General features: G+C 71.8%; 53 protein-coding genes and 1 pseudogene (1 of these 54 only partly in view). 42 read left to right on the top strand and 12 right to left on the bottom strand.

All coding sequences use genetic code 11. The annotated features are described in order from the left end of the window. The 14 genes from ACTT8P_RS12095 to ACTT8P_RS12160 all read left to right on the top strand — a co-directional run. Positions 1-1,851 (top strand): peptidoglycan D,D-transpeptidase FtsI family protein (locus tag ACTT8P_RS12095; RefSeq protein WP_442831595.1); only part of this gene is annotated, 1,851 nt, incomplete at its 5' end. Positions 1,852-2,026: 175 nt separating this feature from the next. Then, positions 2,027-3,562, top strand: coding sequence for a UDP-N-acetylmuramoyl-L-alanyl-D-glutamate--2,6-diaminopimelate ligase (locus ACTT8P_RS12100; protein WP_442831596.1), 1,536 nt, complete (start codon positions 2,027-2,029; stop codon positions 3,560-3,562). A 28-nt stretch (positions 3,563-3,590) separates the two neighbouring features. Then, positions 3,591-4,997 (top strand): UDP-N-acetylmuramoyl-tripeptide--D-alanyl-D-alanine ligase, encoded by a 1,407-nt coding sequence (locus ACTT8P_RS12105; protein ID WP_442831597.1) that lies wholly within the window; start codon positions 3,591-3,593, stop codon positions 4,995-4,997. Continuing rightward, on the top strand, positions 4,997-6,085 hold the full coding sequence (gene mraY, locus ACTT8P_RS12110; protein WP_442831661.1) for a phospho-N-acetylmuramoyl-pentapeptide-transferase: 1,089 nt from the start codon (positions 4,997-4,999) through the stop codon (positions 6,083-6,085). Before ACTT8P_RS12105 ends, mraY begins: the two co-directional genes overlap by 1 nt. Beyond that, a complete protein-coding gene (gene murD, locus ACTT8P_RS12115) occupies positions 6,070-7,485 on the top strand; it encodes a UDP-N-acetylmuramoyl-L-alanine--D-glutamate ligase (RefSeq protein WP_442831598.1) in 1,416 nt (471 codons plus the stop codon). Before mraY ends, murD begins: the two co-directional genes overlap by 16 nt. A gap of 74 nt (positions 7,486-7,559) precedes the next feature. Then, complete coding sequence (gene ftsW, locus ACTT8P_RS12120) at positions 7,560-8,936, top strand: putative lipid II flippase FtsW (RefSeq protein WP_442831599.1); 1,377 nt, start codon at positions 7,560-7,562, stop codon at positions 8,934-8,936. A 6-nt stretch (positions 8,937-8,942) separates the two neighbouring features. Next, positions 8,943-10,040, top strand: a complete 1,098-nt coding sequence (gene murG / locus ACTT8P_RS12125; protein WP_361160575.1) for an undecaprenyldiphospho-muramoylpentapeptide beta-N-acetylglucosaminyltransferase — start codon at positions 8,943-8,945, stop codon at positions 10,038-10,040. 24 nt (positions 10,041-10,064) lie between these two features. Next, positions 10,065-10,859, top strand: a complete 795-nt coding sequence (locus ACTT8P_RS12130) for a cell division protein FtsQ/DivIB (protein WP_442831600.1) — start codon at positions 10,065-10,067, stop codon at positions 10,857-10,859. A 287-nt stretch (positions 10,860-11,146) separates the two neighbouring features. After that, positions 11,147-12,349 (top strand): cell division protein FtsZ, encoded by a 1,203-nt coding sequence (ftsZ, locus tag ACTT8P_RS12135; RefSeq protein ID WP_442831601.1) that lies wholly within the window; start codon positions 11,147-11,149, stop codon positions 12,347-12,349. Next, on the top strand, positions 12,346-13,083 hold the full coding sequence (gene pgeF, locus ACTT8P_RS12140) for a peptidoglycan editing factor PgeF (RefSeq protein WP_442831602.1): 738 nt from the start codon (positions 12,346-12,348) through the stop codon (positions 13,081-13,083). Before ftsZ ends, pgeF begins: the two co-directional genes overlap by 4 nt. A gap of 6 nt (positions 13,084-13,089) precedes the next feature. Then, entirely contained in the window at positions 13,090-13,809 is a 720-nt protein-coding gene (locus ACTT8P_RS12145) for a YggS family pyridoxal phosphate-dependent enzyme (RefSeq protein WP_442831603.1), read from the top strand. Positions 13,810-13,938: 129 nt separating this feature from the next. Beyond that, positions 13,939-14,580, top strand: a complete 642-nt coding sequence (locus tag ACTT8P_RS12150) for a cell division protein SepF (RefSeq protein ID WP_442831604.1) — start codon at positions 13,939-13,941, stop codon at positions 14,578-14,580. A 46-nt stretch (positions 14,581-14,626) separates the two neighbouring features. After that, positions 14,627-14,911 (top strand): YggT family protein, encoded by a 285-nt coding sequence (locus tag ACTT8P_RS12155; protein ID WP_007448661.1) that lies wholly within the window; start codon positions 14,627-14,629, stop codon positions 14,909-14,911. A 55-nt stretch (positions 14,912-14,966) separates the two neighbouring features. Then, a complete protein-coding gene (locus ACTT8P_RS12160; protein ID WP_442831605.1) occupies positions 14,967-16,220 on the top strand; it encodes a DivIVA domain-containing protein in 1,254 nt (417 codons plus the stop codon). 177 nt (positions 16,221-16,397) lie between these two features. On the opposite strand, the gene ileS is transcribed toward ACTT8P_RS12160, so the two are convergent. After that, on the bottom strand, positions 16,398-19,571 hold the full coding sequence (ileS, locus tag ACTT8P_RS12165; protein ID WP_442831606.1) for an isoleucine--tRNA ligase: 3,174 nt from the start codon (positions 19,569-19,571) through the stop codon (positions 16,398-16,400). A 457-nt stretch (positions 19,572-20,028) separates the two neighbouring features. On the opposite strand from ileS, the gene ACTT8P_RS12170 reads away from it, so the two are divergent. The 5 genes from ACTT8P_RS12170 (at position 20,029) to ACTT8P_RS12190 (ending at position 24,465) form a co-directional block, all read left to right on the top strand. Then, positions 20,029-20,709 carry a TraR/DksA C4-type zinc finger protein gene (locus ACTT8P_RS12170; protein ID WP_442831607.1) on the top strand — a complete coding sequence of 227 codons (681 nt, stop codon included), beginning with the start codon at positions 20,029-20,031 and terminating at the stop codon, positions 20,707-20,709. A 49-nt stretch (positions 20,710-20,758) separates the two neighbouring features. Next, entirely contained in the window at positions 20,759-21,337 is a 579-nt protein-coding gene (lspA, locus tag ACTT8P_RS12175; RefSeq protein WP_442831608.1) for a signal peptidase II, read from the top strand. Between the two features lie 42 nt (positions 21,338-21,379). After that, entirely contained in the window at positions 21,380-22,324 is a 945-nt protein-coding gene (locus ACTT8P_RS12180; protein ID WP_442831609.1) for an RluA family pseudouridine synthase, read from the top strand. After that, positions 22,321-22,788 (top strand): GNAT family N-acetyltransferase, encoded by a 468-nt coding sequence (locus ACTT8P_RS12185; protein WP_442831610.1) that lies wholly within the window; start codon positions 22,321-22,323, stop codon positions 22,786-22,788. Before ACTT8P_RS12180 ends, ACTT8P_RS12185 begins: the two co-directional genes overlap by 4 nt. A gap of 90 nt (positions 22,789-22,878) precedes the next feature. Then, complete coding sequence (locus ACTT8P_RS12190) at positions 22,879-24,465, top strand: Na+/H+ antiporter (protein WP_442831611.1); 1,587 nt, start codon at positions 22,879-22,881, stop codon at positions 24,463-24,465. A gap of 91 nt (positions 24,466-24,556) precedes the next feature. On the opposite strand, the gene ACTT8P_RS12195 is transcribed toward ACTT8P_RS12190, so the two are convergent. Then, positions 24,557-25,681, bottom strand: coding sequence for a mechanosensitive ion channel family protein (locus ACTT8P_RS12195; protein WP_442831612.1), 1,125 nt, complete (start codon positions 25,679-25,681; stop codon positions 24,557-24,559). A gap of 124 nt (positions 25,682-25,805) precedes the next feature. Here ACTT8P_RS12195 and ACTT8P_RS12200 point away from each other — a divergent pair, with 124 nt between their 5' ends. Next, positions 25,806-26,399 (top strand): dienelactone hydrolase family protein, encoded by a 594-nt coding sequence (locus ACTT8P_RS12200; protein WP_442831613.1) that lies wholly within the window; start codon positions 25,806-25,808, stop codon positions 26,397-26,399. On the opposite strand, the pseudogene ACTT8P_RS12205 reads toward ACTT8P_RS12200, so the two are convergent. From ACTT8P_RS12205 to ACTT8P_RS12220, 4 genes and pseudogenes are all read right to left on the bottom strand, one after another. Beyond that, a pseudogene (locus ACTT8P_RS12205) lies at positions 26,384-28,063 on the bottom strand (alkaline phosphatase D family protein). The gene ACTT8P_RS12200 and the pseudogene ACTT8P_RS12205 sit on opposite strands and share 16 nt — an antisense overlap. Before the next feature lie 85 nt (positions 28,064-28,148). After that, positions 28,149-28,994: a DsbA family protein gene (locus ACTT8P_RS12210; RefSeq protein ID WP_442831614.1), complete on the bottom strand. Its 846-nt coding sequence runs from the start codon at positions 28,992-28,994 to the stop codon at positions 28,149-28,151. A gap of 84 nt (positions 28,995-29,078) precedes the next feature. Next, complete coding sequence (locus ACTT8P_RS12215; RefSeq protein WP_442831615.1) at positions 29,079-29,783, bottom strand: hypothetical protein; 705 nt, start codon at positions 29,781-29,783, stop codon at positions 29,079-29,081. A gap of 67 nt (positions 29,784-29,850) precedes the next feature. After that, on the bottom strand, positions 29,851-31,188 hold the full coding sequence (locus tag ACTT8P_RS12220; protein ID WP_442831616.1) for a DUF2252 domain-containing protein: 1,338 nt from the start codon (positions 31,186-31,188) through the stop codon (positions 29,851-29,853). Between the two features lie 235 nt (positions 31,189-31,423). Between ACTT8P_RS12220 and dnaE the strand changes: the two genes are divergently transcribed. Beyond that, on the top strand, positions 31,424-34,963 hold the full coding sequence (dnaE, locus tag ACTT8P_RS12225) for a DNA polymerase III subunit alpha (protein ID WP_442831617.1): 3,540 nt from the start codon (positions 31,424-31,426) through the stop codon (positions 34,961-34,963). Positions 34,964-35,050: 87 nt separating this feature from the next. Here dnaE and ACTT8P_RS12230 read toward each other — a convergent pair whose 3' ends face one another. Beyond that, the gene (locus tag ACTT8P_RS12230) at positions 35,051-35,218 is read right to left on the bottom strand and encodes a hypothetical protein (RefSeq protein ID WP_442831618.1); all 168 of its coding nucleotides are present in this window, start codon (positions 35,216-35,218) and stop codon (positions 35,051-35,053) included. Between the two features lie 222 nt (positions 35,219-35,440). Here ACTT8P_RS12230 and ACTT8P_RS12235 point away from each other — a divergent pair, with 222 nt between their 5' ends. The 4 genes from ACTT8P_RS12235 (at position 35,441) to ACTT8P_RS12250 (ending at position 39,376) form a co-directional block, all read left to right on the top strand. Further along, positions 35,441-36,667, top strand: a complete 1,227-nt coding sequence (locus tag ACTT8P_RS12235) for an NYN domain-containing protein (protein ID WP_442831619.1) — start codon at positions 35,441-35,443, stop codon at positions 36,665-36,667. A gap of 120 nt (positions 36,668-36,787) precedes the next feature. Continuing rightward, complete coding sequence (locus ACTT8P_RS12240; RefSeq protein ID WP_442831662.1) at positions 36,788-37,762, top strand: ABC transporter ATP-binding protein; 975 nt, start codon at positions 36,788-36,790, stop codon at positions 37,760-37,762. 107 nt (positions 37,763-37,869) lie between these two features. Beyond that, complete coding sequence (locus ACTT8P_RS12245) at positions 37,870-38,691, top strand: ABC transporter permease (protein ID WP_442831620.1); 822 nt, start codon at positions 37,870-37,872, stop codon at positions 38,689-38,691. 34 nt (positions 38,692-38,725) lie between these two features. Then, positions 38,726-39,376, top strand: coding sequence for an AAA family ATPase (locus tag ACTT8P_RS12250; RefSeq protein WP_442831621.1), 651 nt, complete (start codon positions 38,726-38,728; stop codon positions 39,374-39,376). A gap of 212 nt (positions 39,377-39,588) precedes the next feature. Here the strand turns inward: ACTT8P_RS12250 and ybaK are convergent, their stop codons facing one another. From ybaK to ACTT8P_RS12270, 4 genes are all read right to left on the bottom strand, one after another. After that, on the bottom strand, positions 39,589-40,089 hold the full coding sequence (gene ybaK, locus ACTT8P_RS12255; protein ID WP_442831622.1) for a Cys-tRNA(Pro) deacylase: 501 nt from the start codon (positions 40,087-40,089) through the stop codon (positions 39,589-39,591). A 25-nt stretch (positions 40,090-40,114) separates the two neighbouring features. Then, positions 40,115-40,855, bottom strand: a complete 741-nt coding sequence (locus tag ACTT8P_RS12260) for an LON peptidase substrate-binding domain-containing protein (RefSeq protein WP_442831623.1) — start codon at positions 40,853-40,855, stop codon at positions 40,115-40,117. An 11-nt stretch (positions 40,856-40,866) separates the two neighbouring features. After that, positions 40,867-41,919, bottom strand: coding sequence for a hypothetical protein (locus ACTT8P_RS12265; RefSeq protein WP_442831624.1), 1,053 nt, complete (start codon positions 41,917-41,919; stop codon positions 40,867-40,869). A 189-nt stretch (positions 41,920-42,108) separates the two neighbouring features. Continuing rightward, positions 42,109-43,689: an oxidoreductase gene (locus ACTT8P_RS12270; RefSeq protein WP_442831625.1), complete on the bottom strand. Its 1,581-nt coding sequence runs from the start codon at positions 43,687-43,689 to the stop codon at positions 42,109-42,111. 189 nt (positions 43,690-43,878) lie between these two features. Here ACTT8P_RS12270 and hisD point away from each other — a divergent pair, with 189 nt between their 5' ends. From hisD to hisF, 8 genes are read left to right on the top strand one after another with little or no spacing between them, the layout of a single operon-like run. Further along, a complete protein-coding gene (hisD, locus tag ACTT8P_RS12275) occupies positions 43,879-45,204 on the top strand; it encodes a histidinol dehydrogenase (protein WP_442831626.1) in 1,326 nt (441 codons plus the stop codon). Further along, complete coding sequence (locus ACTT8P_RS12280) at positions 45,201-46,343, top strand: histidinol-phosphate transaminase (protein WP_442831627.1); 1,143 nt, start codon at positions 45,201-45,203, stop codon at positions 46,341-46,343. Before hisD ends, ACTT8P_RS12280 begins: the two co-directional genes overlap by 4 nt. Beyond that, entirely contained in the window at positions 46,340-46,933 is a 594-nt protein-coding gene (gene hisB / locus ACTT8P_RS12285) for an imidazoleglycerol-phosphate dehydratase HisB (RefSeq protein ID WP_442831628.1), read from the top strand. The genes ACTT8P_RS12280 and hisB overlap by 4 nt, the downstream gene beginning before the upstream one ends. Continuing rightward, positions 46,930-47,094, top strand: a complete 165-nt coding sequence (locus tag ACTT8P_RS12290) for a hypothetical protein (RefSeq protein WP_442831629.1) — start codon at positions 46,930-46,932, stop codon at positions 47,092-47,094. The genes hisB and ACTT8P_RS12290 overlap by 4 nt, the downstream gene beginning before the upstream one ends. Beyond that, a complete protein-coding gene (gene hisH / locus ACTT8P_RS12295) occupies positions 47,085-47,729 on the top strand; it encodes an imidazole glycerol phosphate synthase subunit HisH (RefSeq protein WP_442831630.1) in 645 nt (214 codons plus the stop codon). The genes ACTT8P_RS12290 and hisH overlap by 10 nt, the downstream gene beginning before the upstream one ends. Positions 47,730-47,733: 4 nt before the next feature. Beyond that, positions 47,734-48,459, top strand: a complete 726-nt coding sequence (priA, locus tag ACTT8P_RS12300; RefSeq protein WP_361160669.1) for a bifunctional 1-(5-phosphoribosyl)-5-((5-phosphoribosylamino)methylideneamino)imidazole-4-carboxamide isomerase/phosphoribosylanthranilate isomerase PriA — start codon at positions 47,734-47,736, stop codon at positions 48,457-48,459. Beyond that, the gene (locus tag ACTT8P_RS12305) at positions 48,456-48,869 is read left to right on the top strand and encodes a RidA family protein (protein WP_442831631.1); all 414 of its coding nucleotides are present in this window, start codon (positions 48,456-48,458) and stop codon (positions 48,867-48,869) included. The genes priA and ACTT8P_RS12305 overlap by 4 nt, the downstream gene beginning before the upstream one ends. After that, positions 48,866-49,621, top strand: coding sequence for an imidazole glycerol phosphate synthase subunit HisF (gene hisF / locus ACTT8P_RS12310; protein WP_442831632.1), 756 nt, complete (start codon positions 48,866-48,868; stop codon positions 49,619-49,621). The genes ACTT8P_RS12305 and hisF overlap by 4 nt, the downstream gene beginning before the upstream one ends. 22 nt (positions 49,622-49,643) lie before the next feature. On the opposite strand, the gene ACTT8P_RS12315 is transcribed toward hisF, so the two are convergent. Next, positions 49,644-50,279, bottom strand: a complete 636-nt coding sequence (locus ACTT8P_RS12315) for a TIGR03085 family metal-binding protein (protein WP_442831633.1) — start codon at positions 50,277-50,279, stop codon at positions 49,644-49,646. A gap of 82 nt (positions 50,280-50,361) precedes the next feature. Between ACTT8P_RS12315 and hisI the strand changes: the two genes are divergently transcribed. The 9 genes from hisI to trpA all read left to right on the top strand — a co-directional run. Further along, positions 50,362-50,760, top strand: coding sequence for a phosphoribosyl-AMP cyclohydrolase (gene hisI, locus ACTT8P_RS12320; RefSeq protein WP_442831634.1), 399 nt, complete (start codon positions 50,362-50,364; stop codon positions 50,758-50,760). An 11-nt stretch (positions 50,761-50,771) separates the two neighbouring features. After that, a complete protein-coding gene (locus ACTT8P_RS12325; RefSeq protein WP_442831635.1) occupies positions 50,772-52,274 on the top strand; it encodes an anthranilate synthase component I in 1,503 nt (500 codons plus the stop codon). Positions 52,275-52,310: 36 nt separating this feature from the next. After that, positions 52,311-52,955, top strand: coding sequence for a TIGR02234 family membrane protein (locus tag ACTT8P_RS12330; protein ID WP_442831636.1), 645 nt, complete (start codon positions 52,311-52,313; stop codon positions 52,953-52,955). A gap of 180 nt (positions 52,956-53,135) precedes the next feature. Beyond that, a complete protein-coding gene (locus ACTT8P_RS12335; protein WP_215167911.1) occupies positions 53,136-53,393 on the top strand; it encodes an HGxxPAAW family protein in 258 nt (85 codons plus the stop codon). Between the two features lie 95 nt (positions 53,394-53,488). Continuing rightward, on the top strand, positions 53,489-53,932 hold the full coding sequence (locus tag ACTT8P_RS12340) for a DUF2752 domain-containing protein (protein WP_442831637.1): 444 nt from the start codon (positions 53,489-53,491) through the stop codon (positions 53,930-53,932). Positions 53,933-54,062: 130 nt separating this feature from the next. Continuing rightward, entirely contained in the window at positions 54,063-54,872 is an 810-nt protein-coding gene (gene trpC, locus ACTT8P_RS12345) for an indole-3-glycerol phosphate synthase TrpC (protein WP_442831638.1), read from the top strand. 22 nt (positions 54,873-54,894) lie between these two features. Then, the gene (gene trpM, locus ACTT8P_RS12350; protein WP_442831639.1) at positions 54,895-55,107 is read left to right on the top strand and encodes a tryptophan biosynthesis modulator TrpM; all 213 of its coding nucleotides are present in this window, start codon (positions 54,895-54,897) and stop codon (positions 55,105-55,107) included. Positions 55,108-55,175: 68 nt separating this feature from the next. Further along, entirely contained in the window at positions 55,176-56,459 is a 1,284-nt protein-coding gene (gene trpB / locus ACTT8P_RS12355) for a tryptophan synthase subunit beta (RefSeq protein ID WP_442831640.1), read from the top strand. After that, positions 56,456-56,889 carry the 5' portion of a tryptophan synthase subunit alpha gene (trpA, locus tag ACTT8P_RS12360; RefSeq protein ID WP_442831641.1) on the top strand. 382 nt of this gene lie beyond the right edge of the window, so 434 of the gene's 816 nt are visible here — the first part of the coding sequence; the start codon lies at positions 56,456-56,458; its stop codon lies beyond the right edge, outside the window. The genes trpB and trpA overlap by 4 nt, the downstream gene beginning before the upstream one ends.

The following is a 56,889-nucleotide window of genomic DNA, read 5'->3' on the forward strand; positions in this document are numbered from 1 at the left end:
GGTCCGCCCCGCGGCGCCGCGCCACGGACCATCCGGCTGGGCAGCCCCCGCCCCCGGCTGCGACTGGTCGGCTTCGCGCTGGCCCTGGTGCTGATCGCCTTCGTGGTACGCCTGCTCCAGGTGCAGGCCGTCGACGCCGGCACGTACACCGCCAAGGCCGAGCAGAACCGGTACGTCGTGCACACCCTGACCGCCGCGCGCGGCGGCATCACCGACCGCAACGGCGTGGCCCTGGCGACCACCGTGGACGCCTACGACATCACCGCCGACCCCACGATGTTCACCCGCGAGCAGTTGAAGATCGACGACGGTCCCGAGCAGGCCGCGGCGCTGCTCGCCCCGATCCTCGGCGAGGACCAGGACGAGCTGGCCAAGACCCTGCGCCCGGCCAACAAGCAGTCGCGCTACGTCCGGCTGGCCCGCGCCCGCACCCCGCAGGAGTGGAACCAGATCCAGGATCTGAAGTCCGCCCTGTCCAAGAAGGCGGAGACGGACGAGTCCACCGTCAACGTCCTGGCCGGTGTCTTCGCCGACCCCAGCAGCAAGCGGGTCTACCCCAACGGCGACCTCGCCGCCGGGGTGATCGGCTGGGTCAACTCCGAGGGCGAGGGCAGCGGCGGTCTCGAACGCCAGCTCGACAAGACGCTGGCCGGCCAGGACGGCGAGATCCGCTACGCCCAGTCCGGCGGCCACCAGGTCCCCACCGTCGGCGCCAACGAGACCCCCGCGGTGCCCGGCAGCGACGTGGAGCTGACCATAGACCGCGACATCCAGTGGGCCGCGCAGGACGCCATCAGCGAGCAGGTCGAGGAGTCCGGGGCGGACGGCGGCTACGTCATCGTCCAGGACACGCAGACCGGCGAGATCCTCGCCATGGCCAACTCACCCGGCTTCGACCCCGGCGACCTGGCCCACGCCGACCCGGACGCGCTCGGCAACGGCGCCCTCCAGGACGCCTTCGAGCCCGGCTCCACCGCCAAGGTCATGTCGATGGCCGCCGTACTGGAGGAGGGGGCCGCCACCGCCGGCACCCATGTCACCGTCCCCAACCGGCTGCATCGCGGCGACCGGCTGTTCAAGGACGACATCGACCACCCCACCTGGTACCTCACGCTCAACGGCGTGCTCGCCAAGTCGAGCAACATCGGCACCATCCTGGCCACCGGCGAACTCGGCAAGACCCAGGAAGAGGCCAACCAGGTCCTCTACTCCTACCTGCGCAAGTTCGGCCTCGGCAGCTACAGCGGCCTCGGCTTCCCCGGCGAGACCAAGGGCATCCTCGCCGCCCCCGGCCAGTGGTCCACCTCGCAGCAGTACACGATCCCTTTCGGCCAGGGCGTCTCCCTCAACGCGCTCCAGGCGGCCTCCGTCTACTCGACGATCGCCAACGGCGGGGTACGCGTCGAACCCACCCTGGTGCGGGGGACCAAGGACGCCGAGGGCGGCTACACGCCCGCGGCGAAGCCCAAGAAGACCCGAGTGATCAGCGAAAAGACCGCCAAGACCCTCTCGCAGATGCTGGAGTCGGTCGTCGACGACGAAGAGGGCACCGGCACCAAGGCCCGCATCCCCGGCTACCGGGTGGCGGGCAAGACCGGTACGGCCAACCGAGTGGATCCGGCCACCGGCCAGTACAAGGGATACACCTCGTCCTTCGCCGGATTCGCACCCGCGGACGAACCCCGGGTCACCGTCTACTGCGCCATCCAGAACGCCACCAAGGGCAGCTACTTCGGCGGCCAGATCTGCGGCCCCGTCTACAAGCAGGTCATGGAGTTCGCCCTGAAGTCCCTTCAGGTCCCGCCGACCGGGACCGACCCCGCGAACCTGCCGGTCACCTTCACACCCTGACCCGTTTCCGACGCACGTCCGAGCCACCAGGAACCACCCCGTGACAACGATCACCCCCGATCCCGGGAACCAGAACGGCCCCCGCCCCTCACTTCGCGGGCAAGCGGGTGCGCCCGGTACGCTCACCGCCGTGCCACAGCCTGATCAGTCCCAAACCACCCAGAAGGGCCACCCCGTGACCTACCCGGGACCGCCCCGTCCGGTGCGGGTCTCCGCCACCCCCCTCGCGGAGCTCGTCGGCCAGCTGGGTGTTACCGCCTCCGTGGGCGACGCCGCGGTCACGGGCATCACCCACGACTCGCGCGCCGTCCGCCCCGGAGACCTGTACGCCGCCCTGCCCGGTGCCCGCGCCCACGGCGCCGACTTCGTCACCCAGGCCGCCGGCCTCGGCGCCGCCGCCGTACTGACCGACCCGTCCGGCGCCGAGCGCGCCGCCGCCACCGGACTGCCGGTGCTGGCGGTCGACGACCCGCGCGCGGAGATGGGCGAGCTGGCGGCGACGATCTACGGCCACCCCGGCCGCGACCTGCTCCAGCTCGGCATCACCGGCACCTCCGGCAAGACCACCACCGCCTACCTGGTGGAGGGCGGTCTGCGCACCGCGAAGGCCACCGGCCTGATCGGCACGGTGGAGATGCGCATCGGCGACGAACGAATCAAGTCCGAGCGGACCACCCCCGAGGCCACCGACCTGCAGGCCCTGTTCGCGGTGATGCGCGAGCGCGGCACCGAGGCGGTCGCCATGGAGGTCTCCAGCCACGCCCTGGTGCTCGGCCGGGTCGACGGCTGCGTCTTCGACGTCGCCGTCTTCACCAACCTCTCCCCGGAACACATGGAGTTCCACCGGGACATGGAGGACTACTTCCAGGCCAAGGCGCAGCTGTTCACCCCGCTGCGCAGCCGGCTCGGGGTGGTCAACGCCGACGACGAGTACGGCCGCCGGCTGGCCCGCGAGGCCACCGTCCCGGTCGTCACCTACTCGGCCGAGGGACACCCCGACGCCGACTGGCGGGCCGAGGACGTCGAGGTCGGTCCGCTGGACTCGACGTTCACGGTCGTCGGACCCAAGGGGGAGCGGATCACCGCCCGCTCGCCGCTGGCCGGTCCGTTCAACGTGGCCAACACCCTCGCCGCGATCGTGGCGCTGGCCGTCGCCGGTCTCGACCCGCAGGCCGCGGCCGACGGGGTGGCCGCGGTGCCCGGCGTGCCGGGCCGGCTGGAGCGGGTGGACGCCGGGCAGCCGTACCTGGCCGTCGTCGACTACGCGCACAAGACCGACGCGGTCGAGTCGGTGCTCAAGGCGCTGCGCAAGGTCACCGAGGGCCGGCTGCACGTCGTCCTCGGCTGCGGCGGTGACCGGGACACCACCAAGCGGAAGCCGATGGGCGCGGCCGTCGCCCGGCACGCCGACACCGCCGTACTGACCTCCGACAACCCCCGCTCCGAGGACCCCCTCGCGATCCTCGCCACCATGCTCCAGGGCGCCGCCTCGGTGCCCGCCCACGAGCGCGGCGAGGTGCAGGTCTTCGAGGACCGGGCCGCCGCCGTCGCCGCCGCCGTCGCCCGGGCCGAGCCCGGCGACACGGTGCTGGTCGCGGGCAAGGGCCATGAGCAGGGGCAGGACATCGCCGGGGTGGTGCGTCCCTTCGACGACCGCCAGGTGCTGCGCGAAGCCATCCAGAAGCAGGCCGTCCAGAAGACCCAGGGATGAAATCCCGCATGATCCAGGGGATGAACTTGTGATCGCCCTCTCCCTCGCCGAGATCGCAGAAGTCGTCGGCGGGCAGATGCACGACATACCGGACCCGTCGGCCGAGGTCACCGGACCGGTCGTCCGGGACTCCCGCGAGGCGGGACCCGGCAGCCTGTTCGTCGCCTTCGTCGGCGAACGCGCGGACGGCCACGACTTCGCGCCGGCGGTCGTCGCGGCGGGAGCGGTGGCCGTGCTCGGCTCCCGGCCCGTCGGCGTGCCCGCGATCGTCGTGGACGATGTCACCGCCGCCCTCGGCGCCCTCGCCCGGCACGTCGTACGCCGCCTGGGAGCCACCCTGGTGGCGCTCACCGGCTCGGCCGGCAAGACCAGCACCAAGGACCTCATCGCGCAGGTGCTCGGCCGCAAGGCGCCGACGGTGTTCACGCCGGGCTCGCTCAACAACGAGATCGGGCTGCCGCTGACCGCGCTCACCGCCACCGAGGAGACCCGTTTCCTGGTCCTGGAGATGGGCGCCCGCGGCATCGGCCACATCCGTTATCTCGCCGGTCTCACCCCGCCGCGGATAGGAGTCGTCCTCAACGTCGGCTCCGCGCACATCGGCGAGTTCGGCGGCCGCGAGCAGATCGCCCAGGCCAAGGGCGAACTGGTGGAGGCCCTTCCGGAAGACGGGACCGCGGTCCTCAACGCGGACGATCCCTACGTACGGGCCATGGCCTCCCGAACGAAGGCGAAGGTGATCCTTTTCGGAGAGTCCGGCGAAGCGGACGTACGCGCCGAGAATGTGCGACTCACGGACACCGGACAACCCGCGTTCAGGCTTCACACACCCTCCGGTGCAAGCGATGTGACCATGCGCCTGTACGGTGAGCACCACGTGTCGAACGCGCTCGCCGCGGCCGCCGTCGCCCACGAGTTGGGCATGTCCGCAGACGAGATCGCCACCGCGCTCTCCGAGGCGGGCTCCCTCTCCCGCTGGCGGATGGAGGTCACCGAGCGCCCGGACGGCGTGACGGTCGTCAACGACGCCTACAACGCGAATCCCGAGTCCATGAAGGCCGCGCTGCGCGCGCTGGCGGCCATGGGCAAGGGACGCCGTACGTGGGCGGTGCTCGGCGAGATGGCCGAGCTCGGGGACGAGGCGCTCGCCGAGCACGACGCGGTCGGACGGCTCGCCGTCCGGCTCAACGTCAGCAAGCTCGTCGCGGTCGGGGGCAGGGAAGCCCAATGGCTGCAACTGGGCGCATACAACGAGGGTTCGTGGGGTGAGGAGTCGGTGCACGTGTCCGACGCACAGGCGGCGATCGACCTGTTGCGCAGCGAGCTGCGCCCGGGCGACGTCGTGCTCGTGAAGGCGTCCCGTTCGGTGGGTCTGGAGGCAGTCGCCACGGCGCTGCTCGAGACCGGCACCGAGGGTGAGGTCGCTGCCCGATGATGAAGCAGATCCTGTTCGCGGGAGTCATCGGCCTGTTCCTCACGCTGGTCGGCACACCGCTGCTGATCAAGCTCCTCGCCCGCAAGGGCTACGGCCAGTACATCCGGGACGACGGCCCGCGCGAGCACGCCAGCAAGCGCGGTACGCCGACCATGGGCGGCATCGCCTTCATCTTCGCGACGGTCGCCGCGTACTTCCTGGCCAAGTTGATCACCGGGTACCTGGACCCCGATGTCGACGCGGCGCCGACCTTCTCGGGCCTGCTGGTGCTCGGCCTGATGGTCGGCATGGGCCTGGTCGGCTTCCTGGACGACTACATCAAGATCGTCAAGCGGCGTTCGCTGGGTCTGCGGGCCAAGGCGAAGATGGCCGGCCAGCTGATCGTCGGCATCGCCTTCGCGGTGCTCGCGCTCCAGTTCGCGGACAGCCGCGGCAACACCCCGGCCTCCACCAAGCTGTCGTTCATCAGCGACTTCGGCTGGACCATCGGCCCGGTGCTGTTCGTGGTCTGGGCGCTGTTCATGATCCTGGCCATGTCCAACGGCGTGAACCTCACCGACGGTCTGGACGGTCTGGCCACCGGCGCCTCCGTCCTCGTCTTCGGCGCCTACACGTTCATCGGCGTCTGGCAGTTCCAGGAGTCCTGCGCCAACGCCAGCACGCTGACCAACCCGGGCGCCTGCTACGAAGTGCGCGACCCGCTGGACCTGGCGGTGGTCGCCTCCGCGCTGATGGGCGCCTGTCTGGGCTTCCTGTGGTGGAACACCTCGCCGGCCAAGATCTTCATGGGCGACACCGGTTCGCTCGCGCTCGGCGGTGTGCTCGCGGGACTGGCGATCTGCTCCCGCACCGAGCTGCTGATGGCCATCCTCGGCGGCCTGTTCGTGCTGATCACCATGTCGGTGGTCATCCAGGTCGGCTCGTTCAAGATGACCGGCAAGCGGGTCTTCCGGATGGCACCGCTCCAGCACCACTTCGAACTCAAGGGCTGGTCCGAAGTACTTGTCGTGGTCCGTTTCTGGATCATCCAGGGCATCTGTGTGATGGTCGGACTGGGCCTCTTCTACGCGGGATGGGCAACGAAGTGACCCACTGGCAGGGACAGCACGTCACCGTCGCCGGGCTCGGCGTCTCCGGAGTCCCCGCGGCCAAGGTGCTGCACGGTCTCGGCGCGCGCGTCACCGTCGTCAACGACGGCGCGGACGAGCGCGCACGGGCGCAGGCGGCCGAGTTGGAGGCGCTCGGCATCACCGTGCGCCTCGGTGACGGAGATTCCCTGCCCCAGGGCACCGAACTGATCGTCACCGCCCCCGGCTGGAAGCCGACGAAGCCGCTGTTCGCGGCGGCCGCGGCGGCCGGCGTCCCGGTCTGGGGCGACGTCGAACTGGCCTGGCGGCTGCGCGGCGAGAACGCCGCCCCCTGGCTCGCCGTCACCGGCACCAACGGCAAGACCACCACCGTCCAGATGCTCGCCTCGATCCTCAACGCGGCGGGCCTGCGCACCGCCGCCGTCGGCAACATCGGCGTCTCCCTGCTGGACGCGGTCACCGGCGAGCAGGAGTACGACGTCCTGGCGGTGGAGCTGTCCAGCTACCAGCTGCACTGGGCGCCCTCGCTGCGCGCCCACTCGGCCGCCGTCCTCAACCTCGCCCCCGACCACCTCGACTGGCACGGCTCGATGGAGGCGTACGCCGCCGACAAGGGCCGTATCTACGCGGGCAATCAGGTCGCCTGTGTCTACAACGTGGCCGACCAGGCGACCGAGGACCTGGTCCGCGAGGCCGACGTCGAGGAGGGCTGCCGGGCGATCGGCTTCACCCTCGGCGCCCCGGCGCCTTCCCAACTCGGCGTCGTGGACGGCATCCTGGTCGACCGTGCCTTCGTGGAGAACCGGCGGAAGAACGCCCAGGAGCTGGCCGAGGTCACCGACGTCAACCCGCCGGCCCCGCACAACATCGCCAACGCGCTGGCCGCCGCCGCCCTCGCCCGCGCCTACGGGGTGCCCGCGGCGGCCGTCCGGGACGGGCTGCGCGCCTTCACCCCGGACGCCCACCGCATCGCGCACGTCGCCGACCTGGACGAGGTGGCGTACGTGGACGACTCCAAGGCCACCAACACCCATGCCGCCGAGGCGTCCTTGGCGGCGTACGAGTCGATCGTGTGGATCGCCGGCGGACTCGCCAAGGGCGCCACCTTCGACGAACTGGTCACCGGCGCGGCGAAGCGGCTGCGCGGCGTCGTGCTGATCGGCGCCGACCGCGCGCTGATCCGGGAAGCTCTCGCGCGACACGCCCCCCAGGTACCGGTCGTCGACCTCGACCGGACCGACACTGGGGCGATGCTCGCGGCGGTCCAGGAGGCGCGGCGGCTGGCCCGGCCCGGCGACACGGTGCTGCTGGCCCCGGCCTGCGCCTCCATGGACATGTTCGTCAACTACAACAAGCGCGGTGACGCGTTCGCACAGGCCGTTCGCGAACTCGGCGCCTGACCCGGCCCGCCACGCCGGGCGACCACGGGAGGGACACGTGGGACGGTCCAGGCCGACGTACAGCGGAGGCTGCGATGCCCGGTAGTCCCGGTAGCCGTACCGGCGGCCGGCCGCCCGTACAGCGGGCCGTCAAACGGCCCGCTCCCCGGCGGACGACGGCCCCCGAGAACCCGCTGCGGCGCCTGTTCACCCGCCTGCAGCGGGCCTGGGACCGGCCGCTGACCGCCTATTACCTGATCGCCGGCGGCAGCGCGCTGATCACCGTGCTCGGCCTGGTGATGGTCTACTCGGCCTCCCAGATCACCGCGCTCCAGCTCTCGCTGCCCGGCTCGTACTTCTTTCGCAAACAGTTCCTGGCGGCGGTGATCGGCACCGCGCTGCTGCTCGCCGCCATGCGGATGCCGGTCCGGCTGCACCGTGCGCTGGCCTACCCGATCCTGGCCGGCGCGGTCTTCCTGATGGCGTTGGTGCAGGTGCCGGGGATAGGGATGTCGGTCAACGGCAACCAGAACTGGATCTCGGTGGGCGGCCCCTTCCAGCTCCAGCCCAGTGAGTTCGGCAAGCTCGCCCTGGTGCTGTGGGGCGCCGATCTGCTCGCCCGCAAACAGGACAAGCGGCTGCTGACCCAGTGGAAGCACCTGATGGTGCCGCTGGTGCCGGTCGCCTTCCTCCTGCTCGGGCTGATCATGCTCGGCGGCGACATGGGCACCGCGATCATCCTGACCGCCATCGTGTTCGGACTGCTGTGGCTGGCCGGGGCGCCCACCCGGATGTTCGCCGGGGTGCTGTCCGTCGCCGCGCTGCTCGGGGTGATCCTGATCAAGACCAACCCCAACCGGATGGCGCGGCTGGCCTGCATCGGCGCCACCGACCCGGGGCCGGGCGACTCCTGCTGGCAGGCGGTGCACGGCATCTACGCGCTCGCCTCGGGCGGCCTGTTCGGTTCCGGACTGGGCGCCAGCGTGGAGAAATGGGGCCAACTCCCCGAAGCGCACACCGACTTCATCTTCGCCGTCACCGGTGAGGAACTGGGCCTGGCGGGGACGCTGTCCGTCCTCGCCCTCTTCGCGGCTCTAGGCTATGCGGGTATCCGCGTGGCCGGACGCACGGAGGACCCCTTCGTCAGGTATGCCGCGGGAGGCGTGACCACCTGGATCACGGCCCAGGCCGTGATCAACATCGGTGCGGTCCTCGGACTGCTGCCGATCGCCGGCGTCCCGCTCCCGCTGTTCTCCTACGGGGGTTCCGCCCTGCTGCCGACCATGTTCGCCATCGGGCTGCTGATCGCCTTCGCACGCGACGAGCCCGCTGCGCGGGCGGCGCTCGCGATGCGGCAACCTCGCTTTGGTAGAAAGCGGGGGACCGGGGGCACCGGGTCCAAGCGGAGGCCCCGGAGTTGGAACACGATGCGACGGCGTGCCTCGGCGGCACGCTCGTCCGGAGAGCGGTGAATTTCGGTGCATGTCGTACTCGCCGGCGGAGGAACCGCGGGCCACATCGAGCCCGCGCTCGCCCTCGCGGACGCCCTGCGCAGGCAGGACCCGACCGTGGGCATCACGGCCCTGGGCACGGAGCGCGGCCTGGAGACCCGGCTGGTACCCGAGCGGGGGTACGAACTGGCGCTGATCCCGGCCGTACCGCTGCCGCGCAAGCCCACCCCCGAGCTGATCACCGTCCCGGGCCGGCTGCGCGGCACCATCAAGGCGACCGAGCAGATCCTGGAGCGCACCCGCGCGGACGCCGTGGTCGGCTTCGGCGGCTACGTCGCCCTGCCCGGCTACCTGGCCGCCAAGCGGCTCGGCGTGCCGATCGTCGTGCACGAGGCCAACGCCCGCCCCGGCCTGGCCAACAAGATCGGCTCCCGGTACGCCCGCCAGGTCGCCGTCTCCACCCCGGACAGCAAGCTGCGCAACTCCCGGTACATCGGCATCCCGCTGCGCCGCGCGGTGGCCACCCTGGACCGGGCCGCCGCCCGCCCCGAGGCCCGCGCCGCGTTCGGGCTCGACCCCAACCTGCCGACCCTGCTGGTCTCCGGCGGCTCGCAGGGCGCCCGGCGGCTCAACGAGGTGGTCCAGCAGGTCGCGCCCTGGCTCCAGCAGGCCGGCATCCAGATCCTGCACGCGGTCGGCCCGAAGAACGAACTGCCGCAAGTGCACCAGATGCCGGGGATGCCCCCGTACATCCCGGTAAGTTATGTGGACCGGATGGACCTCGCGTACGCCGCGGCCGACATGATGCTGTGCCGCGCGGGCGCGATGACCGTCGCCGAACTCTCCGCCGTCGGACTCCCGGCCGCCTACGTCCCGCTGCCCATCGGCAACGGCGAACAGCGGCTCAACGCCCAGCCGGTGGTCAAGGCCGGCGGCGGCCTGCTGGTCGACGACGCGGAACTGACCCCCGAGTGGGTCCAGCAGAACGTGCTGCCGGTGCTGGCCGACCCGCACCGGCTGTACGAGATGTCCCGCGCCGCCGCCGAGTTCGGCCGCCGGGACGCCGACGACCTGCTCGTCGGCATGGTGTACGAGGCGATCAGCGCCGCCCGCGCGCAGCGCTAGCCGATCCGACGGAGGGCAGGAAGCGTGGCCGGACCGACCACCGCCGAACGCGGCGAACGCCGGCGGGAGTCGTCCGGCCCGCCCCGCCCCCGGCACTTCCCCCGCCCCAGCGTTCGTACGATCGTCATCCTGGCCGTCCTCCTGGTGGTCCTGGGCGGGACGGCCGGCTGGCTGCTGTACGGCTCCGACTGGTTGCGGGTGAGAAGTGTCTCGGTCTCCGGGACCCGGGTCCTCACTCCCGCGCAGGTGCGCGAGGCCGCCGACGCCCCGGTCGGGGAGCCGCTCATTTCCGTCGACATCGCGGCGATCGAAGCGGGACTGAAGAAGAAATTGCCCCGAATTGACGCGATTGAGGTCACTCGTTCCTGGCCCGACGGAATCGACCTGAAAGTGACCGAACGCACGGCGATTCTCCTGGTGCAAAACGGCGACAAGTACGTGGAAGTGGACGATGCGGGCGTCCGATTCGCCACGATTTTCCGCGCCCCCAAGGGTGTTCCGCTGCTGGAATTGGCGGTGTCCCACTCGGGTTCGTCGGCCGCGAGCCTGCGCCGTTTCGGCGAGGACCGGCTGGTCCGGGAGGCGGTCCGGGTGGCCGGCCGGCTGCCGGCCGCGGTCGCCCGCGACACCCGCCTGGTCAAGGTACGTTCCTTCGACGACATCTCGCTGGAGTTGAGCGGCGCCCGGACCGTCGCCTGGGGGAGCGGCGAAAAGGGCGCTGACAAGGCACGCGCGCTCACCGCGCTGATGAAAGCCTCGCCCGATGCGCGGCACTTCGACGTAAGTGTTCCCACCGCACCGGCCTCGTCAGGGAGTTGACGGACATCGACGCAGGCCAGCACCCTGGTTGGGCAGCGCTACGGCTGATCACATAGGGTGAAAAGAAAAACGGGAGGTTCGGCGTGTTCGTTGAACGCGCGCCACTTGTCGACTTAGTGTCCTGTTCAGAAGACTCCAGGGAACGGACACACTGGTAACCCTAAACTTCAGCGTTAGGGTTCGGGTCGGCGCTACGGACCGTCCCATTCGGCATCAGTCGGCGGGTTGCGGGGCACCAGTGCTCCATCGATCCGACGACACGTAACTCGAGGCGAGAGGCCTTCGACGTGGCAGCACCGCAGAACTACCTCGCAGTCATCAAAGTCATCGGTGTCGGCGGCGGTGGTGTCAATGCCATCAACCGGATGATCGAGGTCGGTCTCAAGGGCGTCGAGTTCATCGCCATCAACACCGACGCGCAAGCCCTGTTGATGAGCGACGCCGACGTCAAGCTCGACGTCGGCCGTGAACTCACCCGCGGACTCGGCGCCGGAGCCAACCCGGCCGTCGGCCGCAAGGCCGCCGAGGACCACCGCGAGGAGATCGAGGAGGTCCTCAAGGGGGCCGACATGGTCTTCGTGACGGCCGGCGAGGGCGGCGGCACCGGCACCGGCGGCGCGCCCGTGGTGGCGAACATCGCCCGCTCGCTCGGCGCCCTCACCATCGGCGTGGTCACCCGCCCGTTCACCTTCGAGGGACGGCGCCGGGCCAACCAGGCCGAGGACGGCATCGCCGAACTGCGCGAAGAGGTCGACACCCTCATCGTCATCCCCAACGACCGGCTGCTGTCCATCTCGGACCGCCAGGTCTCGGTCCTCGACGCCTTCAAGTCGGCCGACCAGGTCCTGCTCTCCGGTGTGCAGGGCATCACCGACCTCATCACCACCCCCGGCCTGATCAACCTGGACTTCGCCGACGTGAAGTCGGTCATGTCCGAAGCCGGTTCGGCGCTGATGGGCATCGGCTCGGCCCGCGGCGACGACCGCGCGGTGGCCGCCGCCGAGATGGCGATCTCCTCGCCGCTGCTCGAAGCGTCCATCGACGGCGCCCGGGGCGTGCTGCTCTCCATCTCCGGCGGCTCCGACCTCGGCCTGTTCGAGATCAACGAGGCCGCCCAGCTGGTCAGCGAGGCCGCCCACCCGGAGGCCAACATCATCTTCGGTGCCGTCATCGACGACGCCCTCGGTGACGAGGTCCGGGTCACGGTCATCGCGGCCGGCTTCGACGGCGGCCAGCCGCCCACCAAGCGGGACAACGTCCTCGGCTCGTCCGCCGCCAAGCGCGAGGAGCAGCCCGCCCCGCCGGCCCGGCAGCCCGAGAGCCGCCCGTCCTTCGGCTCGCTCGGCAGCGTCAAGCCGAAGGAGGAGCCGGAGTACGCGCCGGAGCCGGTCAGCGACCTGCCGCCGGTCACCCCGCCGCCGGTCCCGCCGTCCCGGACCTACTCGGACAGCGCGGCCGAAGAGCTGGACGTGCCGGACTTCTTGAAGTGATAGGACAACGCTCGGCGACGAGCACAGTGAGCGGCGCGCACTTCGCCTTCACCGACCGGTGGGGCGGGGTGAGCGCCGTTCCGTACGAGGAGCTCAACCTCGGCGGCGCGGTCGGCGACGACCTCGCCGCCGTACGGACCAACCGGGAACTCGCGGCCAAGTCCCTCGGGCTGGCCGCGGACCGGGTGGTCTGGATGAACCAGGTGCACGGCGCCGGAGTCCAGGTGGTCGACGCGCCCTGGGGCGACGCGCCGGTGCCGGAGACCGACGCGCTCGTCACCGCGCGGCGCGGCCTCGCCCTCGCCGTCCTCACCGCCGACTGCGTGCCGGTCCTGCTGGCCGACCCGGTGGCCGGGATCGTCGCCGCCGCGCACGCGGGCCGGCCCGGCATGATCGCCGGGGTGGTCCCGGCCGCCGTACGCGCCATGACCGGACTCGGCGCCGACCCGGCCCGGATCACCGCCCGCACCGGACCCTCGGTGTGCGGCCGGTGTTACGAGGTGCCGGAGGCGATGCGCGCCGAGGTGGCCGCCGTCGAGCCGGCGGCGCACGCCGTCACGAGCTGGGGTACCCCGGCGGTCGACGTGGCCGCCGGAGTGCACGCGCAGCTCGAACGGCTCGGGGTGCGCGACCGGGCGCATTCGCCGGTGTGCACGCTGGAGTCGAAGGATCACTTCTCGTACCGCCGCGACCGCACCACCGGGCGGCTCGCGGGCTATGTCTGGCTGGACTGATGGGGCATGACGGAGCGTAAGGACGAACTCGCCGCGAACCTCGCGAAGGTGGAGGAGCGCATCGCCGCCGCGTGCGCCGCCGCCGGCCGGGCCCGCGAGGAAGTGACCCTGATCGTGGTCACCAAGACCTATCCGGCGAGCGATGTGCGCACCCTGGCGGAGCTGGGCGTGCGGCACGTCGCCGAGAATCGCGACCAGGACGCGGCGCCCAAGGCCGCCGAATGCGCGGATCTGCCGCTCACCTGGCACTTCGTCGGGCAGTTGCAGACCAACAAGGTACGATCCGTGGTCGGTTACGCCGGTCTCGTGCAGTCCGTCGACCGCGCACGGCTCGTCACCGCCCTGTCCAAGGAGGCGGTCCGGGCCGGGCGCGAGCTCGGCTGTCTGGTCCAGGTCGCCCTCGACGCGGGGGCGAACGGACGGGGCGAGCGGGGCGGCGTGGCACCCGGCGGAATCGAAGAGTTGGCCGACCTGGTCGCCGGGGCGGCGGGGCTGCGGCTCGACGGACTGATGACGGTGGCGCCGCTGACCGGGGAGTACGCCGGGCGCCAAGCGGCCGCGTTCGAGCGGCTCATGGATGTGGCGAGGGACCTGCGCCGCGCCCATCCGGCTGCGAACATGGTCTCGGCAGGGATGAGTGCGGACCTCGAACAGGCGGTGGCCGCCGGAGCGACACATGTGCGCGTCGGCACCGCGGTACTCGGCGTCCGCCCCAGGCTCGGGTAACGTCGCCAAGAAGTCGGACCACAGCAGAAAATATGGTCATTACCGTCGAAAGGCGGACGTAACGACCTCGTGGATCGCGGGCATTTGCCAGTCGTCAGCCGATCCACCACAGAGCGGAGGACTCAGAGCATGGCCGGCGCGATGCGCAAGATGGCGGTCTACCTCGGCCTCGTGGAGGACGATGGGTACGACGGCCGGGGCTTCGACCCCGACGACGACTTCGAACCCGAACTCGACCCGGAGCCCGAACGGGATCATCGACGGCATGAACCGGCACATCAGTCGCATGGTTCACATCAGTCACAAAGGGACGAAGAGGTACGAGTCGTACAACCGCCCGCACCGCGCGAGCCGGTGGCCCGCTCCACTTCGCTAGGCGCGGAATCCGGGCGACCCGCCCGGATCGCGCCCGTGGCATCCATCACACAAGAACGCGCGAGCCTGGAAAAGAGCGCACCGGTCATCATGCCCAAGGTCGTGTCCGAACGAGAGCCCTACCGGATCACCACGCTTCACCCGCGGACCTACAACGAGGCCCGTACCATCGGGGAACACTTCCGTGAGGGCACTCCGGTGATCATGAATCTCACCGAGATGGACGACACGGACGCGAAGCGACTTGTCGACTTTGCCGCTGGCCTGGTGTTTGGTCTTCACGGCAGTATCGAGCGGGTGACGCAGAAGGTGTTCCTGCTGTCTCCTGCTAACGTCGATGTCACGGCGGAGGACAAGGCCCGCATCGCAGAGGGCGGGTTCTTCAACCAGAGCTGAGACGTAGCACCGGTTAAGTTGGTCAGGGGAGAGGGAAGCAAGGGTCATGAGCGTGGTCCTGGATGTCGTCTACATCGCGCTGATGTGCTTCCTCATCGTGCTGATCTTCCGGTTGGTCATGGACTATGTCTTCCAGTTCGCCCGCTCGTGGCAACCCGGCAAGGCGATGGTGGTCGTACTGGAGGCCACCTACACTGTCACCGATCCACCGTTGAAGCTTCTGCGGCGGTTCATTCCGCCGCTGCGTCTCGGGGGCGTGGCGCTCGACCTGTCCTTCTTCGTACTGATGATCATCGTCTACATCCTGATCTCGATCGTGAGCCGGCTGTGAGCGATGAGAGAGATACGGGCTTGCCGAATGCCGACGACTACGTTGAGGTGAAGAGATGCCGTTGACCCCCGAGGACGTGCGGAACAAGCAGTTCACGACCGTCCGCCTCCGAGAAGGCTATGACGAGGACGAGGTCGATGCCTTCCTCGACGAGGTCGAAGCCGAACTGACCCGTCTGCTCCGCGAGAACGAGGACCTGCGCGCCAAGCTGGCCGCGGCCACGCGCGCGGCCGCGCAGAACCAGCAGAACATGCGCAAGCCCCCCGAGCAGCAGGATCAGCAGCAGGGCGGCCACCCCCAGCAGGGCGGGATGCCCCAGCAGGGCGGCCACCCTCAGCAGGGTGGGATGCCCCAGCAGGGTGGGATGCCCCAGCAGGGCGGCATGCCGCAGCAGGGCGGGATGCCCCAGCAGGGCATGCGCGGTCCGGGTGCTCCGGTGCCCGCCGGCATATCGGGCCCGCCGCAGCAGCAGATGGGTGGCCCCATGGGTGGCCCGCCCCAGCTGCCGAGCGGTGCCCCGCAGCTGCCCGCCGGTCCCGGCGGACAGGGCGGCCCGCAGGGTCCCGGTCCGATGGGCCAGGGCCCGGGGCCGATGGGCCAGGGTCCGGGGCCGATGCAGGGACAGATGGGCCCCGGCCCGATGGGCGGCCCCATGGGCGGTCCGCAGGGTCATGGTGGTCCCGGCATGCCCGGTCAGGGCGGTCCCGGTGGGGACAGCGCCGCACGCGTGCTGTCGCTGGCCCAGCAGACCGCCGACCAGGCGATCGCCGAGGCCCGGTCCGAGGCCAACAAGATCGTCGGTGAGGCGCGTTCGCGAGCCGAGGGTCTGGAGCGGGACGCCCGTGCCAAGGCCGACGCCCTGGAGCGGGACGCGCAGGAGAAGCACCGCGTCGCGATGGGCTCGCTGGAGTCCGCCCGCGCCACGCTGGAGCGCAAGGTCGAGGACCTGCGCGGCTTCGAGCGCGAGTACCGCACCCGGCTGAAGTCCTACCTTGAGTCGCAGCTGCGTCAGCTGGAGACCCAGGCCGACGACTCGCTGGCGCCGCCCCGGACGCCCGCGGCGGCCTCGCTGCCGCCGTCCCCGGCGCCGTCGATGGCTCCGGCCGGTGCGAGTGCGCCGTCCTACGGTGGCAACCAGTCGATGGGCGGTGGTCCGGGCGGGGCGTCCGGGCCGTCGTACGGCGGGCAGCAGCAGATGTCACCGGCGATGACTCAGCCGATGGCTCCGGTGCGGCCGCAGGGGCCTTCGCCGATGGGGCAGGCGCCGTCGCCGATGCGCGGGTTCCTCATTGACGAGGATGACAACTGAGCGGTGTTGAACGGTAGTACGGCGGTGTAGTCGGCGGCGTTCAGGGCGGGTCCCGGGTTTTGCCCGGGGCCCGCCTCTTTTTGTTGGGTGCGGGGTGTTGGTGGGGGGCGGGGGTGCGGGGTGGGGGTGCGAAGGCCCGGTTCCCCTGGCGGGGGACCGGGCCTTCGTCTGTGTTGGTTATGCCTTGCGGAGGCGGAAGGCCAGGGTCAGGGGCTCGTCCGTGAACGGGGCTCCGTACGTGTCGTCCGCCGCGCCCTCGGCGAAGTCCGTGGCCAGGACCTCGTCGGCGATCAGGGACGCGTGGTCGGTCAGGGCGGCGCTGGTGGCCGGGTCCGTGGCCGTCCAGCGCAGGGCGATGCGGTCGGCGACGTCCAGGCCGCTGTTCTTGCGGGCCTCCTGGATCAGGCGGATCGCGTCCCGGGCGAGGCCCGCGCGGCGCAGCTCCTCGGTGATCTCCAGGTCGAGGGCGACCGTGGCGCCGGAGTCGGAGGCGACCGACCAGCCCTCGCGCGGCGTCTCCGTGATGATCACCTCGTCGGGTGCGAGGGTGATCGTCTCGCCGTCCACCGCCACCGACGCCGTGCCCTCGCGCAGGGCGAGGGAGAGGGCGGCGGCGTCCGCGTTCGCGACCGCCTTGGCGACGTCCTGGACGCGCTTGCCGAACCGCTTGCCGAGCGCCCGGAAGTTGGCCTTGGCGGTGGTGTCGACCAGGCTGCCGCCGACCTCGGACAGCGAGGCGAGCGACTCGACGTTCAGCTCCTCCGTGATCTGCGCGTGCAGCTCGGGGGAGAGCGCCTCGAAGCCCGTCGCCGCGATCAGCGCGCGGCGCAGCGGCTGGCGGGTCTTGACGCCGGACTCCGCGCGGGTGGCGCGGCCCAGTTCGACCAGGCGGCGGACCAGGACCATCTGCCGGGACAGCTCCGGGTCGATGGCGGTCAGGTCGGCCTCGGGCCAGGAGGACAGGTGGACCGACTCGGGGGCGCCCGGGGTGACCGGCACGATCATGTCCTGCCAGACCCGCTCGGTGATGAACGGGGTCAGTGGGGCCATCAGCTTGGTGACCGTCTCGACGACCTCGTGCAGGGTGCGCAGGGCCGCCTTGTCGCCCTGCCAGAACCGGCGGCGGGAACGGCGGACGTACCAGTTGGACAGGTCGTCGACGAACGCGGACAGCAGCTTGCCGGCCCGCTGGGTGTCGTAGCCCTCCAGGGCCCCGGTGACCTGGTCGGTGAGCGCGTGCAGTTCGGACAGCAGCCAGCGGTCCAGGACCGGGCGATCGGCCGGGGCCGGGTCCGCCTCGCTCGGCGACCATCCGGTGGTGCGGGCGTACAGGGCCTGGAAGGCGACCGTGTTCCAGTAGGTGAGGAGCGTCTTGCGGACGACCTCCTGGATGGTGCCGTGGCCGACCCGGCGGGCCGCCCAGGGGGAGCCGCCGGCCGCCATGAACCAGCGCACCGCGTCGGCGCCGTGCTGGTCCATCAGCGGGATCGGCTGGAGGATGTTGCCCAGGTGCTTGGACATCTTGCGGCCGTCCTCGGCGAGGATGTGGCCGAGGCAGACCACGTTCTCGTAGGAGGACTTGTCGAAGACCAGGGTGCCGATGGCCATCAGCGTGTAGAACCAGCCGCGGGTCTGGTCGATGGCCTCGGAGATGAACTGCGCCGGGTAGCGGGACTCGAACAGTTCCTTGTTCTTGTACGGGTAGCCCCACTGCGCGAACGGCATCGAACCCGAGTCGTACCAGGCGTCGATGACCTCCGGCACGCGGGTGGCCGTCTTCGCGCACTGGGGGCACGGGAAGGTGACGTCGTCGATGTACGGGCGGTGCGGGTCCAGGGCCGACTGGTCGGTGCCGGACAGTTCGCTGAGCTCCGCGCGGGAGCCGGCCACCGTGAGGTGGTCGTCCTCGCAGCGCCAGATCGGCAGCGGGGTGCCCCAGTAGCGGTTGCGGGACAGCGCCCAGTCGATGTTGTTGTTCAGCCAGTCGCCGTAGCGGCCGTGCTTGACCGAGTCCGGGAACCAGTTGGTCTTCTCGTTCTCCTGGAGCAGCCGGTCCTTGATCTGCGTGGTGCGGATGTACCAGGACGGCTGCGCGTAGTAGAGCAGCGCGGTGTGGCAGCGCCAGCAGTGCGGGTAGCTGTGCTCGTACGGGGTGTGCTTGAACAGCAGGCCGCGGGCGGCCAGGTCCTCGGTGAGCTGTTCGTCGGCCTTCTTGAAGAAGACGCCGCCGACGAGGTCGAGGCCCTCCTCGAAGGTGCCGTCGGGGCGGACCGGGTTGACCACCGGCAGGCCGTAGGAGCGGCAGACCTTGAAGTCGTCCTCACCGAAGGCGGGGGACTGGTGGACCAGACCGGTGCCGTCCTCGGTGGTGACGTAGTCGGCGTTGACGACGTAGTGGGCCGGCTCGGGGCTGTGCCCATTGGTTCCCTCGCTGTCGCTCGGGAACTCCACCAGCTCGAAGGGGCGCTGGTACGTCCAGCGTTCCATCTCGGCGCCGGTGAAGGTCTGGCCGGTGGTCCCCCAGCCCTCGCCGAGGGCCTTCTCCAGCAGGGGCTCGGCGACGACGAGCTGCTCCTCGCCGTTGGTCGCGACGACGTAGGTGACCTCGGGGTGGGCGGCGACCGCGGTGTTGGAGACCAGCGTCCAGGGGGTGGTCGTCCACACGACGAGCGCGGCCTGGCCGGCCAGCGGGCCGGAGGTGAGCGGGAAGCGGACGTAGACCGACGGGTCGACGACCGTCTCGTAGCCCTGGGCCAGCTCGTGGTCGGACAGGCCGGTGCCGCAGCGGGGGCACCAGGGGGCGACCCGGTGGTCCTGGACCAGCAGGCCCTTGTTGAAGATCTCCTTCAGCGACCACCAGACGGACTCGACGTACTCCGGGTCCATCGTGCGGTACGCGTCGTCCAGGTCGACCCAGTAGCCCATGCGGGTGGTCAGCTCGGTGAAGGCGTCCGTGTGCCGGGTCACCGACTCGCGGCACTTGGCGTTGAACTCCGCGATGCCGTACGCCTCGATGTCCGGCTTGCCGCTGAAACCCAGCTCCTTCTCGACCGCCAGCTCGACGGGCAGGCCGTGGCAGTCCCAGCCGGCCTTGCGGGCCACGTGGTAGCCGCGCATGGTACGGAAGCGCGGGAAGACGTCCTTGAAGACGCGGGCCTCGATGTGGTGGGCACCGGGCATGCCGTTGGCGGTGGGCGGACCCTCGTAGAACACCCATTCGGGGCGGCCCTCGGACTGCTCCAGGCTCTTGGCGAAGATCTTCTGCTCGTGCCAGAAATCGAGCACCGCGTGTTCGAGCGCGGGCAGGTCGACCTGGGCGGGTACCTGGCGGTACTGCGGCTGCGTAGTCAACGGACTTCCTCCGGCGGACGTGCTGCTTCCGTCGGAGGGACGAGAGCGCTGGGCCCCCGCGGTACCACCCTCCTTGGCTCCCACGCGCCCGGTGCGCCGGTGAGCCCCCTCATTGGGGTCGCGGCCGGTTCTACTGACCCCCTGGGGGCTTTCTTCCGGCGGCTCCGGGGTGATCTTCACGTCGCGCTCGCCCCCGGGCTCACACCGTCCCCGGGTCGCTCTGGGCCGCTCACGCCGCTACTCGTCCCCATCCACGCTTTTCGCTCCGCCCAGTGTACGGCGCCCGGCGGACAGCGGCCGACCGGTTTCCGGCACCGGCATACCTGGCGGGGAGCTGGGCACAACGGATGCAGGTCGGTCGCGCGGGGCGGTGCGCCCCGTTGCCGCGGAGCGGAAGTCGATTTATCGTCCCAGCACGATTCGCGTGCGTGATCACCGTTTGTGAAGGGGCCGCGGCATGGTGGCGAAGAAGACCGCGGCGGGGAAGACCGCGGCGGGAAAGACGCCGGGCGAGCGGACCGCTCCGCGGAAGGCGGCCGCCGAGCAGACCGCCGCCAAGAAGAGCACGGCCAAGAAGAGCACGGCCAAGCAGGGCACGGCCAAGAAGAGCACGGCCAAGAAGGCGGGTGCGGCCGAGGCCGCGGAGCAGACGGGAGCCACGACGGTGGTTGCGAAGAAGACTCCTGGCACGGCCACGGCGGCGAAGACGGCCGTACCGAAGGCGCGGGGCGGCCCGGTGGCACCCGGGGACCTCGCGGTACGCCCCGGTGAGGACCCGTGGACCCCGGAGGAGGTCGAGGAGGCGCGCGGGGAGCTCCAGTCCGAGGAGACCCGGCTCCGCGCCGAGCTGGACGCCTCCGAACGGGCGCTCCAGGGCCTGATGCGGGACTCCGGGGACGGCGCCGGGCAGGACGAGGCGGACACCGGCACCAAGAACATCACGCGCGAGCACGAGCTGGCGCTGGCCGCCAACGCGCGCGAGATGCTCACCCAGACCGCGCACGCGCTGGAACGGCTGGACGCGGGCACCTACGGGCGGTGCGAGAACTGCGGCGAACCGATCGGCAAGGCCCGGATGCAGGCGTTCCCGCGGGCCACCCTGTGCGTGGAGTGCAAGCAGAAGCAGGAGCGCCGCTGAGCGGTGCCGTACCCTCGTGCTCAGTCGGAAACTAGGTCGAGGGACTCACGTGGCAGAGGCGGAGCGCATCATCGGTACGCCGGACACCCCGGACGCGGCGGCGGACGGGCAGCAGGAGGCCGCCGGTGCCGAGCGGCCCCGGGGCAGGCGCCGGATCGCCGTGCTGTTCGCGGTGGCCGTCTGCGCGTACGCCCTGGACCTGGTCAGCAAGATGCTCGTGGTGGCGAAGCTGGAGCACCACGAGCCGATCGAGATCGTCGGCGACTGGCTGCGGTTCGAGGCGATCCGCAACGCGGGGGCCGCCTTCGGCTTCGGCGAGGCGTTCACGGTGATCTTCACGGTGATCGCGGCGGCGGTGATCGTCGTGATCGCCCGGCTCGCCCGCAAGCTCTACAGCCTGCCCTGGGCGATCGCGCTCGGCCTGCTGCTCGGCGGCGCCCTCGGCAACCTCACCGACCGGATCTTCCGCGCGCCCGGCGTCTTCGAGGGCGCGGTGGTGGACTTCATCGCCCCCAAGCACTTCGCCGTCTTCAACCTCGCCGACTCGGCGATCGTGTGCGGCGGCATCCTGATCGTGCTGCTGTCCTTCCGGGGGCTGGACCCGGACGGAACCGTCCACAAGGACTGAGCGCGTACGACGGTGTCAGTGCCGTCCGGCATACTCGACCGGGTGAGCACGCTTCCCGAGATCCGTACCCTGCCCGTGCCCGACGGCCTGGAGGGCGAGCGCGTCGACGCCGCCATCTCCCGCATGTTCGGCTTCTCCCGTACCAAGGCCGCCGAGCTGGCGGCGGCGGGGAAGGTGGCGGTCGACGGCGCGGTGGTCGGGAAGTCCGAGCGGGTGCGCGGCGGCGCCTGGCTGGAGGTCGAGATGCCGCAGGCGCCGGCGCCGGTCCAGGTGGTCGCCGAGCCGGTCGAGGGCATGGAGATCGTGCACGACGACGAGGACGTGGTCGTGATCGTCAAGCCGGTCGGGGTGGCCGCCCACCCGTCGCCCGGCTGGTCCGGCCCGACCGTGATCGGCGGCCTGGCCGCCGCCGGGTACCGGATCTCCACCTCCGGCGCCGCCGAGCGGCAGGGCATCGTGCACCGCCTCGACGTCGGCACCTCGGGGCTGATGGCGGTCGCCAAGTCGGAGCGCGCGTACACCTCGCTCAAGCGCCAGTTCAAGGAGCGCACGGTCGACAAGCGCTATCACACGCTGGTGCAGGGCCACCCCGACCCGACCAGCGGCACCATCGACGCCCCCATCGGCCGGCACCCGCAGCACGACTACAAGTGGGCGGTGACGGCGGAGGGCAAGCCCTCCGTGACCCACTACGACCTGATCGAGGCGTTCCGCGCGGCCTCCCTGCTCGACGTGAAGCTGGAGACCGGCCGCACCCACCAGATCCGCGTCCACATGGCGGCCCACCGCCATCCCTGCGTCGGCGACCTGACCTACGGCGCCGATCCCACCCTGGCCAAGCGGCTGGGGCTGACCCGGCAGTGGCTGCACGCCGTCCGGCTCGGTTTCGAGCACCCCGGCACCGGCGACTGGGCGGAGTTCGCCAGCGACTACCCGGACGACCTCCAGCAGGCCCTGGACCGGGTGAGGGAGGAGACCTACGCATGAGCCCGGTGTATGAGATACGCGTCGCCGAGGACCCGGCCGACCGGGAGGCGTGCTTCGCGGTGCGCAAGGAGGTCTTCGTGGCCGAGCAGGGCGTCGACGAGGACATCGAGTACGACGCCTACGACGCCGTGGCCGTGCACGTCCTGGCGGTCCGCGAGGACGGCGTGCCGCTCGGCACCGGGCGGCTGCTGCACGGCGCGGCGGCGGCCGGCAAGACCAACGGGGACATAGGCGTGGGCTCGCTGGGGCGGCTCGCGGTGACCCGGGCGGCCCGCGGGCTGGGCGTCGGGGCCGCGCTGGTGCGGGCCATCGAGGACGCGGCGCGGGCACGTGGGCTCACCGCGGTGGACCTGCACGCGCAGACCCACGCCCTCGGGTTCTACCAGCGGCTCGGCTACGAGGCGTACGGACCGGAGTTCCCGGACGCGGGGATACCGCACCGCGCGATGCGACGCGTTCTGTGACCTGAGGTTTCCCGGGGGCCGACGGGGCAGGCGAAGTGGCAGGGTGGAAGCCTGCCCAGTGATCGCCGAGACCCCACCGGAGCGCTGACCGTGGATCAGTTGGCCCTGTTGTTCGTGCTGTTGCTCGGGGCCCTGCTGAGCGTCCCGGTCGGGGACCGGTTCGGGCTGCCGGCGCCGGTGCTGATGACGGTGCTCGGCATCGTGCTGGCGCTGCTCGACTTCGTGCCCAACGTCGACATCCCACCCGACCTGATCCTGCCCGCGCTGCTGCCGCCGCTGCTGTACGCAGCCGTACGGCGCACCTCCTGGCGGCAGTTCGCGGCCAACAAACGGCCCATCTTCCTGCTGGCCGTCGCGCTGGTCTTCGTCACCATGACCTGCGTGGCCGCCGTGGCACAGGCGATCGTGCCGGGCCTCGGCCTCGCCGCCGCCTTCGCGCTCGGGGCGCTGGTCGCGCCGCCCGACCCGGTCGCCGCCACCGCCGTCGCCGGGCAGCTCGGACTGCCCCGCCGGCTGGTGTCCATCCTGGAGGGCGAGGGGCTGTTCAACGACGTCACGGCGATCGTGCTGTACCACGTGGCCATCGCCGCGGCCGTCGGCGGCACCTTCTCGCCCTGGTCGGCCGGGCTCGACCTGGTGCTGTCCGCCGTGGTCGCGGTCGCGGTCGGCCTGGCGCTGGGCTGGGGCGCGTACAAACTGCTCGACCTGCTGGGCGACGCCACCCTCCAGATCGGGCTGACGCTGCTGGTGCCGTACGCCTCCTACGTGCTGGCCGAGGAACTGCACGGCTCCGGGGTGCTGGCCGTGCTGACCACCGCGATGTTCCTCGCCGAGTACGCCTCCGACGCCGACGACGTGCTGACCCGGCTGGCCGGGCACACCGTCTGGGACGTGGTGGACACCCTGGTCACCGGGGTCGCCTTCGGGCTGATCGGCCTGGAGCTGCACAACGCGGTGCGGACCGCGTCCGGGCACTGGGCCGAGCTGCTGGGCTGGGCGGGGGCCGTGGTGGGGGTGGTGATCCTGGTGCGGCTGGTGTGGCTGCTGCCGGCCACCTGGCTGACCAAACGGCTGCACGCGCGGCGGGACCGCGACGAGGACATCCCGATGAGCCTGCGGGAGACCGTCGTCATGTGGTGGGCCGGGATGCGCGGGGTGGCCTCGGTGGCGCTGGCGCTCGCGATCCCGCTGGAGACGGACGACGGGGCGCCCTTCCCGCACCGCGAGGAACTCATCTTCATCGCGTTCGGGGTGATCCTGGTGACCCTGCTGCTCCAGGGACTGACCCTGCCCTGGCTGGTCGGCCGGCTCGGGGTGCGGGCCGACACCGAGCAGGAGCAGGAGTTCGAGCGCAACCTCGCCCGGCGCGCGGCCAAGGCGGCCCGGCAGCGGCTGCGGGAGATCGAGACGGTCGAGGAACTCCCCGAGGAGCTGACCGAGCAGATGCTGCGCCGCGCCTTCGACATCGGGATACGGATCAGCCCCGAGATCGGCGACGAGGAACGGCGCGAGGCGCAGCAGCAGCGGGCACGGCGGATCAAGCGGGTCCGCCGCATCCAGGGCGAGATGCTGAGCGCCGCCCGGCATGAGGTGCTGGCTGCGCGCAGCGAACCGGGCGCCGATCCGGAGATCGTCGACCGGGTGCTGCGGCATTTGGATGTGCGGAGCTTGCGGTGAGGGGGGCTTGCGCAGGGGGGCGGGTGCGGGTGTGTGGGGGCTGGTCGCGCAGTTCCCCGCGCCCCTAGGGGGTTGCCCCTCTCCCCGTTTGTCAGTGCGGGGCGCCTCGGGTGGGCTGGTGGGGAAGGCGCCGGGCCGCGCCGTCGGTGGAGATCTTGCGCAGCGGGTCGTGACCGGGCGGCGGGGCCGCGTCGGCGGTGTTGACCCGGGGCAGGGCGTAGGGGTGCCGGTCGGTCAGCCAGCGGATCATCTGCTCGCGCACCTCGACCCGTACCGTCCAGATGTCGTCCGCGTCCTTCGCCGTCACCAGCGCCCGCACCTGCATGGTGTTCGGGGTGGTGTCGGTGACGGTCAGGTTGTAGGCGCGGCCGTCCCAGGCCGGGCACTGGCGCAGGATGTCGCGGAGCTTCTCGCGCATCGCGTCCACCGGGGCGGTGTGGTCCAGGTACCAGAAGACGGTGCCGGTCATCTGCGGGGTGCCGCGCGACCAGTTCTCGAACGGCTTGGACGTGAAGTACGACACCGGCATGGTGATCCGCCGCTCGTCCCAGGTGCGCACGGTCAGGAAGGTCAGCGTGATCTCCTCGACCGTGCCCCACTCGCCGTCCACCACCACCGTGTCGCCGATCCGCACCATGTCGCCGAACGCGATCTGGAACCCGGCGAACATGTTGCTCAGCGTGGACTGCGCGGCGATACCGGCCACGATGCCGAGCACGCCGGCCGAGGCCAGCAGCGAGGCGCCGGCCGTGCGCATCTCCTTGAACGTCAGCAGCATCGACGCCACCGCCACCACGCCGACCACCGCGGAGACCACCCGCATGATCAGCGACACCTGGGTGCGCACCCGGCGCACCCGGGCCGGGTCGCGCTGGGCGCGGGCCTGGGCGTAACTGGAGTACGACGTCTCCACGATCGCGCCGGCGATCCGCACCACCAGCCAGGCGGCCGAGCCGATCAGCACCAGGGTGAGGATGTGCCCGATCAGCCCCCGGTGCGCGGGGAAGACCCGGGCCTCGACGTACGACCCTCTCAGCAGCGCCGCGCAGAGCAGCAGCTGGTAGGGGATGCGGGCGCGGCGCAGCAGGTCCCACAGGGGCGTCTCGTGGTGCCGTCCGTCGGCCTTGCGCAGCAGCAGGTCGGTGGCCCAGCCGATGACCAGGGTCAGCAGCACCGAGCCGCCGACCACGATCAGCGGGCGGAGTATGTTCTCCATCCCAGGAACGTAACCGGCAGCGGCGGACCTGAACATGCGGCCCCGGATCTGAATCTGTGACATGACGGACATCAGGGGTGGGCGCGGGGGCCGCGTTGTCGTACCCGGCTGGCACGATGGCCCCATGAACATCGTGCTCTTTCACTCGACCTTCGGTCTTCGGCCCGCGGTGCGGCAGGCCGCCGACCGGCTGCGCGGCGCCGGTCACCAGGTGTGGACGCCCGACCTCTTCGAGGGACGCACGTTCGACACGGTGGAGGAGGGGATGGAGCACAACGAGAGCATCGGCAGGGAGGAACTGCTGAAGCGCGCCGTGCTGGCCGCCGCCCCGTACTCGGAGCGGGGCCTGGTGTACGCCGGGTTCTCGCTCGGCGCCTCCGTCGCGCAGACCCTCGCCCTCGGCGACCACCGGGCGCGCGGCCTGCTGCTCCTGCACGGCACCTCGGACCTCGCGCCCAACGCGGCGGTGGACGACCTGCCGGTGCAGTTGCACGTCGCCGAGCCCGACCCGTTCGAGACCGACGACTGGCTCAGCGCCTGGTATCTCCAGATGGGCCGGGCCGGCGCCGATGTGGAGGTGTACCGGTACGCGGGAGCCGGCCACCTCTACACCGACCCGGAGCTGCCCGACTACGACGCGGAGGCGGCCGAGGCCACCTGGCGGACGGCGCTCGGCTTCCTCGACACGCTCCAGCAGGACGCTCAGACCGGGTCGTAGGCGCGCTCGACCCGCTGGGTGCCGGTGCGGGTGCGGTACGAGCGGGCCCAGGAGGAGGTGGCGTCCGGGTCGGTGCGGTCGGACAGCACGTAGTAGTCCATCTGCGCCCACTCAGCGGTGAGGTCCAGCACGCCGTAGCCGTGCCGGTCGGTGTCCACCCAGTGGACGTGCCGGTTGGCCGCCCGGATCAGCGGCGCGGCGAGCGCGGAGACCGTGCCCTCGGCGACGTCCACCAGGTCGTCGAGGTTGTCGGAGGTCACCGAGGTGACGACGAACTCGGTGGCCGCGGAGGCGGACAGCGGGTAGGTCCCGGCGTTCACCGGCACGTCGTTGGCCCAGGCCATGTGGATGTCGCCGGTCAGGAAGACGGTGTTGCGGATGGCGTTCGTCCGCAGGTGGGCGAGGAGTTCGCGGCGGTCGTCGGTGTAGCCGTCCCACTGGTCGGTGTTGAGGGCCAGGCCCTCCTTCGGCAGTCCGAGCAGCTCGGCCAGCGGTCTCAGCAGCTCGGCGGAGAGCGCGCCGATCGCGAACGGCGAGATCATCACCGAGTTGCCGACCAGCCGCCAGGTGGTGTCGGAGGCGGCCAGCCCGGCCTTGAGCCAGTCCAGCTGGGCCCGGCCGGTCAGCGTGCGCTCGGGGTCGTCGACGTCGCCGGTGCCGAGCGCGGCCTGCTGGGAGCGGTAGCTGCGCAGGTCGAGCAGGGACAGGTCGGCGAGCTTGCCGAAGCGCAGCCGGCGGTAGGTGGTGCCGGCCAGCGCCGGGCGGACCGGCATCCACTCGAAGTACGCCTGCTTGGCGGCGGCCTGCCGCGCGGCCCAGGCGCCCTCGGTGGCCTCGGTGTGGTTCTCCGCGCCGCCGGACCAGGTGTCGTTGGCGATCTCGTGGTCGTCCCAGATCGCGACGACCGGCGCCGCCGCGTGCAGCGCCTGGAGGTCGGGGTCGGTCTTGTGCAGGGCGTGCCGGATGCGGTAGTCGGCGAGGGTGAGGATCTCGTGCGCGGGCGCGGTGGGGCGGACGACGGTGCCCCGGGTGCCGTACTCGCCGGTGCCGTACTCGTAGATGTAGTCGCCCAGATGCAGCCAGGCGTCCAGGTCGCCGCGGGCCGCGAGGTGGCGGTAGGCGGAGAAGTGGCCGGCCTCCCAGTTGGAGCAGGAGACCACGCCGAACCGCAGGCCGGGCACGGCCGCGTCGGCGGCGGGCGCGGTGCGGGTGCGGCCGACGGGGGAGTCGGTGCCGCCGGCGGCGAAGCGGAAGTAGTAGTCGGTGGCCGGGGCCAGGCCCCGGACGTCGGCCTTGACGGTGTGGTCGGTGGCGGCGCGCGCGGTGACGGAACCCCGGGCGACGACGTCCGTCAGCGCCCGGTCGGTGGCGACGGTCCAGGTCACCTCGGTGTCCGGGCCGTTCCCGGAGCCGGGTACGGCCTCGGGGACCGGCGTCACCCGGGTCCACAGCAGGATGCCGTCGGTGGGGGTCCCCCCACGCCTTCAAAGCAGTGGGGGAGGATCGCCGGAGGCGACGCCGTGCCGGAAGGCCGGGGCGGTGCCGGCGGCCCCGGCGGGCGGGGCGGCGGCGAGCGGGGCGGCCAGGACGGCGCCGGCGGCGGCCGCCTTGACGACCGTACGGCGGCTCGGCGCGTTCGGTGCGGTGCTGAATCGGCTGGTCACGGGCGGTCAGGCTACTGACCGGTAGGCCCCGGGAGCGGGTGAACCGGCGAAAGTTCACCCGCTCTTCGGCGTCACTTCGCCGGGGTCACTTCAGGGCGGCCCCGACCACGGAGGTGAAGTCCTCGGCGGTCATCGGCGCGTTGCCGTCGGAGGTCTGGAGCTGCTTGCCGTCCATCACGAAGCTCGGGGTGCCGGTGACCCCGTCCTTGTTCGTGTTGAAGGTGTTGGACATGGCCAGCGCCCAGGCGTCGTAGGTGCCCTTCTCCACGGCGTTCTGGAACTTGGCGTTGTCCTTCAGCGCCGGAACGGTGTCGGCGACCTTGATCAGGTAGCTGTCGTCCTTGAACTTGTCGTCGCTCTCCTCGGGGTGGTACTTGGCCGAGTAGAGGGCCGACTTGTACTTCAGGAACGCCTCCGGGCTCACGTTCAGCGCGGCGCCCATCGCGCTCAGCGCGTTCTTGGAGCCCTCGCCGTTGGAGCCGACCTCCAGCTTGCCGCCGTCCTCGGTGTCGCCGTCGAGGAAGGTGCCGCCGATGTACTGGACCTTGTACTTGCCGTCCTCGACGTCCTTCTCCAAGGTCGAGCCGGCCGCCTGCTCGAACGCGGCGCAGACGGGGCAGCGCGGGTCCTCGTAGACCTTCAGGGTCTTCTTGGCGCTGTCCTCGCCGATGACCACGGTGGTGCCGTTCTTGCCCGTGGTGTTGGCCGGGGCGACGATCTTCGTCTCGTCGGCCACCGTCTCCCAGTGCGAGGGCTGGTTGGCCTGGACGACGGCGTAGCCGATGCCGCCGGCTATCGCGAGGACGCCGACTATGGAGCAGGCGACGATGATCTGCCGCTTGGCCTTGTCGCGCTTGGCCTGGCGCTCGCGCTCCTGGCGCAGCCGCTCACGGGCGGCCGTCTTCTGCTGCTGGCTGTTTCGCTTGCTCATGGTGGTGTGACTCCGTGGGAGGCGCACACGCGTGTGTGCGGGGCTGGGCAGGGGGACGGCCGGTGCTCGGGCCGGGATCGCGGGTCAGGCGAAGACGGCCGGGCGCGGCGGTCCGCGGCGTCCCAGGGAGTGGGCGAGGATGCGGTCGCGGGCGGTGGCGGTGCGGCGGGCCGGGGGCGCCGGCCGGCGCGGGGCCGGGACCGGGCGGACCGCGACCGCCGCGAAGGCCAGCAGCAGCGGCCGGAACGTGGTCGCGGCGGCCGCCCACAGCAACTGGGCCAGCGCGCGCTCGCCGTGCCGCAGCCAGCCGGCGGCGAGCAGGCCGACGCCGATGTGGGCGGCCAGCAGCAGCCACGAGGTGCCGGGGGCGGCGTGCGCGAGCAGGGCCGCGAGCCGGTCGGTGCCGGCCCCGGTCACCTGGGTCAGCGGATTGGCCGCGCTGGCGCGCAGCGCGGTGCCGTCGCCGCACAGCACGTCGAGGCCGACCGAGCGCAGCGGGCCCGCGACGGGACCGCCCGCCGGGCCGTAGCAGACGTGCTGGCCGGTGGTGAAGACCGTGTCGGCGGCCAGTTCGAGCGGGATCAGCAGGGCGGCGATCCGCCCGTAGGAGCGCTCCCGGCCGGCCAGGGCGTACGCGATGAGGAACACCCCGGCCCCGACCAGGGCCACGGTGGGCAGTGGCAGCGGCACCCCGGACAGCAGCACGTGCGACGCGGTGCTGAGGGTCACGACGAGTGCCGTGAACAGCGCCGCGCGAACGGCTCTGAGCGGGGTTCCGGATATGTCCATGGCGTAGAGAGTGTGACACGGGCTCCGGTAAAGGAACCCTAAAGGGTGGCTGTGAGAAAAAGCGGGCTCAGAGGCCGGGGATGCGGCCGTTGCGGAACAGGTCGACGAAGATCTGGTGGTCGGCGCGCGCGCGTGCCCCGTAGGCGTGCGCGAAGTCGACCAGCAGGGGTGCGAAGCCGTCCTCGTCGGCCGAGATCGCCGCGTGGATGGCCCGCTCGGTGGAGAACGGCACCAGCGACTCGCCGGACTGGTCGTCCGCCGCCGCGTGCATCGCGGCCGTGGCCCGGCCCAGGTCCGCGACGACCTCGGCGATCTCCTCCGGGTCGTCGATGTCGCCCCAGTCCAGGTCGACCGCGTACGGCGAGATCTCGGCGACCAGCTGGCCCGCGCCGTCCAGCTCGGTCCAGCCCAGCCACGGGTCGGCGTGCGCCTGGAGGGCGCGCTGGGAGATCACCGTGCGGTGCCCCTCGTGCTGGAAGTAGTCGCGGATCGCCTGGTCGGTGATGTGCCGGGAGACGGCCGGGGTCTGGGCCTGCTTGATGTAGATCACGACGTCGTTCTCCAGGGCGTCGCTGTTGCCCTCCAGCAGGATGTTGTACGACGGCAGCCCGGCCGAGCCGATGCCGATGCCCCGGCGGCCCACCACGTCCTTGACCCGGTAGGAGTCCGGGCGGGTCAGGGACGACTCCGGGAGCGTCTCCAGATAGCCGTCGAAGGCCGCCAGCACCTTGTAGCGGGTGGCCGCGTCCAACTCGACGCTGCCGCCGCCGGGTGCGAAGCGGCGCTCGAAGTCCCGGATCTCCGTCATCGAGTCCAGCAGTGCGAACCGGGTCAGCGAGCGGGCGTCGCGCAGCGCGTCGAGCAGCGGTCCCTGGGCGGTGTCCAGGGTGAACGGCGGCACCTCGTCGCTCTTGGCGCCGGTGGCCAGGGCGCGGATCCGCTCGCGGTAGGCGGCCGCGTACACCGTCACCAGCTCGGTGATCTGCTCGTCGCCGAGCGCCTTGGCGTACCCGATCAGCGCGATGGACGCCGCGAACCGCTTCAGGTCCCAGGTGAAGGGGCCGACGTACGCCTCGTCGAAGTCGTTGACGTTGAAGATCAGCCGGCCGGTGGAGTCCATGTACGTGCCGAAGTTCTCCGCGTGCAGGTCGCCGTGGATCCACACCCGGCTGGTCCGCTCGTCCAGGTACGGGCCGCGGTCGCTGCCCTCGTGGTCGGCGGCGTCCAGGTCGCGGTAGAACAGCGCGGCGGTGCCCCGGTAGAACGCGAAGGCCGAGGCCGCCATCTTGCGGAACTTCACCCGGAACGCGGCCGGATCGGCGGCCAGGAGGTCGCCGAAGGCGGTGTCGAAGACGGCGAGGATCTCCTCGTCGCGGTGCTCGTCGCTGAGCTGCGGGACCGACATCGCGGGGTGCCTCCTGGTGCAGACGGTGCGTGATCTGGCGTGCTGTCCGGATCGGATCTTCCGACCGGACCAACGTGCGGCGGCGCGTGGGAGTGCCCGCGCGACGCCTCGCCCGAAGGTACGCGGACGGGGCCCCGGAGTGTCAGTCCCGAGGCATAGACTTCGACGCTGACCCCCCGGACTGCCCGGAGCCCGTCACCCGCCCGTCACCCTGAGCTCTCCCAGGAGGCCGAACGTGTCCAAGCCGCCGTTCACGCACCTGCACGTCCACACCCAGTACTCGCTGCTGGACGGTGCCGCGCGGCTGAAGGACATGTTCGAAGCCTGCAACAACATGGGCATGACACACGTGGCCATGTCCGACCACGGCAACCTGCACGGGGCGTACGACTTCTTCCACACGGCGCAGAAGGCCGGCGTCACCCCGATCATCGGCATCGAGGCGTACGTGGCGCCCGAGTCGCGGCGCAACAAGCGCAAGATCCAGTGGGGCCAGCCGCACCAGAAGCGGGACGACGTCTCCGGCTCCGGCGGTTACACGCACAAGACGATGTGGGCGGTGAACAGCACCGGCCTGCACAACCTCTTCAAGCTCTCCTCCGACGCCTACGCCGAGGGCTGGCTCCAGAAGTGGCCCCGGATGGACAAGGAGACGATCTCCCAGTGGTCCGAGGGGATCGTGGCCTCCACCGGCTGCCCCTCCGGCGAGCTCCAGACCCGGCTGCGCCTGGGCCAGTACGACGAGGCCCTCAAGGCCGCCGCCGAGTACCAGGACATCTTCGGCAAGGACCGGTACTTCCTGGAGCTGATGGACCACGGCATCGACATCGAGCACCGGGTCCGCGACGGCCTCCTCGAGATCGGCAAGAAGCTCGGCATCCCGCCGCTGGTCACCAACGACTCGCACTACACCTACGCGCACGAGGCGACCGCCCACGACGCGCTGCTGTGCATCCAGACCGGCAAGAACCTCTCCGACCCGGACCGCTTCAAGTTCGACGGCACCGGCTACTACCTGAAGTCCACCGAGGAGATGTACGCCATCGACTCCTCGGACGCCTGGCAGGAGGGCTGCGCCAACACCCTCCTGGTCGCCGAGATGGTCGACACCACCGGCATGTTCGAAAAGCGCGACCTGATGCCCAAGTTCGACATCCCGGACGGCTATACCGAGGTCACCTGGTTCCAGGAGGAGGTGCGCCGCGGCATGGCGCGGCGCTTCCCCGGCGGCGTCCCCGAGGACCGGCAGAAGCAGGCCGAGTACGAGATGGACGTCATCATCCAGATGGGGTTCCCGGGCTACTTCCTGGTCGTCGCCGACTTCATCATGTGGGCGAAGAACCAGGGCATCGCGGTCGGCCCCGGCCGCGGCTCCGCGGCCGGCTCGATCGTGGCCTACGCGATGGGCATCACCGACCTCGACCCGATTCCGCACGGCCTGATCTTCGAGCGGTTCCTCAACCCCGAGCGCGTCTCCATGCCCGACGTCGACATCGACTTCGACGAGCGTCGGCGCGTCGAGGTGATCAGGTACGTGACCGAGAAGTACGGCGCCGACAAGGTCGCCATGATCGGCACCTACGGCAAGATCAAAGCGAAGAACGCCATCAAGGACTCCGCGCGCGTGCTGGGCTACCCGTACGCGATGGGCGACCGGCTCACCAAGGCGATGCCCGCCGACGTGCTCGGCAAGGGCATCGACCTCAACGGCATCACCGACCCCTCGCACCCCCGCTACAGCGAGGCCGGCGAGATCCGCTCGATGTACGAGAACGAGCCGGACGTCAAGAAGGTCATCGACACCGCCAAGGGCGTCGAGGGCCTGGTCCGGCAGATGGGCGTGCACGCGGCCGGTGTGATCATGTCCAGCGAGCCGATCGTCGACCACGCCCCGATCTGGGTGCGGCACACCGACGGCGTGACCATCACGCAGTGGGACTACCCGCAGTGCGAGTCGCTCGGCCTGCTGAAGATGGACTTCCTCGGCCTGCGCAACCTCACGATCATGGACGACGCCGTCAAGATGGTGAAGTCCAACAAGGGCGTCGACCTCGACCTGCTTTCGCTGCCGCTGGACGACCCCACGACCTTCGAACTGCTCCAGCGCGGTGACACCCTCGGCGTCTTCCAGTTCGACGGCGGCCCGATGCGCTCGCTGCTGCGGCTGATGAAGCCCGACAACTTCGAAGACATCTCCGCCGTCTCCGCCCTGTACCGCCCGGGTCCGATGGGCATGGACTCGCACACCAACTACGCGCTGCGCAAGAACGGCCTCCAGGAGATCACCCCGATCCACAAGGAGCTGGAGGAGCCCCTCCAGGAGGTCCTGTCCGTCACCTACGGCCTGATCGTCTACCAGGAGCAGGTGCAGAAGGCCGCGCAGATCATCGCCGGGTACTCGCTCGGCGAGGCCGACATCCTGCGCCGCGTGATGGGCAAGAAGAAGCCCGACGAACTGGCCAAGAACTTCGTCCTCTTCCAGGCCGGCGCCCGCAAGAACGGCTACAGCGACGAGGCGATCCAGGCCCTGTGGGACGTGCTGGTCCCGTTCGCCGGCTACGCGTTCAACAAGGCGCACTCGGCCGCGTACGGCCTGGTCTCGTACTGGACCGGCTATCTGAAGGCCAACTACCCGGCCGAGTACATGGCCGCGCTGCTCACCTCGGTCAAGGACGACAAGGACAAGTCGGCGGTCTACCTCAACGAGTGCCGCCGTATGGGCATCAAGGTGCTGCCGCCCAACGTCAACGAGTCGATGTCCAACTTCGCCGCCCAAGGCGACGACGTGATCCTCTTCGGCCTCTCCGCGGTGCGCAACGTGGGCACCAACGTGGTCGAGTCGATCATCAGGAGCCGCAAGGCGAAGGGCAAGTACGCCTCCTTCCCCGACTACCTGGACAAGGTCGAGGCGGTGGTCTGCAACAAGCGGACCACGGAGTCGCTGATCAAGGCCGGCGCCTTCGACGAGATGGGCCACACCCGCAAGGGCCTGACCGCGCAGTACGAACCGATGATCGACAACGTGGTCGCGGTCAAGCGCAAGGAGGCCGAGGGCCAGTTCGACCTGTTCGGCGGCATGGGCGACGAGCAGAGTGACGAGCCCGGCTTCGGCCTGGACGTGGAGTTCTCCACCGACGAGTGGGACAAGACCTACCTGCTCGCCCAGGAACGCGAGATGCTCGGCCTCTACGTCTCCGACCACCCGCTCTTCGGCCTGGAGCACGTGCTCTCCGACAAGGCCGACGCGGGCATCTCCCAGCTCACCGGCGGCGACTTCGGGGACGGCGCGGTGGTCACCATCGGCGGCATCATCTCCGGCCTCCAGCGCAAGATGACCAAGCAGGGCAACGCCTGGGCGATCGCCACCGTCGAGGACCTCGCCGGTTCCCTGGAGTGCATGTTCTTCCCGGCCACCTACCAGCTGGTGTCGACCCAACTGGTCGAGGACGCCGTGGTGTTCGTCAAGGGCCGGCTCGACAAGCGCGAGGACGTGCCCCGTCTGGTGGCGATGGAGCTCCAGGTCCCCGACCTGTCCCACGCGGGCACCAACGCGCCCGTGGTGCTCACCATCCCGGCGACGCGGGTCACCCCGCCGATGGTCAGCCGGCTCGGCGAGATCCTCACCCACCACCGGGGCGACAGCGAGGTCCGGATCAAGCTCCAGGGGCCGACCAGGACCACCGTGCTGCGCCTGGACCGGCACCGGGTCAAGCCCGACCCGGCGCTCTTCGGCGACCTGAAGGTACTGCTGGGCCCGGCCTGCCTGGCGGGCTGAACCAGCGCCGTACGCCACGAGGACGGCACGAGGGGCGCATCCCGCATCGGATGCGCCCCTCGGTGTCCATCCAGCGCCGCGCGTACGTCAGTTGTGACCGAAGCGCTTCTGCCGCTTGCCGCGGACCGCGGTGTCGGTGTTCGCCAGCGGCGGGGCGAGCTGCTCGTCCCGGGACTGCGCGGCGGGCCGGTCCGCCTGCTGCGTACGCTCGGACGGGGACTGCCTACGGTCACGGTTGTTCTTGTTCTTGGCCATGACGGTGCCTCCATCGGGGAATTTAGGGGCCAGGGCCGCGACCAGATTCACATAGGCTGATAAAGAACGCATGTTGGACAATTACCGTCCGTGACAGGCTTCCTCGGGGGTCCCGAACCGCAAACGCCACGCCGAAGATCGAGTTCCGACCGTTAACCCCCGCGCGGTCGGGCAGACTCGAAGCAAGCCCGAAGCAAACCTCCCGGAAAGAGGGTGGAAAGCGTGGACCGCTGCATCGTCCTGGTGGACGCCGGGTATCTGCTGGGGGCCGCCGCCAGTCTCCTTGCCGGGGAACCGTCCCGTTCCCGCATCACCGTCGATCACGCCGCCCTCATCCAGGGACTGCGCGAACGCGCCCAGGCCGACACCGAACAGCCCCTGCTGCGCATCTACTGGTTCGACGGCGCCCCCGACCGCGTCCCGCAGCCCGAGCACCGCAGGCTGCGCGTGATGCCCCGGGTCACCGTCCGGCTCGGCGCGCTGACCCGCAGCGACGGCCGCTGGGCGCAGAAGGGCGTGGACGCCGCCATGCACGCCGAACTGACCGAGCTGGCCCGCAACCGGGCCTGCTCCGACGTGGTCCTGGTCACCGGCGACGGCGACCTGCTGCCCGGCATGATGGCCGCCAAGGAGCACGGCGTCGCCGTCCACCTGTGGGCCGTGCAGGCCGCCGACGGCGACTACAACCAGTCCGAGGACCTGGTCGCCGAGGCCGACGAGCGCCGCGTCCTGGACCGGGCCTGGATCACCAAGGCGGTCCGCCCCAAGGAACTGACCGGGGTGTGCGCACCGCCGCCGGTGCCTCGCCCGGAGATCGCCGCGATCCTCTCCGCGCCGCTGCCCGAGTCGGCGCTGGCCGCCGCGGCCGAGCGGCCCGCCGAGGAGCGCCCGCACCCCGCCCCGCCCCACGACACCGCCCGCAACGGCTCCGGCGCCGAGGACCGCGGCCCCGCCGCCAAGGGCGTGCCCACCCCCAAGGACCTGGCCGCCCTGCGCGCCCCCGGCCCACAGCCCGCCCAGCCGCCCGCCAACGCCACCCTGCGCTGGTCCTCCGACAAGGGCTGGGTGGACCGGCCGGCCGCCGAGCCGCCGGAGGCCGCCTCCATGCCGACGCTGGCCCAGCTCACCACCGCCGAACAGCGCTGGGCCGACCGCGAGGAGGACATCACCACGGTCGGCGGCGACCCCTACGAGGTCGGACAGGTGTTCGCCCGACGGTGGGTGGAGCGGCTCGGCGACCAGGCCGCCCACCTTCAGAAGCTGTCCGGCATGTACCCCCGTGTCCCGCACCGCGTCGACGGCGAGCTGCTGCGCTACGCGGCCCGCTTCGGGCTGCTGGCGCACAAGGACGACCAGATCGACGAGCACGACCGGTACGCGATCCGGGCCGGTTTCTGGCGTGAGATCGGGGTGCGCACGACGGTGGAGCACAGCCCCGCGGGAGAGTGACAGCCCGGTCGAACCGGGCCTTGTGGGCCGACCCGGGCGTGGCCCCGGGGCGCGGACCCCTTAGTCTCGTCCCTTGTGAGTACGCGCGCGGCACAGGCACTTCGACCCGGTGGCGACGCCGTGTGCGTGGTACGGGGGCTGACCAAGACCTATCCGGCGCTGCGCGGCCGGCGCGGCACCCCCGCCACCCCCGAGGTCCGGGCCACCGACGACGTGACACTGGACATCGCGCGCGGCGAGATCTTCGGCCTGCTCGGGCCGAACGGGGCCGGCAAGTCCACCCTGGTACGGCAGCTGACCGGGCTGATGCGGCCCGACGCCGGCACCGTGCGCATCCTCGGCCACGACATCGTCCGGCACCCGGAGCGGGCCGCGCGCATCCTCGCCTACCTGGGACAGGAGTCCACCGCCCTGGACGAGCTGACGGTCTCGCTCGCCGCCGAGACCACCGGCCGGCTGCGCGGCCTGGAGGTACGGCGGGCGCGGGCCGAGCGGGACGACGTCCTCGACGAACTCGGTCTCACCCCGATCGCCGGCCGCCCGCTGAAGAAACTCTCCGGCGGCCAGCGGCGCCTCGCCTGCTTCGCCACCGCGCTGGTGGGACAGCGGCCGCTGCTGGTCCTGGACGAGCCGACCACCGGCATGGACCCGGTGGCCCGCCGGGCCGTCTGGGCCGCCGTCGACCGGCGCCGCGCCGAGCACGGCACCACCGTGCTGCTGGTCACCCACAACGTCATCGAGGCCGAGACGGTGCTGGACCGGGTCGCGGTCCTGGACCGGGGCCGGGTCATCGCCTGCGACTCACCGGCCGGCCTGAAGGAGCAGGTGGCCGGCGAGGTCCGGGTCGACCTGGTGTGGCGCGACGCCGCGCCGCTGCACGTGCCCGAGGTGGCCGCGCTGCGCGACCGCATCACCGAGTCGGGCCGCCGCTGGACGCTGCGTCTCGCGCCCGAGGAGGCCCGCGCGGTCGTCGCCACGGTCACCGGCGGCGCCGCCTTCGCCGCGCTGGACGACTTCACGCTGGCCACGCCCAGCCTGGAGGACGTGTACCTGGCGCTGGGCGGCGCCGCCCGGCAGGGGCTGGTGCGGGCGTGAACACCAGGACGACCGGAGTGCGGGACCCGGGGGCGTTGAGCACACCGGCCGCCGGGTCCGTACCGACCGAACAGGACGCCCGCCGGAGCGAAGAGGAGCAGCGCGACGTGACTGTCGTACCCGCCGATGCCCTGCCGGGCGGTCTGCCGGCCGCCGGCGAGACGACCGGGCCCGCGGCCGAGCTGGGCCCGCGGGCGCGGCTGTGGCCCGCCCTGGCGGCCGTCTACCGGGCGCAGCTGTCGCGGGCCCGGGTCGCGCGGATCCCGCTGCTGTTCGTGGCCACCTTCCAGTCCGTCGGCATCATGATCCTGATGCGCGGGGTGGTGGACGGCGGCGACGAGGCACAGGCCGTGGTGGCGGGCTCGGCGGTGCTGGTGGTGGCGTTCGTCGCGCTCAACCTGCTGGCCCAGTACTTCGGCCAGCTGCGCGGCAGCGGCGGCCTCGACCACTACGCCACCCTGCCGGTGCCGCCGGCCGCGGTGGTGCTCGGCGCGGCCGGCGCGTACGCCTCCTTCACCGTGCCGGGGACCGTGGTCACGGCGGTGTTCGGCTGTCTGCTGTTCGGGCTGCCGCTCACCCACCTGTGGGTACTGCTCGCGGTGATCCCGCTGGTCGGCGCCGCGCTGGCCGGGCTGGGCGCGGCCCTGGGCCTGCTCGCGCCCCGGCCGGAACTGGCCACGCTCCTTGGCCAGCTCGGCATGTCGGCGGCGCTGCTGCTCGGGGTGCTGCCCGCCGACCGGCTGCCGCAGGCGGTGCGGTTCGCCCGGGACCTGCTGCCGTCGACGTACGGCGTCGAGGCGCTCGCACGGACGTTCGCGACGCAGCCGGACTGGGCCCTCGTACTCGCCGACCTCGCGGTGTGCGGGGCGGTCGGGGTGGTCTCGCTGACCGTCGCCACCTGGGCGTATCGCCGGGCGGCCGTCCGGTGACGCGGCGCACAGCCGGGCCTGGCACGATGGCAGGGTGACCGCACCGCTGACTCCTCCGCCGCCACCCCACGAACACTCGTCCGCGTCGCACCAGGGACAGCCGGCGCCGGCCGGCGCGCACCTGGCGCACCCCGGGTACGGCGCCCCGGTCGAACCGGACGGGCCGGGCCTGAAGGCCGAGGTACGGCAGGCCGCCGTGATCACGGTGGCGGTGGCGGTGTCCGGGGCGCTGCTCGGCGTGCTGTGGTGGTGGCTGGCGCCGAGCGTGCCGCTGGTCGGCGACGTGGTGGACAAGAGCTGGGTGGTCTACCTCAAGGACTCCGAGGGCGAGCAGGCGGTCGGGGTGGACGGCACGTTCACGCTGCTGGCGCTGGCCTTCGGTCTGGTCAGCGCGCTGGCCGTGTTCCTGCTGCGGCGGCGCGGCGGCGTACCGCTGGTCGTGGCGCTCGGCGTCGGCGGGCTGCTGGGCGCGTTGCTGGCGTGGCGGGTCGGGGTGTGGCTCGGGCCGGCCCAGGACGTGGTCGCGCACGCGCGGGAGGCGGGCAAGGGGGTGACGTTCTCGGCGCCGCTGAAGCTCGGGGCCAAGGGGGCGTTGCTGGCCTGGCCGTTGGCCGGGTTGCTGGCGCACCTGGGGCTTACCGCGCTTTTCGGGCCGCGGGATCCCGAGCCGGTTGAGGGTGTTTAGCGGTTTTCGGGTGCGGCGCCGTTGTGGCTGGTCGCGCCCGCGCGGCGGGAGCCGCAGATCAAATACAGCCCCGCGCCCCTGGGGCGCCTGGGGTACCTATGCTGGACGGCGACCGTGGTTCGGGCGGCTTTTCCTTACGCGCCAGCGGCGTTTTCGGGTCCTCTTCGACATGTCCCCTCTGCTTAACGCAAGAGGGGCCGGGCGTCGAGGGGTTACGCACGTCCTACGGGGGCCAGCACCGCGTCAGTGAGGGTGGCCAGGTCGGTGGGGGCGAGTTCGATTTCCAGGCCGCGGCGGCCCGCCGAGACGCAGATCGTGGGATGGCCGGTGGCCGAGTCGTCCAGCACGGTGCGCAGCCGCTTGCGCTGGCCGAGCGGGGAGATGCCGCCCCGAACATAGCCCGTGGTGCGCTCCGCGAGGGCCGGGTCGGCCATCGCGGCCCGCTTGCCGCCCACCGCCGCGGCCAGTGCCTTCAGGTCCAGCTTGCCCGCGACCGGGACCACCGCGACGGTCAGCGCCCCGTCGACGTCCGCCACCAGCGTCTTGAACACCCGCTCCGGCGGGACACCCATCGCCTCGGCCGCCTCCTCGCCGTAGGACGGATGGGCGGGGTCGTGGTCGTAGGAGTGGACCGTGTACGGCACGTCCGCCGCCGTCAGGGCCACCGTCGCCGGCGTTCCCCCCGGCTGCTGCTTCTTCGCCTTCTTCGCCATCGTCGGCAGTTCCTCGTCGATACCGTCAGTTGAGACTGGTCGGGCCGCGCGTCAGCTCCGACGCGGGCAGTGACGGCAGGGTACGGATGACGGCCGTCTCGGTGCGCAGGAGTTTCAGCTCGTCGCGCAGCCGGGACGCGGTGTCCGGCGCCTGGAGCAGCCGCTGCTTGGTCGGCGTGTCCAGCATCATCGCGGCGGCCACCAGGTAGGACACCACGCCGGGCTCGTCCGGCAGGTCGGCGCCGGTGGTCAGGGACCGCTCGCGCGCGCCGGCCAGCCGCTTCTGGTACTGGCGGAACGCCCGCAGCACCCCTTCGGCCAGCGCGCCCGCCTCGTCGCCGGGCTCCTCGTCGAGGTGCTCCAGCTCGGCGGTCAGGAACGGCCCCGAGGTGTCCACGGAGAGCAGCCGCACCCGGGTGGTGCCGGTCGCCAGCACCTCGAAGGTGCCGCCGGGCCGCTCCCGGATCGTCGCGGCGTCCGCCACGCAGCCGACCTTGTGCAGCGCCTTGGCGGGGTCGGGGCCGAACCCCGCGGCGGCCCCGCGCTCGGGCACCGCCGTCGGATCGGGCAGCCCCGGCAGGCTCGGCGCCACCTCGTGGCCGTCCCGGATCGCCACGACGGCGAACCGGCGCGGCTCCTCCTCGGGGGTCTTCAGCAGCTCGCGCATCATGGCGCGATAGCGCTCCTCGAACACGTTGAGCGGAAGCACCAGCCCCGGGAACAGCACCGAGTTCAGGGGGAAGAGCGGAAGCCGGACGGTGGTCACGACACGGAAGCCTAATGCGCGCCGCGACCGGCGGGGGAACCGCGCCCGTCGCAGCCCGGCACCGGGACCTCGGCGGCCACCGCCGCGCGGACGCCGTCGCGCACCTGGAGGAACCGGCCGAGCGGGTCGTCCGCCTCCCGGTCCCACGGGAAGGAGGTGGCGTACGGGCCGGTCAGCCGCAACTGCTCCAGGGCCTCCGGCCGGCGCTCCAGCCGGACCAGGACGTAGACGAGGAGGTTGCGCAGCTCGGCCGGCCAGGGGTCGGCCGCCGGCTGCGCCGCCGACAGCGCGAGGGCCAGATCGGCGGCCGTGTGCAGCCGCGCCCGGTCCACCGCGCCCGCGCCGCCCCGGGTCAGGCACCGGAAGGCCGCCCGCAGCGGCAGCGCCCGCAGCGCGGTGCCCTCGGGGGCGTCCCGGGCGGCCGTCTCGGCGAAGTCCAGGCACTCGCGATGGGCGCCGGGCGAGGCGGCGGCCAGGTACCGCAGCGCCGCGAGATGGCAGCCGTAGTGATGGGGGTCGCGGCGCACCGCCTCGGCCCACAGCCGCTCGAACTCGGCGTGCCCGGCGCGCCGCCCCCGGGCCGAGTCCAGCGCGAGCCGCCACGGCACCGGGTCCCGGCCGCTGTTCGCGGCGGCTTCCGTGACCATCGGGGTGATCTGCCGCAGCGTCTCCGCGCGGTCCGGGGAGGCCCAGCACCGGTCGAGGGCCAGCCGCACCGTGACCAGCCGGCCGTCCGGGTCCTCGGGGTCGGCGGCGTGCCAGGCCCGCAGCCACTCGGGGCGCGAGCGGGCGAAGGCGGCCAGCCGGGACGTGTACCGGTCGCGGTGCTCCCAGCGCTCCCGGGCGCGGGTGTCGGCCAGCAGCGCGGCGGCGGGTTCGTGCGCGCCGTGCGCCGCGGCGACCAGCGCGGGGGCCAGCCGGTGGTCGGGCGCGTCGAGGAGTACGTCGTCGTCCGAGCAGTCGTCGAAGCAGCCGTCGAAGGACCCGGCGGGCGGGCGGGGGAGGGTGCCGCGCAGCCGAGTCGTGCGGAGGAACGCGCGTAGACGGGCCATGGTGTCGACCATTGAAAGTCCGCAGGTCGGGGCGGCGCCAGAGGGTTCACCGAACCTGTGGAAAGTTGTACGGACGGTGGCAAAGGGAGGGCAAAAGGTGAAGGTCTCTCGCGTTCCGGGGGCTTCGCGCTCCCGGATCCTCGCGTTCCCGGCTTCCCGGCTTCCCGGCTTCCCGGCGGCGCCCGCGTTCCCGTACGGCGGTCAGTTCCGGCGCAGCGTCCGCGTCGCGCCCGCCGCCACCGTGGTGGCCAGCACCCAGCCCAGCAGGATCAGTACCGCCGCCAGCCACTGCCAGCCGCCGGTCAGCCGCCAGTAGTTCATCTGGCCCAGGTCTATGACGGGCACCAGCAGGTCCAGCGCGAAGAGCGCGGGGTTCCAGGCCGGATGCTCACCGCCCTTGAGCGGCGCCAGGTCGGCGTACGAGAACGCCAGTGAGCCGGCCGCCCACAGCACCGCCAGCCACACCGCCGCCCGCCCCGGGCGGTAGCCGTAGCCGACGGTCCAGTCCTGGGCGTAGCCCCACAGCTTGGTGCCGATCGGCAGGCCCTCGCGGCGCCGGCGCTGCTTGGCGAGCAGCACCTCGCGGGCCTCCTCCTCCTCGCCGCCGGTCTTGAGCACGGCCGCGAGCAGCTCGTACGGCTCCGGGTTGTACTCGGCGGTCGCGGCGGTCACCCAGGCCAGCCGCTCGGCCAGCGGGAACGGGCCGCGCGGCACCAGGTTCTCGTAGGTGAAGCCGCCCATGTGCAGCCGGCCCGGGCCCGGCCAGCTGTCCGCCCGGTCGATCAGGTTGACCACCCGCGCGCCCGACAGCACCACCCGGCCCAGCGCCGGCCGCTCCCCGAGGAAGCGCAGTTCGGACGCCTGCACCCGGCGCAGCGACAGCTCCTGGTCGTTCTCGGTGAGGACGAAGTGGGCCTGTTCGAAGTCGACCGCGTCACCGAACCGTCCGTCGTCCAGCCGGATGCCGCCCCGGCACTCGAACCGCTGGATCCGCGTGCCCTCCGCCGGTGTGGTGCCCATGAACAGCGGATTGCCGAGGCTGCCCGGGGTCAGGTACAGCGAGCGTTCCACGGTCAGCTGCGGGGCGTTCAGCGCGAACCGGGCCCGCGGGTTGAACAGGCGGGCGCCGCGCAGGCTCAACGAGACGCCGATCTGGGCGCTGCGCAGCCGCAGCTCGCCGTGCGACTCCAGCATGTCCGCCTGGAGGTCCTGGCCGACGGTCAGACCGTCCCCGGCGATGGACCGGCCGCTGCGGTCCTGGTGCACCACCGCCTGGTTGAGCAGCAGGTCGGTGCCTATCTGGGCGTCGGTCAGCCGCACCCCGCCCGGAAACCGGCAGCGCGGCAGATGCAGGTCGCCCTCGGTCTGCAGCCGGGCCGCCTCGAGGCGGGGCACCGCGCAGTCCACCAGCCGCAGCGTCGAGAAGCGCGCCTCCGGCAGCAGGACCTCCCGCTCGAACCGGCAGCGGCGCAGCTCCACGTAGGACGTCACGGTGCCGCCCGCGAGGTCCATCGCGCCGCTGATCCGCACGCCGGCCAGCTTCAGCGCGGACACCCGGCCGGCCAGCGCGGGCGGTCCGTCCAGCAGCAGCCAGCACACGACGCGGGCCCGCACCGTGCGCTCCGGGCCCCAGGGCAGCGCGCCGTGCGGGTCGTCCTCGGCCGCGTCGCCGCTGCTCAGGTCGTACATGGTGCCGTTGCGGAAGGCCTGCCACATGCCGGCCTCGGCGGCGGTCAGGTCGTCGGGCAGCTCCGCGGCGCGGAGTTCTGCCACTTCGGTCACGACGGTTCACTTCCTCCCCTGCTGCTGACGGGTTGTTACCCCCGTACAACCGTTCATGCCCGCAGAGTGAGGCGCCGAACACTCTTGGTGACGAAGAACTTGAGAATCTCACGCTCGGTCATCCGGGCCCCGTATCAGTGAGTGGAATGCGCGAACGGGTGCCGACGCGGGTCTGAGAGAATTGGTCGCGTGATCTCCCGAATCGATCTGCGCGGCGACGCCCTCCCCGAGGGTGCCGCCCTGCGCGACCTGCTGCCCCGTGCCGACTTCGACGTCGCGGCCGCCCTGGACAAGGTGCGGCCCATCTGCGAGGACGTGCATCATCGGGGTGACGCGGCGCTGATCGACTTCGCCGAGAAGTTCGACGGTGTGCGGCTGGAGCGGGTGCGGGTGCCCGCCGAGGCCCTGGAGCAGGCCCTCGCCGGGCTGGACCCGGCGGTGCGCGCGGCCCTGGCGGAGTCCATCCGCCGCGCCCGCCTGGTCCACCGCGCGCAGCGCCGCAGCACGCACACCACCCAGGTGGTGTCCGGCGGCACGGTCACCGAGAAGTGGGTCCCGGTGGACCGGGTGGGGCTGTACGCGCCCGGCGGCCGCTCGGTCTACCCGTCCTCCGTGATCATGAACGTGGTGCCCGCCCAGGAGGCCGGCGTCCCGTCGATCGCGCTCGCCTCTCCTGCCCAGGCCGAATTCGACGGGCTGCCGCACCCCACCATCCTGGCCGCCTGTGCCCTGCTCGGCGTGGACGAGGTGTACGCGGCCGGCGGCGCCACCGCCGTCGCGATGTTCGCGTACGGCACCGAGTCCTGCCCGCCGGCGAACATGGTCACCGGCCCCGGCAACATCTGGGTGGCCGCCGCCAAGCGCTACTTCACCGGGAAGATCGGCATCGACGCCGAGGCCGGCCCCACCGAGATCGCCGTCCTCGCCGACGCCGGCGCCGACCCGGTGCACGTGGCCGCCGACCTGATCAGCCAGGCCGAGCACGACCCGCTCGCGGCGGCCGTCCTGGTCACCGACTCGGCCGAGCTGGCCGACGCGGTGGAGAAGGAGCTGGAGCCCCAGATCGCCGTCAGCAAGCACATCGCGGACCGGATCGTGCCCGCCCTCAAGGGCGAGCAGTCCGCGATCGTCCTGGTCGACGACATCGAGGACGGGCTCCGGGTCGTCGACGCCTACGGCGCCGAGCACCTGGAGATCCAGACCGCCGACGCCACCGAGGTGGCCGGCCGGGTGCGCAACGCGGGCGCGGTCTTCGTCGGCCCCTGGGCGCCGGTCTCGCTCGGCGACTACGCCGCCGGGTCCAACCACGTCCTGCCCACCGGCGGCTGCGCCTGCCACTCCTCCGGCCTGTCCGTGCAGTCCTTCCTGCGCGGCATCCACATCGTCGACTACACGCGCGACGCGCTGGCCGAGGTCGCGCACCACGTGGTGACGCTGGCCGAGGCGGAGGACCTGCCCGCGCACGGCGCGGCGATCAAGGCGCGGTTCGAGTGGAAGGTGCCCGGAAGCAAGTGAGCGACATCCGCATCGACGATCTCCCCGTACGGGACGAGCTGCGCGGCAAGTCCCCCTACGGCGCGCCCCAGCTGGACGTCCCGGTACGGCTGAACACCAACGAGAACCCCTACCCGCTCCCCGAGGAGCTGGTCGACCGCATCACCGAGCGGGTCCGCGAGGCCGCCCGGCACCTCAACCGCTACCCCGACCGGGACGCGGTCGAGCTGCGCACCCGGCTCGCCGAGTACCTCACCGACACCACCGGCCACCGCGTCGGCGCGGCGAACGTCTGGGCGGCCAACGGCTCCAACGAGGTCATCCAGCAGCTCCTCCAGACCTTCGGCGGCCCCGGTCGCACCGCCATCGGCTTCGAGCCGTCGTACTCGATGCACGGCCTGATCGCGCGCGGCACCGGCACCGGCTGGATCTCCGGTCCCCGTAACGACGACTTCACCATCGACCTGGCGGCGGCCGAGCGGGCCATCGCCGCGCACCGGCCCGACGTCGTCTTCATCACCACCCCCAACAACCCCACCGGCACTGCCGTCCCCCCGCAGACGGTCCGCGCGCTCTACGACGCCGCCCAGGCGGCGAAGCCGTCGATGGTCGTCCTGGACGAGGCGTACATCGAGTTCAGCCACGGCGACTCGCTGCTGTCGCTGCTCGACGGCCGCCCGCACCTGGTGGTCTCGCGGACCATGTCCAAGGCGTTCGGCGCGGCCGGACTGCGCCTCGGCTACCTCGCCGCCGACCCGGCCGTGGTCGACGCCGTCCAGCTGGTCCGGCTGCCGTACCACCTGTCCGCCGTCACCCAGGCGACCGCGCTGGCCGCCCTGGAGCACACCGGCACGCTGCTGAAGTACGTCGAGCAGCTCAAGACCGAACGGGACCGGCTGGTTTCCGAACTGCTCGCCATCGGCTACGAAGTGACCGAGTCAGACGCGAACTTCGTCCAGTTCGGACGCTTCGACGACGCCCACGCGGTCTGGCAGCAGATCCTCGACCGGGGCGTCCTGGTCCGGGACAACGGTGTGCCGGGGTGGCTGCGGGTCACCGCCGGGACCCCGGCCGAGAACGACGCGTTCCTCGACGCGGTACGTGAACTGCAGTGTTCTGTGGGGGGAACCCCCACACCCCCTAAGGAGCAGAGCGCATGAGCCGCGTAGGACGCGTGGAACGCGTGACCAAGGAGACCTCGGTCCTGGTCGAGATCGATCTCGACGGCACCGGCAAGACCGACATCGCCACCGGCGTCGGCTTCTACGACCACATGCTCGACCAGCTCGGCCGGCACGGTCTGTTCGACCTGACCGTGAAGACCGAGGGCGACCTGCACATCGACTCGCACCACACCATCGAGGACACCGCCCTCGCGCTGGGCGCCGCCTTCAAGCAGGCCCTCGGCGACAAGGTGGGGATCTACCGCTTCGGCAACTGCACGGTCCCGCTGGACGAGTCCCTCGCCCAGGTCACCGTCGACCTGTCCGGCCGCCCGTACCTCGTGCACACCGAGCCCGAGACCATGGCGCCGATGATCGGCGAGTACGACGTCACCATGACCCGGCACATCCTGGAGTCGTTCGTCGCCCAGGCCCAGGTCGCCCTGCACGTCCACGTGCCCTACGGGCGCAACGCGCACCACATCGTGGAGTGCCAGTTCAAGGCGCTCGCCCGCGCCCTGCGCTACGCCTGTGAGCGCGACCCGCGCGCGGCCGGCATCCTGCCCTCCACGAAGGGCGCGCTGTGAACGGCACCTCGACCGTACTGATCATCGTCGGGCTCTTCCTGGTCGGCGGGATCATCTCGTTCGCCAAGCAGCAGATGCCCAAGAGCCTGATCGTGCTGCTCTCCATCGGCGCCGCGATGTGCCTGCTCGCGGGCATCCTGCGACTGGAGGTGTGGAATTGAGCACCAAGCGCGTCGTGGTCTTCGACTACGGCTTCGGAAACGTGAGGTCGGCCGAGCGCGCCCTCGCGCGCGCGGGCGCCGACGTCGAGATCACCCGTGACTTCGACACCGCGATGAACGCCGACGGCCTGCTGGTCCCCGGCGTCGGCGCGTTCGCCGCCTGCATGAAGGGCCTCAAGGAGGCGCGCGGCGACTGGATCGTCGACCGGCGGCTGTCCGGCGGCCGCCCCGTCCTGGGCATCTGCGTCGGCATGCAGATCCTCTTCGCGCGGGGCATCGAGCACGGCGTGGCGGCCGAGGGCCTGGACGAGTGGCCCGGCACGGTCGGCCCGCTCCAGGCCGACGTCGTCCCGCACATGGGCTGGAACACCGTCGAGGCCCCCGAGGACTCCCGGCTGTTCGCCGGCCTGGACGCGGCCGCCCGCTTCTACTTCGTGCACTCCTACGCCGTCCACGACTGGTCGCTGGAGGTTCACAACCCGGCGATGACCGCCCCCAAGGTCACCTGGTCCACGCACGGCAAGCCCTTCGTGGCCGCCGTGGAGAACGGCGCGCTGTGGGCCACCCAGTTCCACCCCGAGAAGTCCGGCGACGCCGGTGCCCAGCTCCTCACCAACTGGATCGGAACCCTGTAGCGACATGGCCAAGCTCGAACTCCTCCCCGCCGTCGACGTCCGCGACGGCCAGGCCGTCCGCCTCGTGCACGGCGAGTCCGGCACCGAGACGTCCTACGGCTCCCCCCTGGAGGCCGCCCTCGCCTGGCAGAACTCCGGCGCCGAGTGGCTGCACCTGGTCGACCTGGACGCCGCCTTCGGCACCGGTGACAACCGCGCGCTGATCGCCGAGGTCGCCGCGGCCATGGACATCAAGGTCGAGCTGTCCGGCGGCATCCGCGACGACGACACCCTCGCCGCCGCCCTCGCCACCGGCTGCAAGCGCGTCAACCTGGGCACCGCCGCCCTGGAGACCCCCGAGTGGGTCGCCAAGGTCATCGCCGAGCACGGCGACCAGATCGCCGTCGGTCTCGACGTACGCGGCACCACGCTGCGCGGCCGGGGCTGGACCCGCGACGGCGGCGACCTCTACGAGACGCTGGCCCGCCTCGACCAGGAGGGCTGCGCCCGGTACGTGGTCACCGACATCGCCAAGGACGGCACCCTCCAGGGCCCCAACCTGGAGCTGCTGAAGAACGTCTGCGCGGCCACCGACCGGCCGGTGGTCGCGTCCGGCGGCGTGTCGTCCCTGGCCGACCTGCGCGCGCTGGCCTCCCTGGTCCCGCTCGGTGTCGAGGGCGCCATCGTCGGGAAGGCCCTGTACGCGAAGGCGTTCACCCTGGAAGAGGCCCTGGAGGCTGTGTCGCTATGACATCCGAAGCCGTACGGCGTGTGCAGAGCGGAAGCACCTGGGAGGAGTCCTTCGGTTTCTCACGCGCCGTCGCGGCGGGCGACCGGGTGCTGGTCGCGGGCACCACCGCGTTCAAGGGCGACGTGGTCTACGGCGAGGGCGACCCCTACGAACAGGCCAAGGTCGCCTTCACCAGCGCCCTGGAGGCGATCGCCGCCTACGGGCTGGGCGTCGAGTCCGTGATCCGCACCCGCGTCTACCTCGCGCACGCGCGCGACGTCGACGCGGTGGGCCGGGCCCACAAGGAGATCTTCGACGCGGTACGCCCGGTCACGACCCTCCTGGTCGTGCAGGGCTTCATCGACTCCCGGGTCCTGGTGTCGGTGGAAGTGGAAGCATTCAGAGGCACACCGGAGGAACTTCAGTCATGACCCTGGCGGTCCGAGTCATCCCCTGCCTGGACGTGGACAACGGCCGGGTCGTCAAGGGCGTCAACTTCCAGAACCTGCGCGACGCGGGCGACCCCGTCGAGATGGCCAAGATCTACGACGCCGAGGGCGCCGACGAGCTGACCTTCCTGGACATCACCGCCTCCTCGGGCAACCGGGAGACGACGTACGACGTCGTGCGGCGCACCGCCGAGCAGGTCTTCATCCCGCTCACCGTCGGCGGCGGCGTACGCACCGCCGAGGACGTCGACAAGCTGCTGCGGGCCGGCGCCGACAAGGTCGGTGTCAACACCGCCGCGATCGCCCGGCCCGAGCTGATCCGCGAGATCGCCGAGCGGTTCGGCCGCCAGGTGCTGGTCCTGTCCGTGGACGCCCGCCGCACCGAGGCCGGCACCTTCGAGGTCACCACCCACGGCGGCCGCAAGGGCACCGGCATCGACGCCGTCGAGTGGGCGCACCGGGCGGCCGAGCTGGGCGCCGGGGAGATCCTGCTGAACAGCATGGACGCGGACGGCACCAAGGACGGGTACGACCTGGAGATGATCGCGGCGGTACGCAAGCACGTGACCGTGCCGGTGATCGCCTCCGGCGGGGCGGGGCGGCTGGCCGACTTCCCGCCGGCCGTCGCGGCGGGGGCGGACGCGGTGCTGGCCGCGTCGGTGTTCCACTTCGGGGATCTGCGGATCGGGGATGTGAAGGGGGCGCTGCGGGGAGCGGGGCACGCCGTTAGGTGACGGTGCGCCGCGCACACTGGCCTCAGAGGCCGAGCTTCTTGGTCTCGTGCACCCGGGCGATCGCCTCCTTGTCCCCGTCCAGCTCCACCGCCGCCGCGCTCTGCCGCCCGAACGCGAACATCAGCAGCTCGGCGGGCTCGCCGGTGACCGTCACCACCGGCGCACCCCGGTGCGCGACCGCCGTCTGCCCGTCCGGGCGGCGCAGCACCAGCCCGGTCGGCACCCCGCGGCCCAGCAGCCGGGCGGTGCGCTCCAGCCGGGACCACAGGGCGTCCTGGAAGACCGGGTCCAGCTCGCGCGGCGTCCAGTCCGGCTGCGCGCGGCGGACGTCCTCGGTGTGGACGTAGAACTCCACCGTGTTCGCCGCCTCGTCGAGCTGCTTGACGGCGAACGGCGAGAAGCGCGGCGGGCCGGTGCGCAGGAGCTGGAGCAGCTCCTCGTAGGGCTTCGCGGCGTACTCCTCCATCACCCGCTCCAGCCGGGACGCCAGCGGCTTGATCACCGCACCGCCCACGGCGTCCGGCCGCCGCTCGCGCACCACCAGGTGCGCGGCGAGATCACGGGTGCGCCAGCCCTCGCACAGGGTGGCGGCGTCCGGGCCCGCCGTCTCCAACAGGTCGGCCAGCAGAAGGCGTTCACGCTTGGCGAAAGTCGACATGGGGTCAGCCTACGGCCGTATTCCGGGTCCGCACAGTGGACAGCGCCGGGCGGTCCGTTCGGTACGCGGCACAATGGTCGGCATGACCAGCACGCCCCCCGTCCCGCCCAGCGCACTCGCCCCGGAGCTCGCCGCCCGCCTCAAGCGCGGCCCGGACGGTCTCCTGCCCGCCATCGCCCAGCAGTACGACACCGGTGAGGTGCTGATGCTCGGCTGGATGGACGACGAGGCGCTGCACCGCACGCTGACCACCGGCCGGTGCACCTACTGGTCGCGCAGCCGGCGCGAGTACTGGGTCAAGGGCGACACCTCCGGGCACGTCCAGTGGGTGAAGTCGGTCGCGCTGGACTGCGACGCCGACACCGTGCTGGTCAAGGTCGACCAGGTCGGCGCCGCCTGCCACACCGGCGCCCGCACCTGCTTCGACGCCGACGTACTCCTGAAGGAAGGCGATCTCGGCACCCCGGCCGGAGATCAGTAAGGTCTGCCGCCATGGACCTCGACACGTTCCGCAAGCTGGCCGCCGACCGACGGGTCATCCCGGTCACCCGCAAACTCCTCGCCGACGGCGACACCCCGGTCGCGCTGTACCGCAAGCTCGCCGCCGAACGCCCCGGCACCTTCCTGCTGGAGTCGGCGGAGAACGGACGGGCCGCGTTTCAATGGTCCAGGTACTCCTTCGTCGGCGTCCGCAGCGCCGCCACCCTCACCGAGCGGGACGGCCGCACCCACTGGACCGGCACCCCGCCGGTCGGCGTCCCCGTCGAGGGCGACCCGCTCGCCGCGCTGCGCGCCACCGTCGAGACCCTGCACACCCCCCGCCAGGACGGCCTGCCGCCCTTCACCGGCGGCATGGTCGGCTACCTCGGCTACGACATCGTCCGCCGCCTGGAGAAGGTCGGCCCGGGGGAGCGGGACGACCTGAAGCTCCCCGAGCTGACCATGCTGCTGACCAGCGACCTCGCCGTGATGGACCACTGGGAGGGCACGGTCGTCCTGATCGCCAACGCGATCAACCACAACGACCTGGCCACCGGCGTCGACGAGGCGTACGCCGACGCGGTCGCCCGCCTCGACGCGATGGAGGCCGACCTGTCCCGCCCGGTGGCCCAGCCGCCCGCCGCGCTGCCGCCCTCCGAGCTGCCCGAGTACACCGCCCGCTGGGGCGGCCCCGACTTCCAGCAAGCCGTGGAGGACATCAAGGAGCGCATCCGGGCCGGGGAGGCCTTCCAGGTCGTCCCCTCCCAGCGCTTCGAGACGCCGTGCACCGCGAGCGCCCTGGACGTCTACCGGGTGCTGCGGGCCACCAACCCCTCGCCGTACATGTACCTGTTCCGCTTCGACGGCTTCGACGTGGTCGGCTCGTCCCCGGAGGCACTGGTCAAGGTCGAGGACGGCCGGGCGCTGCTGCACCCCATCGCCGGCACCCGGCACCGCGGCGCCACCCCGCAGGAGGACCAGGCCCTCGCCGACGAGCTGCTCGCCGACCCCAAGGAGCGCGCCGAGCACCTGATGCTCGTCGACCTCGGCCGCAACGACCTGGGCCGGGTCTGCGAACCGGGCTCCGTCGAGGTCGTCGACTTCATGTCGGTGGAGCGCTACTCGCACGTCATGCACATCGTCTCCACGGTCACCGGGCAGGTCGCCGCGGGCCGCACCGCCTTCGACGTGCTCACCGCCTGCTTCCCGGCCGGCACCCTCTCCGGCGCCCCCAAGCCGCGCGCCCTCCAGATCATCGACGAACTCGAACCCGCCCGGCGCGGGTTGTACGGCGGCTGCGTCGGCTACCTCGACTTCGCCGGCGACTCCGACACCGCCATCGCCATCCGCACCGCCCTGCTGCGCGACGGCACCGCCTACGTCCAGGCGGGCGCCGGGATCGTCGCCGACTCCGACCCGGTCGCCGAGGACACCGAGTGCCGCAACAAGGCGGCGGCGGTGCTCCGCGCGGTGCACACCGCGGGCCGGCTCGCGGAAGGGACGAGGCTCACGTGAACCCCGGGTGACCGATTGCCCGGGGTTCAGGCGATAGTGGAGTACGTGACTGCTGCTGTTCCTTCCCCCCGTACCGAAGCCGCCGGGCCCGCCCGGTCCGGCCGCCACAGCCTCGCCCTCGCGCTGCTGAGCGGCGCGCTGGGCGCGGCCGTCGCCCTGCTGGCCACCCGCCAGGAGTGGTCCCACGGCACCGCGACGGTGGCCGGCGGCGACTTCCCGCTGACCGCCCAGGGCAGCGACGTCACGGGCGTGCCCGCGGCGCTCGCCATAGTGGGCCTGGCCGCGCTGGTCGCCGTCTTCGCCGTCCGCCGCGCCGGCCGGTACGCGGTCGCCGCACTGCTCGCGCTGTGCGGCGTGGGCACGATCGTCGCCGCCGTGACCGGCGCCTCGGACAGCGCCGCCCTCGACGACCAGGCCGCCCAGGCGGCCGGCGCCACCTCGGCCACCGTGCACGCCCTCGGCCACACCGCCTGGCCCTACGTCGCGGCGGCGGGCGGCGTGCTGCTCCTGCTGGCCGGGCTGCTCGCGCTGCGCTACGGCCGCCAGTGGCCCGCCATGTCCGGCCGCTACGAACGCTCCGGCGCCCCCCGCCCGCGCCGCCCCGCCAAGGCGGCGGACCCGGAACGCCCCGAGGAACTCTGGAAGGCCCTGGACCGCGGCGAGGACCCGACCGGCGCCTGAGCCGCCGCGCGGGCGCGATTACCGCCGCGCGCGCGTGGGCACCCGGATCACGCCCCCTGATGCGCACCCCACCGCACACCGCTCGCGCGCGTGCGGGAGAATGACCGGGAGCGTCCAGCTCGAGCACGTACAGCGACACGTACACAGCAGCGACACGTACACGGCAACGAGGAGCCAGCAATGTCGGACAGCAGCCACGGCCACACCCCGGCCGCCTGGACCGGTGTCATCATCGCCTTCATCGGGTTCTGCATCGCGGGCGTCTTCATGGTCATGGCCCAGCCGGTGGGCTTCTGGGTCGGCATGGCGATCACCCTCCTCGGCGCCGTCGTCGGCGGGATCATGCGCATGATGGGCATGGGCCAGCCGAAGGACACCCACCCGGTGCACAAGACCACCGAGCCGGGGCAGCGGCAGCCGGCCGGCATCAAGGCCTGACCCGGGCGCGACGCACGGACGGCGAGGCGAGGGGCGGCCGGCTCTTGGGTGCCGGGACCGCCCCTCACCCATGTCCGAGGGGCACAATGCACGGCATGGACGCCGACCGCCGCGACCCGTCGCACTACCTGCCGCACCCGCCCGCCCGCGCCGCCCGGCTGGCCGCGCCGGCCGCCGCGCTCGCCGCCGTCGCGGCGGCCTTCGGCTACGTCGGGACGGTCGACCCCAACGAACCCGGCCACTACCCGGTCTGCCCGCTGCTGCGCTTCACCGGCGTCTACTGCCCCGGCTGCGGCGGCCTGCGCAGCGCCCACGCGTTCCTGCACGGCGACCTGCCGGCGGCGCTCCAGGCCAACGCCCTGGCGGTGGTCGGCTATCTGGCCCTGGCCGTCCTGTGGACCGTCTGGGTGGTCCGCGCGGTCCGCGGCCGTCCCGTGCGTCTCGACCTCGGCCCCGTCCACCTGTGGACGCTGGGCGGGTCGCTGCTGGTCTTCACCCTGGTCCGGAACCTGCCGTTCGGTGACTGGCTGCACCCTTGATCACCACGGGAACGACCAGGTGGGAAGAGCGACGTCAACCGGATGCGAGACCGGCGCCCTCCTGCGGATACCATCGAAGCGAAGCCGTACCGAGAACCGAACCGCCCGGAACTGGAAGGGGACCGCTCGCGTGAGTGTGCTCGACGAGATCATCGACGGAGTCCGTGCCGACCTCGCGGAGCGGCAGGCTCGGGTCAGCCTCGACGAGCTCAAGGAGCGCGCCGCCAAGGCCCCCGCCGCCAAGGACGGCGCCGCCGCGCTCAAGGGCGACGGCGTCAAGGTCATCTGCGAGGTCAAGCGCTCCAGCCCCTCCAAGGGCGCGCTGGCCGCCATCGCCGACCCCGCCGCCCTCGCCGCCGACTACGAGGCGGGCGGCGCCGCCGTCATCTCGGTCCTCACCGAGCAGCGCCGCTTCGGCGGCTCGCTGGCCGACCTGGAGGCGGTCCGGGCCCGGGTGGACATCCCGGTGCTGCGCAAGGACTTCATCGTCACCTCGTACCAGCTGTGGGAGGCCCGCGCGTACGGCGCCGACCTCGCGCTGCTGATCGTCGCCGCCCTGGACCAGCCGGCCCTGGAGTCGCTGATCGAGCGCGCCGAGTCCATCGGCCTCACCCCGCTGGTCGAGGTGCACGACGAGGACGAGGTGGACCGCGCGGTCGAGGCCGGCGCCAAGGTCATCGGGGTCAACGCGCGCAATCTGAAGACCCTCAAGGTCGACCGCGGCACCTTCGAACGGGTCGCCCCCGAGATCCCGGAGGGCCTGATCAAGGTCGCCGAGTCCGGCGTCCGCGGCCCGCACGACCTGATCGCCTACGCCAACGAGGGCGCCGACGCCGTCCTGGTCGGCGAATCCCTGGTCACCGGCCGCGACCCCAAGACCGCGGTCGCCGACCTGGTGGCAGCCGGCGAACACCCGGCCATCCGGCACGGCCGCAGCTGACCCCCCGGTAGGCTTGATCCCGATGACTTCCTTGCTCGCCCTGGCTCCCCGGGACCCGTACGCCCGCCTCGCGCGCGGCTGCCGGCCCCGAGGCTGCCGCGCGCCCGCGCGCCGCGTTCACGGGCGCAGGGTCCGCTACGTCATCGGTGACGAACCGGGGCAAGTGAACGGCATGCGATGGCACCGACGCCCTCAGGGGCGCGGGGAACTGCGCGACCAGCCACGTACGGCCTGAACCCGGCCGACAAGCCCCGCCCCCACGGCGATTCGTGTCTTTCAAGCCACTCACCGTGAGGTACACGCATGCCCAGCACCTTCTTCATCCCCGACCCCGAGGGTCAGGTCCCCAGCGCCGAAGGCTACTTCGGCGCGTTCGGCGGCAAGTTCATCCCGGAGGCCCTCGTCGCCGCCGTCGACGAGGTCGCCGTCGAGTACGACAAGGCCAAGCACGACCCCGAGTTCGCCCGCGAACTCGACGACCTCCTCGTCCACTACACCGGCCGCCCCAGCTCCCTCACCGAGGTCCCCCGGTTCGCCGCGCAGGCCGGCGGCGCTCGCGTCTTCCTCAAGCGCGAGGACCTCAACCACACCGGCTCGCACAAGATCAACAACGTGCTGGGCCAGGCCCTGCTCACCAAGCGGATGGGCAAGACCCGGGTCATCGCGGAGACCGGCGCCGGCCAGCACGGCGTCGCGACCGCCACCGCCTGCGCGCTCTTCGGCCTCGACTGCACCATCTACATGGGCGAGATCGACACGCAACGCCAGGCGCTCAACGTGGCCCGGATGCGGATGCTCGGCGCCGAGGTCATCGCCGTGAAGTCCGGCAGCCGCACCCTGAAGGACGCCATCAACGAGGCGTTCCGCGACTGGGTCGCCAACGTCGACCGCACCCACTACCTGTTCGGCACGGTCGCCGGCCCGCACCCCTTCCCGGCGATGGTCCGCGACTTCCACCGCGTGATCGGCGTCGAGGCCCGCCGCCAGCTCCTGGAGCAGGCCGGCCGGCTCCCCGACGCCGCGATCGCCTGCGTCGGCGGCGGCTCCAACGCCATCGGCCTGTTCCACGCCTTCATCCCCGACACCGGCGTCCGCCTGATCGGCTGCGAGCCCGCCGGACACGGCATCGAGACCGGCGAGCACGCGGCCACCCTGTCGGCCGGCGAGCCCGGCATCCTGCACGGCTCCCGCTCCTACGTCCTCCAGGACGACGAGGGCCAGATCACCGAGCCGTACTCGATCTCGGCCGGCCTCGACTACCCCGGCATCGGCCCCGAGCACAGCTACCTCAAGGACTCCGGCCGCGCCGAGTACCGCGCGGTCACCGACGACGCCGCCATGCGGGCGCTGCGCCTGCTGTCGCGCACCGAGGGCATCATCCCGGCCATCGAGTCCGCGCACGCCCTGGCCGGCGCCCTGGAGGTCGGCCGGGAGCTGGGCCCGGACGGGCTGATCGTCGTCAACCTGTCCGGCCGCGGCGACAAGGACATGGACACCGCCGCCCGCTACTTCGGGCTCTACGACACCGACGCCGAAGTCGCCGAAGACGCCTCCGGCACCGCCGAGATCGAGGGGGACGCCCAGTGAGCGGCAACCTGCACCTGCTGGACGACACCCTCGCCGCCGCGAAGGCCGAGGGCCGGGCCGCCCTCATCGCCTACCTCCCGGCCGGGTTCCCGACCGTGGACGGCGGCATCGAGGCGGTCAAGGCCGTCATCGACGGCGGCGCCGACGTGGTCGAGGTCGGCCTGCCGCACAGCGACCCGGTCCTGGACGGCCCGGTCATCCAGACCGCCGACGACATCGCCCTGCGCGGCGGCGTCCGGATCGCCGACGTACTGCGCACGGTCCGCGAGGCGTACCGGGCCACCGGCAAACCGATCCTGGTCATGACGTACTGGAACCCGGTCGACCGCTACGGCGTCGAGCGGTTCACCGCCGAGCTGGCCGAGGCGGGCGGCGCCGGGTGCATCCTGCCCGACCTGCCGGTCCAGGAGTCGGCGCTGTGGCAGGAGCA

The sequence above is a fragment of the Streptomyces sp. JW3 genome, from assembly GCF_052216785.1.
Classification (GTDB): Bacteria; Actinomycetota; Actinomycetes; order Streptomycetales; family Streptomycetaceae; genus Streptomyces.

What these genes read in the sequence shown, in the direction of transcription:
- hisI (WP_442831634.1), top strand. Translation starts at nt 50,362, where the DNA reads ATGACCAGCACGCCCCCCGTCCCGCCCAGCGCACTCGCCCCGGAGCTC.
- mraY (WP_442831661.1), top strand. Translation starts at nt 4,997, where the DNA reads ATGAAGCAGATCCTGTTCGCGGGAGTCATCGGCCTGTTCCTCACGCTG.
- ACTT8P_RS12325 (WP_442831635.1), top strand. Translation starts at nt 50,772, where the DNA reads ATGGACCTCGACACGTTCCGCAAGCTGGCCGCCGACCGACGGGTCATC.
- ACTT8P_RS12185 (WP_442831610.1), top strand. Translation starts at nt 22,321, where the DNA reads ATGAGCCCGGTGTATGAGATACGCGTCGCCGAGGACCCGGCCGACCGG.
- ftsW (WP_442831599.1), top strand. Translation starts at nt 7,560, where the DNA reads ATGCCCGGTAGTCCCGGTAGCCGTACCGGCGGCCGGCCGCCCGTACAG.
- ACTT8P_RS12340 (WP_442831637.1), top strand. Translation starts at nt 53,489, where the DNA reads ATGGACGCCGACCGCCGCGACCCGTCGCACTACCTGCCGCACCCGCCC.
- ACTT8P_RS12155 (WP_007448661.1), top strand. Translation starts at nt 14,627, where the DNA reads ATGAGCGTGGTCCTGGATGTCGTCTACATCGCGCTGATGTGCTTCCTC.
- ACTT8P_RS12220 (WP_442831616.1), bottom strand. Translation starts at nt 31,188, where the DNA reads ATGTCGGTCCCGCAGCTCAGCGACGAGCACCGCGACGAGGAGATCCTC.
- ACTT8P_RS12215 (WP_442831615.1), bottom strand. Translation starts at nt 29,783, where the DNA reads ATGGACATATCCGGAACCCCGCTCAGAGCCGTTCGCGCGGCGCTGTTC.
- ACTT8P_RS12160 (WP_442831605.1), top strand. Translation starts at nt 14,967, where the DNA reads ATGCCGTTGACCCCCGAGGACGTGCGGAACAAGCAGTTCACGACCGTC.
- hisF (WP_442831632.1), top strand. Translation starts at nt 48,866, where the DNA reads ATGACCCTGGCGGTCCGAGTCATCCCCTGCCTGGACGTGGACAACGGC.
- ACTT8P_RS12305 (WP_442831631.1), top strand. Translation starts at nt 48,456, where the DNA reads ATGACATCCGAAGCCGTACGGCGTGTGCAGAGCGGAAGCACCTGGGAG.
- ACTT8P_RS12200 (WP_442831613.1), top strand. Translation starts at nt 25,806, where the DNA reads ATGAACATCGTGCTCTTTCACTCGACCTTCGGTCTTCGGCCCGCGGTG.
- ACTT8P_RS12230 (WP_442831618.1), bottom strand. Translation starts at nt 35,218, where the DNA reads ATGGCCAAGAACAAGAACAACCGTGACCGTAGGCAGTCCCCGTCCGAG.
- ACTT8P_RS12195 (WP_442831612.1), bottom strand. Translation starts at nt 25,681, where the DNA reads ATGGAGAACATACTCCGCCCGCTGATCGTGGTCGGCGGCTCGGTGCTG.
- ACTT8P_RS12210 (WP_442831614.1), bottom strand. Translation starts at nt 28,994, where the DNA reads ATGAGCAAGCGAAACAGCCAGCAGCAGAAGACGGCCGCCCGTGAGCGG.
- trpB (WP_442831640.1), top strand. Translation starts at nt 55,176, where the DNA reads ATGCCCAGCACCTTCTTCATCCCCGACCCCGAGGGTCAGGTCCCCAGC.
- ACTT8P_RS12265 (WP_442831624.1), bottom strand. Translation starts at nt 41,919, where the DNA reads ATGGTCGACACCATGGCCCGTCTACGCGCGTTCCTCCGCACGACTCGG.
- murD (WP_442831598.1), top strand. Translation starts at nt 6,070, where the DNA reads ATGGGCAACGAAGTGACCCACTGGCAGGGACAGCACGTCACCGTCGCC.
- ACTT8P_RS12150 (WP_442831604.1), top strand. Translation starts at nt 13,939, where the DNA reads ATGGCCGGCGCGATGCGCAAGATGGCGGTCTACCTCGGCCTCGTGGAG.
- ACTT8P_RS12315 (WP_442831633.1), bottom strand. Translation starts at nt 50,279, where the DNA reads ATGTCGACTTTCGCCAAGCGTGAACGCCTTCTGCTGGCCGACCTGTTG.
- ACTT8P_RS12335 (WP_215167911.1), top strand. Translation starts at nt 53,136, where the DNA reads ATGTCGGACAGCAGCCACGGCCACACCCCGGCCGCCTGGACCGGTGTC.
- ACTT8P_RS12145 (WP_442831603.1), top strand. Translation starts at nt 13,090, where the DNA reads ATGACGGAGCGTAAGGACGAACTCGCCGCGAACCTCGCGAAGGTGGAG.
- ybaK (WP_442831622.1), bottom strand. Translation starts at nt 40,089, where the DNA reads ATGGCGAAGAAGGCGAAGAAGCAGCAGCCGGGGGGAACGCCGGCGACG.
- trpM (WP_442831639.1), top strand. Translation starts at nt 54,895, where the DNA reads ATGACTTCCTTGCTCGCCCTGGCTCCCCGGGACCCGTACGCCCGCCTC.
- priA (WP_361160669.1), top strand. Translation starts at nt 47,734, where the DNA reads ATGGCCAAGCTCGAACTCCTCCCCGCCGTCGACGTCCGCGACGGCCAG.
- ACTT8P_RS12170 (WP_442831607.1), top strand. Translation starts at nt 20,029, where the DNA reads ATGGTGGCGAAGAAGACCGCGGCGGGGAAGACCGCGGCGGGAAAGACG.
- hisB (WP_442831628.1), top strand. Translation starts at nt 46,340, where the DNA reads ATGAGCCGCGTAGGACGCGTGGAACGCGTGACCAAGGAGACCTCGGTC.